Source organism: Klebsiella sp. Q2 (genome assembly GCF_009900705.1).
GTDB classification, from domain to species: domain Bacteria; phylum Pseudomonadota; class Gammaproteobacteria; order Enterobacterales; family Enterobacteriaceae; genus Klebsiella; species Klebsiella quasipneumoniae.
On the sequence record NZ_JAAABE010000010.1, the window covers coordinates 1 to 57,253 of the forward strand.

The following is a 57,253-nucleotide window of genomic DNA, read 5'->3' on the forward strand; positions in this document are numbered from 1 at the left end:
TTTCTCTGCGAGGTTCTCACCGGAACCCCGCTGACCCGGCGGCTTGCTTGCCGTTGTTCCGTGTCAGTGGAGGCGCATTATAGGGAGTAATTCCGAGGTGACAAGGGGAAATGCAAAAAAACTTTTCGTTCGCTCGCTTTTCCATCAAGACGCTGTTTAAACGCCCGGTTTGCTGATCATTTGCGCGATTTCTCGGGCAAATCGGGAGACCTGTTGCCAGTCGGTATAGACCACTTCTTTACGGGTATCCGTTTCGCCCCCGGTCATTTTCATAATCAGGCGGATCATAAACCGATCGTACCAGCGGTAACGCGGGTAACGTAGCGCCCCGGCAAACACCGCGCAGCTCTGCGGCTGCCAAGGCGAGTTGAGCAGAAACTTGCGCGTATAGCTATTGGTCTGCGGCGTGCGCTTCTCGGGTTTGCGCGCAACCAGGTTCACCGAAAAGAATGCCCCCGGCAGCGCCTGCAATGCTGCCAGGTGCTTTTTCACAAAGCGGTCCACCGCCGGATGAAAGTGTCCGTAGCGAATCGATGCGCCAATCACCACGCGATCATAATGATGCCATTCCACGTTATCGGTACGGTTCAGATTCAGGGTATCCGCATCGATACCCAGCTCTTTCAGCTCAGAGGCGAGAAACGAAGCGATTTCACGGGTCTGCCCGTCGCGGGTGGAAAAGAGAATTAAAGTTTTCACGAGCACTCCTGTTATTCGCGCCAGAAAGTGGGAGTAAAGAGCACCAGTAAGGTGAACACTTCCAGACGACCAAACAGCATATTAGCAATCAGGATCCATTTCGCGACCGGGTTCATGGTGGCAAAGTTGTCCGCGACGACGCCGAGCCCAGGCCCGAGGTTGTTCAATGTCGCCACCACGGAGGCGAAAGCAGAGAAGTCATCCACCCCGGTGGCGATAATAGCCAGCATACTAATGATAAAGACCAGCGCATAGGCGGAGAAGAATCCCCACACCGCTTCCAGAATACGTTCCGGCAGCGCGCGGTTACCTAATTTAATGCTATACACCGCATTCGGGTGAACCAGACGCTTAAGCTCACGGTTGCCCTGCTTGAACAGCAACAGGATACGGATCACCTTTAAGCCACCGCCCGTGGAGCCAGCGCAGCCGCCGATAAATGCGGAGCACAGCAGCAGCACCGGCAGGAACAGCGGCCAGCGCGCAATGCTATCGGTGGTGAATCCTGCGGTGGTCGCCATCGACACCACCTGGAAAAACGCCTGATTCAGCGTCGTCAGCACCGAGCCGTACACGTTATGAAGCCATAGCACCAGCGTACAGACGATGACCAGCGTCAACTGGACGCCAATGAACATTCGAAACTCAGGGTCGCGCCAGTACACCTTAAGGCTGCGTCCGCTCAACAACGAAAAATGCAGACCGTAGTTACAGCCGGAGATCAGCAGGAAGATGGCAATGATGGAGTTGATCATCGGGCTGTTGAAATAGCCGACGCTGGCATCGTGAGTCGAGAAACCGCCGATAGCGATGGTGGCGAAGCTGTGCCCTATCGCATCGAAGGCCGGCATACCGGCAAACCAGAGCGCCAATGCGCAGGCGACCGTTAGTAACACATAGATAAGCCACAATGTCTTTGCCGTCTCGGCGATGCGCGGGCGCATCTTGTTATCTTTCAGCGGGCCGGGCATTTCCGCGCGGTAGAGCTGCATTCCCCCGACGCCGAGGATAGGCAGAATGGCCACCGCCAGCACAATGATCCCCATGCCGCCGAACCACTGCAGCATCTGCCGGTAAAAAAGGATAGCGTGCGGAAGCGAGTCCAGCCCCACCAGGGTGGTCGCCCCGGTCGTCGTCAGGCCGGAAAATGATTCGAAGAAGGCATCCGTCACCGTCAGGTTCGGCTGTTCGGCGAATATAAAGGGCAAGGCCCCTACGCTACCCAGCACGGTCCAGAACAGCACCACGATCAGAAACCCTTCACGAGATTTCAGTTCGCCCTTTTGCTTACGGTTCGGCCACCACAGCATGGAGCCGATCGCCAGAGCGACAAAAAAAGTTTGAGTGAAGGCCCGTCCCGCGCCATCGCGATATATCAGGGCCACTAATCCCGGGACGATCATTGTCCCCGAGAATAAGATGACCAGCAGTCCAACGATTCGGGTTATGGCGCGAAAATGCATCTCTGGCGCTTCCTTTGATAGGCAAAAAAACAGAGGGGATTATTCGTTAATCTTCAGCAATTGCAATGAACCGCGACTAAAATCAGCCAGTTTTGCTGAAAAAGCCGCCACTTCGGCCTGGGGAAGCGCCACGCGCAGCCGAACCGACGCCAGATATTCGCTTTCAACGACATTCCCGGAAAATTGGGCGAGCAACGCTTCAACGCCGGCCAGTTGCCCATATTCACATTGCAAAGTATATGCCGTTAACGGCGTCTTGCGCAGCGTCGTCAACTGCGCCAGCGCCTGATGGACACCGCCGCCATAGGCTTTCACCAGGCCGCCGGTGCCCAGCAGGATACCACCGTAATAACGTACGACGACAGCGGTTATCTCACCGACGCCGCTACCCATCAGCTGCGCCAGCATCGGTTTACCCGCCGTTCCCGCCGGTTCGCCATCGTCTGAGAACCCAAGCTGTTGCGAATCATCAGGCGGTCCGGCGACCCACGCCACGCAGTGGTGGCGAGCATCGGGGTGATCCGCTCTGACCGACTCGACAAAGGCTTTCGCCGCCGCCACGCCGTCGGTATGCGCCAACAGCGTGATAAAACGGCTCTTTTTGATCTCCTCAACGACGGAAACTGGCGCCGCCGGGATTAACCAGCTCTCCATTAGGCCAGCTTCAGATCGCGCGTCATGTTTTCGATACTGTTTTCGTGAACCACCACGTTATCTTCGATACGGATCCCGCCGAATGGCTTCATGGCGTCAATTTTTTGCCAGTTGAAGTGCTTGCTGAACGGGCCTTCACGCCACGGCGCCAGTAACGACTCGATAAAGTAGATGCCGGGTTCAATGGTCAACACCATCCGCGGCTCGATAATACGGGTGCAGCGCAGATACGGGTATTTCGCTGGCGCCGCCAGATGCGTACCGGAGTCGTCTTGCATAAAGCCAGCAACATCATGCACCTGCAGACCCAGCGGATGACCAATCCCGTGCGGCATAAATGGCCCAGTCAGATCGTTCTCCACCATCGCCTCTTCGCTCATGTCAGTGACTAACTGGTGTTTACGCAGCAGCTTCGCAATACGCTGATGGAACTGGATATGGTAATCAACGTAGCGCGTCCCGGCTTTCATGGTGCTAATCAGCGCCAGCTGCTCGTCGTTAACGTCTTTAATCAGATGGGCGAAATCGTTATCGCCGTGTGCCGCCCAGGTCCGCGTCAGATCCGCGGCATAGCCGTTATATTCCGCGCCGGCGTCGAGCAGGAAGCTGCGCATCTCCGCCGGAGCGCGATGGTCCAGTTTGGTGTAGTGCAGGACGGAAGCATGCTCGTTCAGCGCCACGATGTTGCTGTAAGGCACATCGGTATCGCGGTGACCGGTGGCGGTAAGATAGGCCTGGTTGATATCGAATTCGCTCATCCCGGACTGAAAAGCCTCATAGGCCGCACGATGACCATTCACCGCCGACTTCTGCGCTTCACGCATACAGGCCAGCTCGTAATCGGTTTTGTAAGCCCGGTAGTAATGCAGATAATCGATAACCCCTTTCGGGTTGATCTTATCCGCGGCGATTCCCAGGCCCAGCGCGCGCTCCGGCACCGGCCCGATATAGCCAATATTACCGCGAGCGGCAGGCAGTTGGCTGCCGATGCCATCGGCCTTCGGCAGCGCGACCACATCGACCTCTTCGGTCCAGAACGAGGTCGGCAGCGGCTCAACGTTATGCCAGTAATCAACCGGCAGATAGAACCACAGCTTCGGTTTATTCACACCGTCCACCAGCAACCAGCAGTTAGGCACCTGAGTCACCGGCACCCAGGCTTTGAACTGCGGATTGACCTTGAACGGGTATGGATGGTCATCAAGGAAGACGTTAACCAGCTCGCCGGAGTGAATCAGCAGAGCATCCATCTGAAAACGGGCCAGGACGTCGCGGGTACGTTCTTGTAGGGTAACAATATGATTTTTATAGAGCGCGGCCAGGGATTCCATCTTTTGTCCTTTGCTTTTATGGGATCGTGATACTCCGCATCTTAGCACATCGACCTGCGTGCGGGTGATTTCCGCCGGATGTGATCCGACCAGCAATTATTTAAAGAGTAATTTGCAATTCTTTAACATAAATTCCACACTCCGTTTCATCTGGTATGACCAGATCATATTGCTGGATTCAGGAGACTGACATGCTCTACAAAGGCGACACCCTGTACCTCGACTGGCTGGAAGATGGCATCGCCGAACTGGTGTTCGATGCCCCAGGTTCGGTCAACAAGCTTGATACCGCAACCGTAGCCAGCCTCGGTCACGCGCTGGATGTACTGGAAAAACAAAACGATCTCAAAGGCCTGCTGCTGCGCTCTGAAAAAGCGGCGTTTATCGTCGGCGCGGATATCACTGAATTCCTCTCACTGTTCCTGGTCCCTGAGGAGCAGTTAAGCCAATGGCTGCATTTTGCTAACAGCGTCTTCAACCGTCTGGAAGATCTTCCCGTCCCCACTATCTCTGCCGTCAATGGTTACGCGCTGGGCGGCGGTTGTGAATGTGTCCTGGCGACCGATTACCGCCTGGCGACGCCGGATCTGCGCATTGGTCTGCCGGAAACCAAACTCGGCATTATGCCAGGCTTCGGCGGCTCAGTCCGTTTGCCGCGCCTGCTCGGCGCCGACAGCGCGCTGGAGATCATTGCTGCCGGGAAAGATGTCGGCGCCGAGCAAGCGCTGAAAATCGGCCTGGTGGATGGCGTGGTCGCCGCGGAAAAACTGCGCGACGGCGCGCTGGCGATCCTGCGCCAGGCGATTCAGGGCGACCTGGACTGGAAAGCGAAACGTCAACCGAAGCTGGAGCCGCTGAAACTCAGCAAAATTGAAGCGACGATGAGTTTCACCATCGCCAAAGGCATGGTCGCGCAAACCGCCGGGAAGCATTATCCGGCGCCGATCACCGCGGTGAAAACCATCGAAGCCGCTGCGCGTCTTGATCGTGAAGAAGCTCTGGTGCTGGAAAATAAAAGCTTTGTCCCGCTGGCTCATACCAACGAGGCCCGCGCACTGGTCGGTATCTTCCTGAACGACCAGTACGTCAAAGCGAAAGCGAAAAAACTGACCAAAGATGTCGAAACACCGAAGCATGCTGCCGTACTGGGCGCTGGCATTATGGGCGGCGGTATCGCATACCAGTCGGCCTGGAAGGGCGTGCCGGTGGTGATGAAAGACATTAGCGACAAATCGCTGACCCTTGGGATGACCGAAGCGGCGAAGCTGCTGAATAAACAGCTGGAACGCGGCAAAATTGACGGTCTGAAGCTGGCCGGAGTCATAAGCACCATTCAGCCGACGCTGGAGTATAGCGGTTTTGATCGCGTGGACGTGGTCGTTGAAGCGGTGGTGGAAAACCCGAAAGTGAAGAAAGCGGTGCTGGCGGAAACCGAAGAGAAAGTGCGCCCGGATACCGTACTGGCATCCAACACCTCAACGATCCCCATCAGCGAGCTGGCCAGCGTTCTGCAGCGCCCGGAGAACTTCTGCGGCATGCACTTCTTTAACCCGGTGCATCGCATGCCGCTGGTTGAAGTGATTCGCGGCGAAAAAACCTCGGATAAGACCATTGCCAAAGTGGTGGCCTGGGCCAGCAAAATGGGCAAGACGCCAATCGTGGTCAATGATTGTCCCGGTTTCTTCGTCAACCGCGTGCTGTTCCCCTACTTCGCCGGATTTAGCAAGCTGCTGCGCGACGGGGCGGATTTCCGCAAAGTCGACAAAGTGATGGAGAAACAGTTTGGCTGGCCGATGGGCCCAGCTTATCTGCTGGACGTGGTCGGCATCGATACCGCGCACCATGCTCAGGCGGTCATGGCGGCGGGCTTCCCGCAGCGGATGCAGAAAGATTATCGCGACGCTATCGACGCCCTGTTTGACGCCAACCGTTTCGGGCAGAAGAACGGCCTCGGCTTCTGGCGCTATAAAGAAGACAGCAAAGGTAAGCCGAAGAAAGAAGAAGATGCTGCCGTCGACAGCCTGCTGGCCGACGTCAGCCAGCCGAAGCGCGATTTCAGCGATGAAGAGATTATCGCCCGCATGATGATCCCGATGGTTAACGAAGTCGTCCGCTGCCTGGAAGAAGGCATTATCGCCAGCCCGGCGGAAGCGGATATGGCGCTGGTATACGGCCTCGGCTTCCCTCCGTTCCACGGCGGCGCCTTCCGCTGGCTGGATACCATCGGCAGCGCGAAGTATCTCGATATGGCGCAGCAGTACCAGCACCTTGGGCCGCTGTATGAAGTCCCTGCCGGTCTGCGAGACAAAGCGCGCCATAACGAAGCGTATTATCCCCAGGTAGAGCCAGCCCGTCCGGTTGGCGCTCTGAAAACGGCTTAAGGAGTCACAATGGAACAGGTTGTCATTGTCGATGCTATTCGCACCCCGATGGGCCGTTCAAAGGGCGGCGCATTTCGCCACGTGCGCGCGGAGGACCTCTCCGCGCACCTGATGCGCAGCCTGCTGTCGCGCAACCCGTCGCTTGAGGCAAGCGCGATAGACGATATCTACTGGGGCTGCGTACAGCAAACCCTCGAGCAGGGTTTTAACATCGCCCGTAACGCGGCGCTGCTGGCGGAGATCCCGCATTCGGTACCGGCAAACACGGTTAACCGTCTGTGCGGTTCTTCCATGCAGGCGCTGCACGATGCCGCACGCATGATCATGACCGGCGATGCCAGCGTCTGCCTGATTGGCGGCGTGGAGCACATGGGCCATGTGCCGATGAGCCACGGCGTCGATTTCCACCCGGGCCTGAGCCGTAACGTGGCAAAGGCGGCAGGGATGATGGGGCTGACCGCTGAAATGCTGGCGCGTCTGCACGGCATTAGCCGGGAAATGCAGGATCAGTTCGCCGCGCGCTCCCACGCCCGCGCCTGGGCTGCGACCCAGTCCGGCGCATTCAAAGCCGAGATTATCCCCACCGGCGGCCACGATGCCGATGGCGTACTGAAGTCCTTTAACTATGACGAAGTGATCCGCCCGGAAACCACCGTCGAGACGCTGTCTACCCTAAGGCCGGCGTTTGACCCGGTGACCGGTACGGTAACGGCGGGCACCTCTTCCGCCCTTTCCGATGGCGCGGCGGCGATGCTGCTGATGAGCGAAAGCCGCGCCCGCGAACTGGGTCTGAAGCCACGCGCCCGCGTCCGTTCGATGGCGGTGGTCGGCTGCGACCCGTCTATTATGGGCTATGGCCCGGTTCCCGCTTCGAAGCTGGCGCTGAAAAAAGCGGGCTTATCCACCAGCGATATCGACGTCTTTGAAATGAATGAGGCCTTTGCCGCGCAGATCCTGCCGTGCATTAAAGATCTGGGCCTGATGGAGCAGATCGATGAGAAGATCAACCTCAACGGCGGGGCGATCGCGCTCGGTCATCCGCTGGGTTGTTCCGGGGCGCGTATTAGCACCACGCTGATTAATCAGATGGAGCGTAAAGATGCCCAGTTCGGCCTCGCCACCATGTGCATCGGCCTGGGACAAGGGATCGCCACCGTGTTTGAGCGGGTGTAAATTTACAAAAGGATATCTCACAGCCAATGGCGTCAGAACAAGGCGGCAAGCGAGCGAATCCCGATGAGCTTACTGAAGTAAGTGATTCGGGTGAGCAAGCGCAGCCAACGCAGTGATGACGTCATTGGCGAAGAGAGACAGTTTAGTTGCCGTTCTTCCCGCCTGTCAGGGGCGGGTTTTTTATTTGCAGATATCAGATAAAGGCAAACGCGTCGCCAAACAGGCGATCTTCGCGCGCGCCGCGTTCGTTGCAGAACAGGTCGCGAGCAATCTTAGCCATCTCGAAACGCCCGGCAATATAGATATCGTGATCGGCCAGGGTACCGTAATCCTGCAGCACCGCGGTCAGCACGGTGCCGGAACGCCCACGCCAGCCCTCTTCCGGCTGCTCAACCACCGGCTCGATGCGCAGATTTGGATGCTTGACGCTCAAGGCTTCCAGCTCGGCCAGATCGTACAGATGTTTGGTCTCGCGACCGCCCCAGTAAATCGCGATATCGCGCTGAGGATTGCGTGACAGCGCGGTGAGCAGAATAGAACGCACATAAGAGAAGCCGGTACCGCCGGCAATCAAAATCAGCGGGCGGTCTTCATCTTCACGCAGCCAGGCTTCGCCATGCGGAATATCAACCTCAATTTCACGCTCTTTCAGGATGCGATCCATGACCGCCATCGCGTACAGATTGAGCTCCGAGGCGCCGATATGCAGTTCGATAAACTCCTGTTCCGCCGGCGTGGAGGCCATGGAGAATGGGCGTTTGTCGCGCTCATCCATTACCACCATCAGATACTGGCCAGCGCGGAAAGAGAATGCCGCTTCCGGTACTAATCGAACACGATACACGGTATCGGTAATCGCCTCCACCGAGGTCACTTTACAGCTTAAGGTTGTCATGCGTCCCCTCTGTCGGGTCTAAAGAGCAAAACAGCGGCGTTAGCCCCGCTTACTGTTGTTTAAAGATGGCCAGATCATCCCAGATGGCGTCAATGCGCGCCGTGACGGCAGGATCTTTTTTGATTGGGCGACCCCATTCACGCTGGGTTTCGCCAGGCCATTTATTGGTGGCATCCAGCCCCATTTTTGAACCCAGGCCGGAAACCGGCGAGGCAAAATCCAGATAATCAATTGGCGTATTCTCTACCAGTACCGTATCACGAGCCGGGTCCATACGGGTAGTGATCGCCCAAATCACATCGTTCCAGTCGCGGGCGTTAACATCGTCATCGCAGACAATCACGAATTTGGTGTACATAAACTGGCGCAGGAACGACCAGACGCCCATCATCACGCGCTTGGCATGGCCTGCGTACTGTTTTTTCATCGTCACCACCGCCAGGCGGTAGGAGCACCCTTCCGGCGGCAGATAGAAATCGACAATTTCCGGAAACTGTTTCTGCAGGATCGGGACGAAGACTTCATTCAGCGCCACGCCCAGCACCGCAGGCTCATCCGGCGGACGGCCGGTATAGGTCGAATGATAAATCGCGTCTTCACGCTGGGTAATATGGGTGACCGTAAACACCGGGAACTGGTCTACTTCATTGTAGTAGCCGGTATGGTCGCCATACGGACCTTCCGGCGCCATCTCCCCGGCCTCGATATAACCTTCCAGCACAATCTCTGCGCTGGCAGGCACTTCAAGATCGTTCGAGACGCATTTCACCACTTCGGTTTTGGTGCCGCGCAGCAGCCCGGCAAAGGCATATTCCGACAGCGTATCCGGCACCGGGGTCACTGCACCAAGAATGGTCGCCGGGTCGGCGCCGAGCGCCACAGAAACCGGGAAGCGTTCCCCCGGACGCGCCGCGCACCACTCCTGGAAATCCAGCGCGCCGCCGCGATGAGACAGCCAGCGCATAATCAGTTTGTTTTTGCCAATCAGCTGCTGGCGATAAATCCCCAGGTTTTGCCGCTCTTTGTGCGGCCCACGGGTCACCGTCAGCCCCCAGGTGATCAGCGGCGCGGCATCTTCCGGCCAGCAGGTCATAATCGGGATTTTCCTCAGGTCGACGTCATCGCCCTGGATGATTTTTTGCTGACAGGGGGCGCCGCGCAGACGTTTGGTGGGCATATTCAGCACTTGCTTAAACTGCGGCAGCTTATCAAACAGATCGCGGAAACCTTTGGGCGGCTCAGGCTCTTTCAGAAAGGCTAACAGCTTACCCACCTCGCGCAGCGAACTGACGTCCTCCTGACCCATCCCCAGCGCCACGCGCCGCGGCGTGCCGAACAGGTTGCACAGCACCGGCATGGTATAGCCTTTCGGATTCTCAAACAGCAGCGCAGGACCGCCAGCGCGCAGGGTGCGGTCGGCAATTTCGGTGATTTCCAGGTGAGGATCGACCGGCAGAGTGATACGTTTTAGTTCGCCCTGTTGTTCCAGGAGTGTCAGAAAGTCGCGAAGATCGTGATATTTCATGAAAGTGTTATTGACCTCTCTACAGGCGGCTAATTATACGGTGTTCAACGGCGAGATGCTGTAATTTTGTTAAATTAGCGTGAAAGAACGCTGAAATTTGGATTTCAATTATAATGGCTTTCGCGATTACACCAGCCATTTGTTATGCTTGCCGTTATTAGAAGTGGAATGAGTCATTATGCAAGCCTGGTACTTACTGTATTGCAAACGTGGGCAGCTACAACGAGCCCAGGAACATCTGGAACGTCAGTCAGTTAACTGCCTGATGCCGACGATTGCGCTGGAAAAAATCATTCGCGGTAAACGCACCATGGTCAGCGAACCGCTGTTCCCGAACTACCTGTTTATTGAGTTCGATCCAGAGGTGATTCATACCACCACCATCAGCGCCACCCGCGGGGTTAACAACTTCGTGCGCTTTGGCGCCCTACCCGCTATCGTCCCCTCGGCGGTCATCCACCAGCTCTCTATCTACAAACCGGAAGGCATTACCGACCCGGAAACGCCGCATGAGGGCGATAGCGTACTGATCACCGACGGCGCGTTCGAAGGCTTACAGGCTATCTTTACCGAGCCGGACGGTGAAGCACGCTCTATGTTGCTGTTAAACCTGCTGAATAAGCAAGTCCTGCAGAGCGTTAAAAACACCGATTTCCAGAAAATCTAAGCGCCGTTAACGTCGACGCCAAACAGCGCCCTGACGTTGGCGTCCGTTTGCGCCTCCAGCCACTGCGCTTCCTCGCCGCGCCAGGCCGCGACGCTGGCCAGGATATGCGGCAAATACGCGGGCTCGTTACGACGCGAGGCGGGTTTCGGCTTGAGGTCGCGCGGCAGCAGATAGGGCGCGTCAGTTTCCAGCAGCAGACGTTCCGCCGGGATCGCCGGCAATAGCGCTCGCAGCTCGAGCCCTCGCCGCTCATCGCATACCCAACCGGTAATACCGATAAACAGCCCCAGATCCAGACATTCCTGCACCTCGCTGCGGCTGCCGGTAAAGCAGTGCAGCACCGCGCCCGGGATCTTCCCGAGCCAGGGTTTAAGCAGCGCCAGAAACCGGTCGTGGGCGTCGCGGCAGTGTAAAAACACCGGCATCGACAGCTCGGCGGCCAGCGCCAGCTGGGCACTGAACGCCTCCTCCTGCTCCTGGGGCGTGGAGAAATTACGATTAAAATCCAGACCGCACTCCCCTATCGCCACCACCTGCGGCTCGCGGGCGAGGGCATAAATTGCCTCGGCGACCGCTGGCGTCCAGCTGCTGCCGTCATGGGGATGGATCCCCGCCGTGGACCAGCAGCCGGCGTAATGACTCGCCATTCTCTGCGCCTGCTGGCTCTCCAGTAAATTTGTGCCGGTCAGCAGCATGCCGTGAACCCCTGCCGCCCGGGCGCGCGCCACCACCTCATCATGGTCGCGGGCAAACTGTGAACTGGTCAGATTAACGCCGATATCAAACATGATCGCTCCATATGACAACCGCCCTGACGGGCGGTTGGCGGTATTACTCTTCTCTGTGCTCAGCGGCTTCAGCTTCGGCCGCGGCATCGTCATCACGCGTCAGGCGCTTCCCGGTGTAGAAGCGGGCGAAGAACACCCCGACTTCAAACAGGCAGTACATCGGAATAGCCAACAGCGTCTGCGAGAACACGTCCGGCGGCGTCAGCAGCATCCCCACCACGAAGGCGCCCACCAGCACATACGGCCGTTTTTTGCGCAGCTCTTCCGGCGTGGTGACGCCCATCCAGCAGAGCAGCACAATAGCGACCGGCACCTCAAAAGAGACCCCGAACGCCATAAACAGCGCCATCACGAAGTCGAGATAACTGCGGATATCGGTCGAGACCAGCACCCCCTCCGGGGCAGCATGGGTCAGGAAGCCGAACGCCAGCGGAAACACGACAAAATACGCGAAAGCCATGCCGATATAGAACAGCAGAGTGCTGGAGACCAGTAAGGGCACCACCAGCCGGCGCTCATGCTTATACAGCGCCGGCGCGACGAAGGCCCATACCTGATACAGAATAATCGGCACCGACAGGATCACCGACACCATGAAGGTCAGCTTTATCGGCGTAAAGAAAGGTGAAGCGACATCGGTGGCGATCATCGTCGCGCCTACCGGCATCTTGCTGATAAGCGGGGCCGAGACCAGCTGATAGATATCATTGGCGAAATAGACCAGCGCCAGGAAGATCACCAGGATAGCAATGATGCTGTTGAGCAGACGCTTGCGCAGCTCAATCAGATGCGAAATTAGCGGTTGTGTATCGTCTACGCCCATGTTTACGGTTTATCACTCGATGCGGGGGAAGAATGGGGGGCAGCCGCCGTAGCGGTTGTTTTCTCTGCCGGTGAAGCGGGTTGCTCGTCGGCCACGGGATCCGGCGCATGAACCGGAGCGCTGGCGTGATGTTCTGCCGTCGCCGGCGTGATGTCCTGCCGCTGCGCTTCGCTGCCTTTCACCACCGGATTATGGATGGTATTCGCTTCGTCACTGGCCTTTTCCGGGTCGTGGGCGCTATAGGAGCGCTTCATCGACTCCGCGGCCTCGCGCAGCTCATCCATGGAGGCTTTCAGCTCCGGCGTCAGGTTATTCAGGCTGGCCTTTTCCACCTTCTTGAGGCTCTCCTGGAACTCCTGCAGTTTTAGCTCCTGAGCCAGCTCATTCTGTACCGTGGTCGCCAGCGACCGTAGCGTACGGATCCAGCCAACCACCGTTTTAACCGCGACGGGAAGCCGCTGTGGCCCCAGAACGATGAGGCCAATCACAAACACCAGCAGTAGTTCACTAAAACCAATATCGAACACGAGTTACACCTGCTCTTTGTCGTGGCGTTTTGTCTCGTCTTTTTTTGCATCATCCTGTTTATCGGCGATAGTTTTCGCCGTGAAATCTGCGTCTGGCGCCGACTTTTCAGGTTTATCATCATCACTCATGGCTTTTTTAAAGCCTTTGATGGATGCCCCTAAGTCTGACCCCAGTGAGCTCAGCTTCTTCGTCCCGAAAAGCAGAACTACGATGACGACAACAATTAATAACTGCCAAATACTGATACCACCCATACACGTTCCCCTATGACAGATGATGAATTATGTGGACGCATTATACACGCCATCCTGCCAGCCGCCTCGCCGTCAGGCCACCGGCATGATTTTGCGCAAATAAGCCTGCGTCATGAAGAGGCGAACCGATCAGCGGGTTTTTCGCCAGCCAATCAGCCAGGTCACGATACCGCCGGCCATCAGCCAGCCGGGCATCATTCCCCACTCAGGGCGATGGATAAAAAGCAGCGTACCACTGAGCAATAAAACCGCGCCTATACCAAACAGATAACGGGATTGGCCCTGGCGCACATGACGCACATGCATATCCCGCACGATAGTATCGACGCTGGTCTGCAGCTGTTTGCTCTGCTGCAGGCTCTGATACACCAGCTCAGGTATTTCAGGCATTCTTTCGATCCAGAACGGCGCTTTGTCTTTAAACGCGCGCACCAGCGCCGGAATACCGACCTGATCTTTGATCCACGACTCAAGGAAAGGCTTCGCCGTTTTCCACAAGTCTAACTGAGGATAGAGCTGCCGGCCTACCCCTTCTACGTAAAGTAATGTCTTCTGTAGCAAAACAAGCTGCGGCTGGACTTCCATATTGAAGCGCCGCGCGGTGTTGAACAGATTTAGCAGCACGTGGCCGAAGGAGATCTCCGCCAGCGGCTTCTCAAAGATGGGCTCGCAGACCGTGCGTATCGCGAACTCAAACTCTTCAACATTGGTGTCCGGCGGAACCCAACCGGAGTCGACGTGCAGCTCGGCAACCTTACGATAATCACGGTTGAAAAAGGCGATAAAGTTTTCCGCCAGATAGCGCTTATCTTCTTTGTTCAGCGAGCCGACAATGCCGCAGTCGATGCCAATATACTGCGGATCTTCCGGGTGCTCGTAGCTGACGAAGATGTTGCCAGGGTGCATATCGGCATGGAAAAAGCTGTCGCGGAACACCTGGGTGAAGAAGACCTGCACACCCCGCTCCGCCAGCAGTTGCATATTGGTTCCCTGAGCCTCGAGCGCCTCCACGTCGGAAACCGGAATGCCGTAGATGCGCTCCATCACCATCATGCTTTCGCTGCAGTAATCGGGGTACACTTCCGGCACATACAGCATCGGGCTGTCTTCGAAATTACGCCGCAACTGAATGGCGTTGGCGGATTCCCGCAGCAGGTTCAGCTCGTCCAGCAGCGTTTTTTCATACTCACGAACCACCTCCTGCGGGCGCAGACGGCGGCCGTCAGGCAGCAGTCGCGGCACCCAGCGCGCCAGGCGGTAGATGAGCTTCATGTCCGCTTTAATGATCGGCAAGATATCCGGACGGATAACCTTGATCACCACCTCTTTGCCGTTCTCTTTCAGACGCGCGGTATGCACCTGGGCGATAGACGCCGAGGCTAACGGCTCAACGGAGAAATCATCAAACCAGGCCTCCACCGGCAGGCCACCCATCGCTTTTTCTATCTGCTGCTGCGCAAGCTTCCCTTCAAAGGGCGCCACGCGGTCCTGCAACAGCGCCAGCTGATCGGCAATATGCGGCGGAAAGAGATCCCGCCGCGTGGAAAGCATCTGGCCGAATTTAATCCACACCGGCCCCAGCTCCTGGAGCGCCAGCCGCAGACGGGCGCCAAGAGGTTGATCCTGATGGCGGTTTGGCATCCAGAAGAGCATCCGCCGCCAGATACGCAGCGGCAGCGTGATCCGCATTTTGGGGATAAGCTCATCGAGCCCGTAGCTCAAAAAGGTGTGGATGATGAAATACAGGCGCCGTAATTCTCCTGGCGTCATTTGCCCTCCAGCGTTTCCAGCCGTTTTTCCAGTGCGGCCAGCGCGCGTTCAATAGCCGTCGTCTCTTCAGCAAACCAGGCCAGCTCCAGCGGCCCCGGTGCCAGGCGCCACTCTTCAGTGATCGCTTCAGCGACATAACGCTGCTGGCGCTGCGCGCCCTTCAGTAAAAACTGAGCGCCGCCGCGGAGGACTTTACCGACGCCTTCGGCCACGATGTCACCGGTATATGGCGCCAGCAGCTCAGCGGGATCGAACTCTGCCAGATCGCACAGGGTGACCATGTTCTGCACCACCTGCAGATCGCCCTGCACTTCCAGCTCGCCGCTACGGATAAGCGCCGTCAGTTGTTGACGGTTGCGTAGTTTTGGCAGCACGCTGAGCCGGGTAATCACGGTGCAGTCAGCCTCTCCGTCCCAGGCGCTCAGAACATCAACCTGGCGTTCACTGAACACCAGCACCACGGGCGTAGCGAAATCCTGCAGCTGTACCCGCAATACCTTGCCCAGCAGGCGCTGGCGGGCGGGTTTTAGCGCTTTGTCGCGCCAGAGGAAAGTATTTAGCGCCGTTTCAATGCCAGCGGTCACCAGGGGTGTGAAAGGCATAGCGTCCCTCCTGTCAGAACTTGTAACCGCGATGCAAAGCAACGATACCCGCCGTCAGGTTGTAGTAGTCCACGCTTTCGAAGCCTGCATCCTGCATCATCCCTTTCAGGGTTTCCTGGTCCGGATGCATACGAATAGATTCCGCCAGGTAGCGATAGCTGTCGCCATCTTTTGCCACCAGCTCGCCCACTTTCGGCAGGATATGGAAGGAGTAAGCGTCGTAGGCTTTGCTCAGCGGTTCGATAATGGGTTTAGAAAACTCCAGCACCAGCAGACGTCCACCCGGCTTCAGCACGCGGTACATCGAGCGCAGCGCTTTCTCTTTGTCGGTCACGTTACGCAGACCGAAAGAGATGGTGATGCAGTCAAAGGTATTATCAGCAAACGGCAGGGCTTCCGCGTTGGCCTGAACATACTCAACGTTACCCACGATGCCGATATTGCGCAGCTTTTCGCGGCCCATTTTGAGCATTGAATCATTGATATCAGCAAGCATAACGCGGCCGGTTTCCCCTACCAGACGGGAAAACTTAGCCGTCAAATCACCGGTCCCCCCCGCCAGATCCAGCACGGTCTGCCCGCGACGTACGCCGCTGCAGTCGATGGTGAAACGCTTCCACAAACGATGGATACCAAACGACATCAAGTCATTCATCACATCATACTTTGCGGCGACAGAATGGAATACATGCGCCACCATGTCTGCTTTCTGCTCTTTAGCGACCGTCTGAAAGCCAAAGTGCGTCGTTTCTTGTGAATCCTCAACCATCTTTATGCCTGCTTGCTTTTCAAGAAAATGTTCACTGAGTGTATCAGACTCAGCGCATTTCCCATACGTTTCAGCGTGGCGGAGCCGCCTCCCGGCTACGCACCGGCTCGGCAGAGTCGGGTGAAAATGCCTCATTTTCCGGCAGGTTATCCTCCGCTTCGAGACGATATGGATCGTCCTGAGCAATGGCTTGTTCGACTAAATCAGGATTAATCCCGCGCTTGACCTCCACGCCCAACCCGCGAAAAGCCTCCGCCTGGGCCAGAAGATTACCGCGCCCGGAAGCGAGCTTTTTCATCGCCTGGCGATAGTTCTCTTGCGCTTTATCCAGACTCTGGCCGATAGCGGACATATCGTCCACAAACAGGCGCATTTTGTCGTAAAGGCGCCCCGCCCGCTCGGCGATCTTCTGCGCGTTGCGGCTTTGGTGCTCATAACGCCACAGATTGGCGATGGTGCGCAGGGCCACCAGCAGCGTCGTCGGGCTAACCAGCATAATATTATTTTGCAGCGCCTCGCTGATGAGCTCGGGCTGACGGTCGATGGCCAGCAGGAATGCCGGCTCGACGGGAATAAACATCAGCACATAGTCTAGGGAGCGCAGGCCTGGCAGTTGCTGATAATCCTTGCGCCCCAGCAGGCGAATATGATTTCGCACCGAAGCAAGGTGCTCCTGCAGCGCGACTTCGCGGGTGTAGTCGTCCTCGGCGTTGAAATAACGCTCATAGGCGACAAGGGTCATTTTGGCGTCGATAACCACGTCTTTACCCTGCGGCAGGCGCACGATGACGTCCGGCTGCATCCGCGAGCGGTTGTCGGTCTCGATGCTGACCTGGGTTTGGTACTCATAGCCTTCCCGCAGGCCGGAGGCCTCCAGCACGCGGGTGAGAACCACTTCCCCCCAATTGCCCTGGGTTTTGTTATCGCCCTTCAGCGCTTTGGTCAGGTTCAGCGCCTCCTGCGCCATCTGCGCGTTCAGCTGCTGCAGGTTACGGATCTCATGCGCCAGGGTGTGCCTTTCTCGCGCCTCCTGACCGAAGCTCTCCTGCACCTGCCGGCGGAACCCGTCCAGTTGTTCGCGCAGCGGTGTCAGCAGGCCATGCAGGCTCTGGCGATTTTGCTCATCGACGCGTCGGTTGCTGTGTTCGAAAATGCGGTTGGCGAGGTTTTCAAACTGCTCGCTCAGGCGCTGCTCGCTGTTCACCATCTGGCGGATCTTATCTTCCGCATGCAGCTGGGTGGATTCGAGCCGGGTGGTAACCTCACGCAGATCGGCCTCCAGCGAGGTATTGATATCCCGCAGGCTGCGCAGCTCGTTGTTCAGCAGCTCGCACTCTTCACGCCAGTGGGCTTCCTGGACCAGTTGCTGACGGGCAGCGCTCAGCTCAATATCCAGCTCTCGCCGCTCCTCGATAAGATCGGCCCGAATTTGATCGGCGCGCGCTTTGGTCGCCAGCCAGCCGACGATTAACCCGGCAGCCAGTGCGATAACCGCGCTGATAATAATGGAGAGATCCACGACGCCCCCTGCGATAACCTGATGACACAAAATAGAATTGTGCTGTACAAACGTCCAGTTTAAAAGGAATTTCCTGCGAGAGGCGACGCAAAAAAAAGGCCGGAGGATCCGGCCTGAAGGGAAAGCGGTTTAATTACAGCAGACGGCGCGCCGCTTCGACGACGATTTTCACCGCGTGGCTTTCGGTTTGCTTCATGGTTTCGGCGTTAGGGATCTCTTGCTGGGTACGGTTAACGATAACCCCAGCCACCATCCCGGCGCGCAGGCCCTGGCTGGCGCACATGGTCAGCAGCGTAGCGGATTCCATTTCATAGTTCATCACGCCCATCGCCTGCCACTCTTCCATAGAGCCTTTGAAGCGGCTCACCACGCGACCGGAGAAGGTGTCGTAACGCTCCTGGCCCGGGTAGAAGGTATCCGAAGAGGCGGTCACGCCGATATGGGTGGTGGCGCCAATGGATTTCGCCGCTTCCACCAGCGCGGTGGTGCAGGCGAAATCTGCGACGGCCGGGAATTCCATCGGCGCGAAGTGCAGGCTGGCGCCGTCCAGGCGAACGGAAGCGGTAGTCACCAGCACATCGCCAACGTTGATGTGCGGCTGAATGGCGCCGGTGGTGCCAATGCGCAGGAAGGTACGTACGCCAAGCTGCGCCAGCTCTTCCACAGCGATAGACGTAGACGGGCCGCCGATGCCAGTGGAGCAGACGATCACCGGTTTGCCGTCCAGCTCCGCGCGCCAGGAGGTAAATTCGCGGTGGGATGCCAGCTTAACCGGCTTATCCATCAGCGCGGCGATCTTTTCCACACGCTCCGGATCGCCAGGGACGATAGCCAGCGTAGCCCCTTGTAAATCGTTCTTGGTGAGGCCGAGATGAAAAACATCAGACTTGGACATAAAAAACTCCTCTGTGGGTCGAATTATCAGCAGAAGCAAAACGGTACTGTACAGAAGCCCCAGGCAACATTTTGTGATGATAGTCACTAAGAACAATAATGATTGCAGTTGTTTTTCAGTAAATAGTGATACACATCACATTAACAAGTTATATTCATCGTCACAGAACAAAAGATAGCCGCTTTCAGGCACTGTGCTTTATTACCGCCCGAACTAAAGGTAAAGGGTCTATAGTTACTGATGCGCTAATAAATAAGGGTACGGAGAATACCATGACCACCACCAAGCAACCTGGATTCGCACCTGCAGCCTCGCCGCACGCCGCAACCGCCGTTCATACGCCGGAAGAGCATATTGTCGCCGGAGAGACCTCTATTCCCTCTCAGGGGGAAAACATGCCGGCTTACCATGCCCGTCCGAAAAACGTCGATGGCCCATTGCCGATCGTCATCGTGGTACAGGAAATTTTCGGCGTGCATGAGCATATTCGCGATCTTTGTCGCCGCCTGGCGCAGGAGGGCTATCTGGCTATCGCGCCTGAGTTGTACTTCCGTCAGGGCGATCCGAATGAGTATCACGATATCCCAACCCTGTTTAAAGAGCTGGTTACCAAGGTGCCGGACGCGCAGGTGTTGGCGGATCTCGACCACGTCGCCAGCTGGGCGGCGCGTCATGGCGGCGATGCCCATCGTCTGCTGATCACCGGCTTCTGCTGGGGCGGACGCATCACCTGGCTGTATGCCGCACATAACCCGCAGCTTAAAGCGGCAGTGGCCTGGTACGGCAAGCTGGTGGGAGAAAAATCGCTGAATTCGCCAAAACATCCGGTGGATATCGCCGTCGATCTCAACGCCCCGGTGCTCGGCCTGTACGGTGCGAAAGACGCCAGCATTCCGCAGGACACCGTCGAGACGATGCGTCAGGCGCTGCGGGCGGCTAACGCCACAGCGGAAATCGTGGTCTATCCCGAAGCCGATCACGCCTTTAACGCCGACTATCGCGCCAGCTATCACCAAGAGTCAGCCAAAGACGGCTGGCAGCGAATGCTGGCCTGGTTTGCGCAGTATGGCGGAAAAAAAGGGTAATCGCCCAAAGCATGAAAAAAGGAGGCAAATGCCTCCTTTTTGATTTTTCCGGTGACGATCAAGCGGACTGGCGCAGATTCCGCGCCGCTTGCACCATATTCGCCAGCGCGGCGCGCGTCTCCGGCCAGCCGCGGGTTTTCAGGCCGCAGTCCGGGTTGACCCACAGCCGCTCCGCCGGGATACGCTGCGCGGCTTTTTCCAGCAGCGCTTCGATCCACTCCACGCTCGGTACGTTTGGCGAGTGAATATCATATACTCCCGGCCCGATCTCATTGGGATACTCGAACACTTCGAACGACTCCAGCAGTTCCATGTCGGAACGCGAGGTTTCAATGGTGATCACGTCAGCATCCAGCGCGGCGATGGAGTCCATGATGTCGTTGAACTCGCAATAGCACATGTGGGTATGGATCTGAGTATCGTCTTTGGCCACCGCAGCGTTAAGACGGAAGGCTTCCACACCCCACTGCAGATAGGCATCCCAGTCGCTGCGCTTCAGCGGTAAACCTTCGCGCAAGGCCGGCTCATCAATCTGGATGATGCCGATACCGGCCGCCTCCAGATCCGCCACTTCATCACGCAGGGCCAGCGCAATCTGTTTCGCGATGGTTTCACGGCTGACGTCTTCCCGCGGGAAGGACCAGCACAGAATCGTCACCGGTCCAGTGAGCATCCCTTTCACCGGCTTGTCGGTCAGCGACTGCGCGTACTTCGCCCATTCAACGGTGATCGCCTGCGGACGGCTAACGTCGCCGATCACCACCGGCGGCTTCACGCAGCGGGAGCCATAGCTCTGCACCCAGCCGTTTTGCGTGAAGATGAAACCGTCCAGATGTTCACCGAAGTATTCCACCATATCGTTCCGCTCGGCTTCCCCGTGCACCAGTACGTCTAATCCTAACCGCTCCTGCTCGACGATCGCCTGCTTAATATGTTCCGCAATGCCGGTACGATAATGACTGGCGTCAAGATTTCCCTTTTTGAAGTCCAGGCGCAGGCCGCGGATCTCGGTCGTCTGCGGGAATGACCCGATGGTGGTGGTCGGCCAGGCCGGCAGGTTAAAGCGTTGACGCTGTGCCTGAGCGCGAACCTCATAGGGGCTGGCTCGCTGGCTGTCCTGAGGAGTGATCGCCGCCAGCCGTTTTTCCACCGCCGGGTTGTGTACGCGAGACGAATGGCGACGAGCATGGACTGGCGCGCTCCACTCGGTAATCGCCGCCGTATCGCCGCTGTTCAGCGCATCGCGCAGCAGCGCCAGCTCACCGCATTTTTGCAGAGCGAAGGCAAACCAGCTCTTCACTTCCGCATCAAGGCGCGTCTCCACGCTCAGGTCGATCGGGCTGTGCAGCAGAGAGCAGGATGAAGCGACCCACAGCTCGCGCTTACCGACGAGGTCTTTAATTTGCGCATACTTTTCGGCGAGATCGGCGCGCCAGACGTTACGCCCGTTGATCAGGCCGGCGGACAGCAGCCAGTCGGCCGGCAGACGTTTATGCAGTTCGGCGACATCATCTTTACCGTGGACCAGATCGACGTGCAGCCCCTGGACCGGTAGCGCAGCAATGGTCTCGAGATTGTCGCTAACGCCTTCAAAATAGGTGGTCAGCAGCAGTTTGACCTGGCCCTGCAGGGCGTCATAAGCCGGTTTAAAGGCCTCCAGCCACGCTGGCGGCAGCTCCAGCACCAGCGCCGGTTCATCAATCTGCACCCACGCAATGCCGCGCTTCGCCAGTTCGGCCAGCACCTGCTGATAAACCGGCAGGATGGCATTCAGCAGGCTCAGACGGTCAAACGGTTCGCCTTTCACTTTGCCCAGCCACAGATAAGTCACCGGCCCCAGCAGCACGGGCTTGATCTTGTGGCCTAGCGCCAGCGCTTCGTCCACTTCATCCAGCAGTTGGGTCCAGGTCAGTTTGAACTGCTGGCCCTGCACGAACTCCGGCACCATGTAGTGATAGTTGGTGTTGAACCACTTGGTCATTTCCGCGGCGGCCGCTGGCTCGCCGGTGGGCGCGCGGCCGCGGCCAATGCGGAACAGGGTATCGATATCGACAGAGCCGTCTTTGTTCTGATGACGAGCCGGCACGTTGCCAAGCAGCAGGCTGGTGGTCAGAACATGGTCGTACCAGGCGAAATCGCCCACCGGCAGCAGGTCAATACCGGCCTGCTTCTGCTGCTCCCAGTGACGGGCGCGCAGTTCCCGGCCTACCGCCAGCAGCTCCTCGCGAGTGACATTGCCCGCCCAATAGCTCTCTTGCGCTTTTTTCAGCTCGCGACGCAGGCCAACGCGAGGAAAACCGAGGGTGTGGTTAATAATTGTCATTTTTGTTCCTCTCTTATTTCATTGAATCTGAAGAAAAACTCTAAATAGTTCGGCTTGCAGGAAGGCGGCAACGATGCGCATCCCCAGGAGCTTACTGAAGTAAGTGACTGGGGTAAGCGAGGCAGCCAACGCATCTGCAAGTCGAAATATGACGAGTTTTAGACGTCCAGATGTTTACACATCCATAATTGGCAGTTACTGTATATTCCTCAAGCGCAAATTGCTCATGGCGAAGTGAAGGACTTTCATGATCGAAATTAAACATCTGAAAACGCTGCAAGCGTTGCGGAACAGCGGTTCACTGGCGGGCGCAGCGGCTGCCCTGCACCAGACCCAGTCCGCCTTGTCTCACCAGTTCAGCGATCTGGAACAGCGTCTTGGCTTTCGTCTCTTTGTGCGTAAGAGCCAGCCGCTGCGTTTTACCCCTCAGGGGGAGATCCTCTTACAGCTGGCCAACCAGGTGCTGCCGCAGATCGCCCGCGCCCTGCAGGACTGTAACGAACCGCAGCAGACCCGGCTGCGGCTGGCTATCGAATGCCACAGCTGTATTCAGTGGCTGACGCCGGCGCTGGAGAATTTCCGCGCCCGCTGGCCACACGTGGAAGTCGACTTCCATTCCGGCGTCACCTTCGACCCGCAGCCTGCGCTGCAGCAGGGCGAACTGGATCTGGTGATGACCTCCGATATCCTGCCGCGCAGCGGTCTGCATTACTCGCCAATGTTTGATTATGAGGTGCGCCTGGTGCTGGCGCCTGAGCACCCGTTAGCCATGAAGACGCTGATTACGCCGGAGGATCTGGCCGCGGAAACGCTGCTGATTTATCCCGTTCAGCGCGGACGCCTCGACATCTGGCGCCATTTCCTGCAGCCGGCCGGTATCAGCCCCCAGCTAAAAAGCGTCGATAACACGCTGTTGCTGATCCAGATGGTGGCAGCCCGGATGGGCATCGCCGCGCTGCCGCACTGGGTGGTGGAAAGTTTTGAACGCCAGGGTCTGGTGGTGACCAAAACCCTGGGAGAGGGATTATGGAGCCGGCTGTACGCGGCCGTTCGCGATGGCGAGCAGCGTCAACCGGTCACCGAAGCGTTTATTCGCTCTGCGCGGAACCACGCCTGCGATCATCTGCCGTTTGTCCGGAGTGCGGAGCGACCCAGCGTCGATGGACCCACAGCGAGGCCAGGATCACCAACGCTCCGCTAATAAAGCTCGGCCAGTGCGGCTGCTCCTGCCAGATGGCAAGGTTAACCAGCAGCCCGGCGGGGACATGGACGTTATTCATGATCCCCAGCGTGCCGGCATCCACCTGGGTGGCGCCATAGTTCCACATAAAGTAGCCCAGCCCGGAAGCCACCACGCCGAGCCACACCAGCACGCTCCACTGCAGCGTGGTGGTCGGCAGCTTCTGGGCGTTGCCGAGCATAAACCACGCCGCCACCGCCACGATAAAGGCCCCGACATAGAACCAGGCAAAGGCATTGTGCTGCGGCATCGGACGCACCTCCATCAGGCGCTTGTAACCCACCATCCCGATGGCGAAGCAGAGGTTTGACAACTGCACCAGTAACAGCCCGGTCCAGAAATGATCGCTGACTTTGTCGTAACGGATAATCGCCGCCCCCAGCACCGCCAGCGCGGCGCTCAGCAGATAGCCCCAGCGCAGTTTCCGTCCGCTGAGCAGATCGTAGATCAGCGTGATATACAACGGGGTAAACACGGTAAACAGCAGGAATTCCGAGACCGTCAGATAGAGATAAGCGCGGAAGGCCAGCAGGTACATGATGCCAAGCTGCATCGCGCCCACCAGCATATAGAGCACGATCGTGCGCGGAGACTGGCCTCGCGTGCGCAGGAAAGGCAGGAACACCAGCGCCGCCAGGCCCACGCGCATCAGTACCGAAAAATAGCTGTCGACGCTACCGGCCAGGTACTCGCCAATCAGGCTAAAAGAAAAGGCCCACAGGATAGTGGTGATAATTAACAGCGCCACAATGGTCGTCTCGTTGGATAAAGAACAGGCATTGTAGCGAAGAGTCAGGTTGACGACTGGGTAATTATTCGCCAGTCGTCAATCTTTGTCAGTCGAGGTATAGCTTACGCAGGTAGTGCGGGACCGCATCGTCGGCGTTGCTACCGATCACTTCCAGTTCCGGATGCAGATCCTTCAGCCGCTGGTGGGCGTTGGCCATAATGCAGCCTTTGCCGGCCATCGACAGCATCTCGGCGTCGTTCATGCCGTCGCCGAAAGCGATGCAATCTGACAGACTGTAGCCGAGCATTTTCGCCACTGCCTCCAGCGCATGCCCCTTCGATACCCCGCCCGCCATCACCTCCAGACAGGTTAAGGTGGAGAAGCTGACGTTCACGCGATCGCCCCAGCGGGCGTTCATCGCCTGCTCAAGCGGCAGCAAATGTTCGTGATCCTCACAGGTAAAGAACACCTTGCTGATCCCCTGCGGATCCAGTTCGCCCGGCTCATACAGCTTATAGTTAAACACCGCCTCTTTGAAAAAGCGCATCTCTTCCGGGCGATGGCGGTTCATATACCACTCATCTTCCCGATAGACGTTAGTGACGATTTTCGGGTCGTTACGCACGATCTCAAACAGGTCGGCGGCAATATCACGGTCAAGGTTATGGGCGAAGATTTGCTGACCATCGCTATCGTGAACGCGGGCGCCGTTAGAGGTGATCATGTACGACCGGATGCCGAGATTATCGCGGATCTGCCCGACGTCGATGTAGTGTCGGCCGGTGGCGAAGACGAAATTGATCCCACGGGCGGTAAGCAGCTTCAGCGTCTCTTTGGCATAGGGGGTCAGGAAATGATCGGGGGAAAGCAGCGTGCCGTCTAAATCAGACGCAACAACCTGGTACATAAAAAAGTTAACCTCTAAGCAGGGCGACGAGCGTTATCGTCGGATTAAGTATGTCGATTGAAAAACTCGACGATGGCATTGAGCGCGACTGAGCGCATAGCGTCCTTTTCAAAAAGGATCTCATGGTATGCCCCTTCAATGACGAGCGGCTTTCCGCCCTCACAGGGATGGCCGGCGGCGGCCCGTAATTCACAATAGCGGTCGTGCATCAGATTATCGACCACCCGCTCCTCCTCCGCCTGCAGCAGCAGCGTCGGGGCGGTATCTTTATCCACATTCGCCAGCACTTCGTCACCGGCCAGCATGCCTTCGCGCACCCAGTGCCAGGTCGGGCCGCCGACCTGCAGTCGCGGCTCGTCGGCATAGAAGCGCAGGTTACGACGATAGCGTTGTCGACTGTGCGTCAGCACGTTAACGGCAAAAGGCAGCGCCCGCCAGCGTCCGGTGCCGATGGCATACTCTTCGCGAATGCGCTGATGGCCCTCAGCCCAGTCGAGAATATGGCGCACCATCCAGTCCGGCAGCCGAATGATAATCCCGAACATCGGCGCGCAGAGCGCAATCGCATCGCAATGCGCCTGGTAGCGTTGCAGAAAGAGCGTGGCAATCGCCCCGCCCATAGAGTGAGCGAGGATAAACCGTTTTCGCCAGTGGCCGGGGACCACCTGCTGCTGCCAGAGCGCAGCCAGGTCATCAACATAATCGCTGAAGTTCACCACGTGCCCGCGGTGAGTATCAGAGAGCAGACGACCCGAGCGACCCTGACCGCGATGGTCGATGATCATCACGTCAAAGCCGCTGTGAAAGAGATCGTAGGCCACTTCAGCATACTTCACGTAGCTTTCAATGCGCCCAGGGCAAATCAGCACCAGTCGATCGTGATTTTGCGCGCAAAAGCGAACAAAGCGTACCGGTACGTCATCGACGCCTTTAAATTCAGCCTCTTCGCGCTGTCGCCAGAAATCCGTCAGCGGCCCCATGCTAAAGGCCGCAAACGCGTTTTCTCGTGTTTCCCAGTCCTTTTTCTGCCCAAACATCGGGTTTACACCCCTGTTAACCGCTGAAAATCGTTTTTTTGCCGTGCATCACACAATGCTGACACAATAGCGTATTGTGGCATAAAAACAGACAATCAGGGAGTTTCTCATGACCATTGAGTGGTGGTTCGCCTACCTGCTGACATCAATCATTCTCAGCCTGTCCCCGGGTTCCGGAGCGATTAATACCATGACCACCTCCATTAACCACGGTTACCGCGGCGCGGCGGCGTCAATTGCCGGTTTGCAGACCGGGCTGGCCATTCATATCGTGCTGGTCGGCGTCGGTCTCGGCACCCTGTTCTCCCGCTCGGTGCTGGCCTTTGAGGTGCTGAAATGGGCCGGCGCAGCCTATCTTATCTGGCTGGGTATCCAGCAATGGCGCGCGGCAGGGGCCATCGACCTGAATACGCTGGCGAAGGCGCAGACGCGCGGCAAACTGTTCCAGCGTGCGGTGTTCGTGAATCTCACCAATCCCAAAAGCATTGTTTTTCTGGCCGCCCTGTTTCCGCAGTTTATCCTGCCCCACCAGCCCCAGGTGATGCAGTATCTCGTTCTGGGCGTCACCACCATCGTCGTCGATATCATTGTGATGATTGGCTATGCGACCCTGGCGCAGCGCATTTCAGCCTGGATTAAAGGGCCAAAGCAGATGAAGGCGCTGAATAAAGTCTTTGGTTCACTGTTTATGCTGGTTGGGGCGCTCCTCGCCTCCGCCCGTCACGCCTGAATGATGAAATCTCGCTCGCAAAGAGAGGTTCGCCTGGCGGGCGAAGCAATCTCTCTGCGCGAGCCGGCGCGCAAAGCGGGAAATTAATTTTTTTGCCCGCTGTCGACGCTGAGCCCACCGTGCCAGGATGCCGCCAGATAGGTGATTCACGGATGAACGGCGATGGCAGAAACGGCGACCCCTCATGATGCGGTATTTAAAACTTTTCTCTCACGGATAGAGACGGCGCGCGATTTCATCGAGATCCACCTGCCTCCGGCGTTAACAGCGATCTGCAAACTGGATACCCTACGTCTGGAATCCGGCAGCTTTCTTGAAGACGACCTCAGGCCCTACTACAGCGATATTCTCTATTCGCTGGAAACCACCCGCGGTAAGGGGTATGTCCATGTTCTGATCGAGCACCAGAGCGCACCCGATAAACTGATGGCCTTTCGCTTAATGCGCTATGCCGTCGCCGCCATGCAGCGCCATCTGGAGAACGGCCATAAAACGCTGCCTCTGGTTATCCCGGTCCTCTTCTATCAGGGACGACGCAGCCCCTATCCCTGGTCTATGAGCTGGCTGGATAATTTCGCCGATCCCGAGACCGCCCGCCAGCTCTATAGCGGAGCGTTTCCGCTGGTCGATATCACGGTGATCCCCGACGACGACATTATGCAGCACCGCAGCATGGCGGCCCTGACGCTGGTGCAAAAACACATCCGTCAGCGCGATATGGCGCAATTGCTGGATAAGTTGACCCAACTCTTAATGCTGGAGCAGATGAGCGGACAACAAATCACCGTATTGGTAAACTATATGGCTCAGGCAGGGGATGCCGAGGATACTCGGACACTCTTATACGGGCTGGCACAGCGCGTGCCGCAGCATGGAGGATTACTGATGACGCTGGCGGAAACATGGCTCGCAGAAGGTATGGAAAAAGGCATCAGGAAAGGCGTACAGCAAGGTATAAAGGAAGGTATAAAGGAAGGCAAACATCAGGCCCTGCTGCAGGTTGCCGAAGCGATGCGCAAACGCGGTATTGATGACGAAGCGATTATGGAAATGACCGGTCTGTCTGAAGACGAGCTGCAGCGGCTTCGCCACTGACACTTTCTCCACCCGGATATAGCCGGGTGGAGCATCACGCCAGGTTAACGCGAGATAATCAGGTGGATGCCGAAGCCCGCAAACAGCGTGCCGGCGATACCGTCGATCCACTTCGCCATCCGCTGATAGCCGCGGCGCATCCCCGGCAGGGCGAACAGGCTGGCAACCACCATAAACCAGGCCAGCGTCTCCATGATAATCAGCAGAAAAATACCCCAGCGCGCGCCGGCGCCAACGCTGTCACCGACGAACAGCGAGAACACCGAGCCGAAATAGATAATCGCTTTCGGGTTCGCCAGATTGGTCAGCAATCCCTTCAAGAAGCTGCGTCCGCTGCGAGCCAGCTCAACCTGCGGCTCTGGCGGGGATACCGCCTCTTTTTTCAACGCGCCGCGCAGCATCTGGTAGCCCATCCAGCACAGGTACAAGCCCCCGCCGACCATAATGATGTTGTGCAGCCACGCCATTCTGGCGAGGATCAGGTTCAGGCCGAGCAGCGCTACCCCCGCCCAGATCATTACGCCGCAGGTGATCCCCAGCACTCCCATCATCGCCTCTCTGCGCGAGCGGCTGATGGCCGTTTGTGAGACAAAGAAAAAATCCGGCCCCGGACTCATCAGCGCAATGATATGCACCAGCGCCACGGTAAGGAAAAGCATCAGCATAGTTAACTCGCAGGAAAATAATGAAGAGGATAACTATTCTGGCACTTTTATAGCCAGCTGACTACTCGTCGTCGCCATCGACATGCGACCGGATCAGCGCCATAAACGGCTTGCCGAAACGCTCGAGTTTACGTGTCCCCACGCCGTTGACGCTGAGCATTTCGCCGGCGGTTAGCGGCGACTGCTCCGCCATCTCAATAAGCGTCGCGTCGTTGAAGACCACGTACGGGGGAATGTTTTCTTCATCGGCAATCGCTTTACGTAATTTGCGCAGCTTGGCAAACAGCTTACGATCGTAATTACCGCCGAAGGATTTCTGCATCGCCTTCGGCTTCAGCGCCACGATACGCGGTACGGCAAGCTGCAGCGGGACGTCGCCGCGCAGCACCGGGCGTGCGGCTTCGGTCAGCTGCAGCGCGGAGTGCTGGGCGATATTCTGCGTCACCAGCCCAAGGTGAATCAGTTGGCGGATCACGCTCACCCAGTGCTCGTGACTCTGTTCCCGGCCGATGCCGTATACCGGGAGCTTATCGTGGCCCATCTCACGGATGCGCTGATTGTTAGCGCCACGCAGGACTTCCACCACGTAACCCATCCCGAAGCGCTGGTTGACCCGATAAATAGTGGAGAGCGCCTTACGGGCGTCCATTAAGCCATCGTACTGCTTCGGCGGATCAAGACAGATATCGCAGTTGCCGCACGGCTCCTGGCGTCCTTCGCCAAAGTAGTTCAGCAGCACCAGACGACGACAGGTCTGGGCTTCAGCAAACGCCCCCATCGCGTTCAGCTTATGCCGTTCGATATCCTGCAGCGGCCCGGCGGGCTTCTCTTCCAGACAGCGGCGCAGCCACGCCATGTCCGCCGGATCGTAAAACAGCATCGCTTCCGCCGGCAGGCCATCACGCCCGGCGCGGCCGGTCTCCTGATAGTAGGATTCAATATTGCGCGGGATATCAAAATGCACCACAAAGCGGACGTTCGGCTTGTTGATGCCCATCCCAAAGGCCACTGTCGCCACCACAATCTGCAGATCGTCGCGCTGGAATTTCTCCTGCACGTCGGCGCGCACGTCGTTTTCCAGGCCGGCATGGTAAGCCGCCGCGCTGATGCCGCGGCTCTGCAGACGCGCGGCGGTATCTTCCACTTTCGAACGGCTGTTGCAGTAGATAATGCCCGATTTGCCGCGCTGATCCTGGACGTAGCGCATCAGCTGGTCGAGCGGCTTGAATTTCTCCATCAGCATATAGCGGATGTTCGGCCGGTCGAAGCTGCTGACCTGTATGAGCGGATCGTTAAGTCCCAGCAGACGGACGATATCGCGGCGGGTGGTGTCATCGGCGGTGGCGGTCAACGCCATAAACGGGATCTGCGGCATCCGCTGACGAAGCTGGCCCAGCGCGGCATATTCCGGGCGGAAGTCATGGCCCCACTGGGAGATGCAGTGCGCTTCGTCCACCGCCAGCATCGCCAGATTCCAGTTCGCCAGATGCTCAAGGAAGTTGTCGAGCATCAACCGTTCCGGAGCGATATACAGCAGACGAACCTGCCCGCTGCGGCAGCCGGCCATCACGTCCTGCTGCTGTTCGCGGCTCTGGGTCGAGTTCAGACAGGCCGCCGCCACGCCGTTGGCCAGCAGCTGATCGACCTGATCTTTCATCAGCGAGATCAGCGGCGAGACCACTACCGTCAGGCCGCCCATGACCAGCGCCGGTACCTGATAACACAGTGACTTGCCGCCACCGGTCGGCATGACCACCAGGCAGTCACGGCCCTCGAGCACCGTCTCGATAATCGTCTCCTGGCCAGGGCGGAACTGCTGGTAGCCGAAGGTCTCTTGTAAAACCTGCTTAGCCAGCGATTCCTGATTTAATACTTCCGCCTGTGCCACGTTGACCCCATTTGCCTGAAAAGAAAACAGGCGCTATTTTCAGCGCCTGCGAGCCAGAGTGCAACGATTAAAACAGATCGTTGAGCATTAGCCCGACGCCGACGCGCGTTTGATTAAAGTTGTAGTCGATAAGCGATTCGCCGTAGCCGCTGTAGATCTGGGTGTAAGCGCGAACATGTTTGGTGATGGGATAGCTCACCCCCAACTCCGCCCCGCCGTAGCCAGTGTTCCAGTTATATTGCCCCTGCGCGCTGAGGATCGCCTCGCCCAGCTGGTAACCCACCTTCAGGCGGTAATAGCCCATATATTTGGTGATGTCCGGGTTATCATCGGTGCTGCCCACCACATACCAGGGTTTCACTTCCACCAGCCAGTTGCCATTTTGCGCCATCAGGCGGGCATAGAGCCGGTTCCAGCTGCGCGAGGTGGGATCGGAGCGGCCATTCGAGTCGTGGTTATATCCCATTTCGATATCGCGCAACGTCCAGCCGGCAAACTGATAGTCGGTGGCAAAGCCAAGAAACAGCTGGGGTTCGTAGTTGGTTTCGCGAAACGGCGCCGACTCTTTGCTGTTGGAGAGCTGCCACCAGGACTTCTGGGTATAGGACGCGCCGAGCAGCGAATTATCCCCCAGGATGCCGCGCCACAGCGGGAAGGCGAGGCTCAGTTGAAACTTCACTTCATCTTTACGGGCATTTTCGGCCCAGTCATAGCTACGAATCGCCTCTTTATTGAGATCGCTGGTCCACGTGTAGAGCAGATAGTTGCTTTCATAAGGGTAGAGCAGAAAAGGATTATCATGATCCTGTAGCAGGTTGGCGATAATACTGCCGCGCACTGCTGGTTTGTCGTGTACCGACGCATCCTGCGCCATAACACCAGCCGGTAGCGCGCACAGCGCCGCCAGGCAGGCCAAAGAGATACGCATGCTGGTCTCCTGATAAATAGTTTTTATTTTTGTTTCACCTGAAGACATTCTACCTGTTTATTAATCCCCTGCCCCCTAATCCACTCCGAAAGTGGAAATCAATATTTTAGAAGCATAAAATCAACATTTTATTAACGAATGGAACCGGTGTTATGTCTGAACTTACTGCCGAAGCAGCTCTGAAACTGGTGGGGGAGATTTTCGTCTATCACATGCCGTTTAACCGCGCCCTCGGCCTCGAACTGGAGCGCTATGAAAAAGCGTTTGCCCAGCTCAGCTTTAATAATCAGCCGATGATGGTCGGCAACTGGGCGCAAAGCATTCTGCATGGCGGTGTAATCGCCTCCGCGCTGGACGTCGCCGCAGGTCTGGTCTGCGTTGGCAGCACCCTTACCCGCCATGACACCATCAATGAAGAAGAGCTGCGCCAGCGGCTTTCCCGCATGGGAACCATCGACCTGCGCGTGGACTACCTGCGTCCGGGTCGCGGCGAACGTTTTACCGCGACCAGCACCCTGCTGCGCGCCGGCAATAAAGTGGCGGTAGCCCGTGTGGAACTGCATAACGAAGCTCAGGTATATATTGCCAGCGCAACAGCGACCTATATGGTGGGTTGATTGCCCAAAATCGAGTAACATCACTCTCTTTGGCAATGGATTTTACCGATGGATGCGAAACAGACGCGGTTGGGGATTATTCTGGCCCTCGCCGCCTACTTTATCTGGGGTATCGCGCCGGCGTACTTCAAACTTATCTACTATGTTCCCGCCGATGAAATTCTGACCCATCGCGTGATCTGGTCTTTCTTCTTCATGGTGGCGCTCATCAGCGTTAGCCGTCAGTGGCCGCAGGTGAAAAAGCTGCTGAAGACGCCGCGCAAGATCTTCCTGCTGGCGCTCTCTGCGGTGCTGGTCGGCGGCAACTGGCTGCTGTTCATCTGGGCGGTGAATAACCACCATATGCTGGAAGCCAGCCTCGGCTACTTTATCAACCCGCTGGTGAATATTCTGTTAGGGATGATTTTCCTTGGCGAACGTTTCCGTCGCCTGCAGTGGCTGGCGATGATCCTCGCCTTTTGCGGCGTGCTGGTGCAGCTCTGGACCTTTGGTTCGCTACCGATAATCGGCCTTGGTTTGGCCTTCAGCTTTGCCTTTTATGGTCTGGTGCGGAAGAAAATCGCTGTCGATGCGCAGACCGGCATGCTGGTGGAAACGCTGTGGCTGTTGCCGGTGGCGGCGATTTGGCTGTTCGGCATCACCGACAGCCCCACCAGCCATATGGGGCAGAACCCCTGGTCGCTCAATCTGCTGCTGATGGCGGCGGGCGTGGTGACCACCATCCCTCTGCTGTGCTTCACCGGGGCGGCAACGCGTCTGCGGCTCTCCACGCTGGGCTTTTTCCAGTACATCGGCCCGACGCTGATGTTCCTGCTGGCGGTGACGTTCTACGGCGAAGTGCCGGGCAAGGATAAAATGGTCACCTTTGGCTTTATCTGGGTGGCGCTGGCGATATTCGTGATGGATGCGGTGTATACGCAAAGGCGGGGGCATCGGAGCTAGGACATTGCCGGATGGCGGCTCCGCCCTATCCGGCTTACAAAAGTACAGCACTCAGGCCGGATAGGCGCAGCGCATCCGGCACAACAACTACAGCCAGTTTTTACGCTTGAAGTAGAGATACGGCGCCAGGCCAGCCAGCATCATAAAGACGATCGCCCCCGGGTAGCCGAAGCTCCAGTGCAGCTCAGGCATAAATTCAAAGTTCATCCCGTAGCTGGAGGCCACCAGAGTTGGCGGCAGGAACACCACCGACACCACCGAGAAGATCTTGATGATGCGGTTCTGCTCGATGTTGATAAAGCCCATCGCCGCCTGCATCAGGAAGTTCACCTTCTGGAACAGCGATTCGTTGTGCGGCAGCAGGGATTCGATATCGCGCAGGATCTCCCGCGCCTGCTCCAGCTGGCCCGCCGGCAGGCGCGCTTTGCGCACGAGAAAGTTCAGTGCGCGCTGGGTATCCATCAAACACAGGCGGACCTTCCAGCCGATATCTTCCAGCTCCGCCAACGTCGACAGCGCTTCGTCGTACTCATCGCCCTGGTGGCCTTCCATAATCACGCGGCTCAGCTTTTCCAGGTCGCTGTAGATGTTTTCTATCTCATCCGCCAGCTGTTCGATTTTGGTCTCGAACAGATCTAACAGCAGCTCGTAGGCGTTGCCGTCCACCAAGGTCTGGTTACGCACGCGCATGCGGTAGAGGCGAAAAGCGGGCAGTTCACGCTCACGCAGCGTAAACAGGCGCCCTTCGCGGATGGTAAACGCCACGGTAGAGTTACCCGCGTGATCGTCGGCATCTTCGAAAAAGAAGAAGGAGTGGATATGTAACCCGTCTTCATCTTCAAAGAAACGCGCGGAGGCTTCGATATCTTCCAGCTCCGGGCGCGTCGCCAGGTTCTGACCCAGTTCCGTCTGCACGCGGCTTCGCTCATCGTCGTCAGGCTCGACCAGATCGACCCACACCGAGCTGGCGAGGTGCTTGATCTCATCGGCTTCCAGGCGCGTTAAACGATTGTTTTCCAGTTGAAATGCGCTCAGCATGACCGGGACTCCCAATGCAAAAAAATTATCGGACAGTTCGGTGGGCACACAGAAACAAATTGGGTTTCAGACCATTAAGCCTGACTCAGCGCGACGGGAATGGGGCAGGTCGCTGACAACCGCTAAGGCTATCAGCATAAGAGGATAGCCTTAGGAGTTGTTCCTGAATGACAGGAAGTTGAGCCAGCATCTACTGGGTGTGTCCAAGGCGAATGTCCTCTTAGCGTAATCGTGCGCGCATGTTACGCCAGCGCAAAATCGGCGTCAACACGCAACGGAACGCGAAAGCGCAAATCAGGCGCCTTAACGTATAAAGGTAGCAGAATATTACAAAATAATGATATTTTTCTTAAAGTTACACTTCCTCGAGCCGGGCGTAAGCCGCGACCAGCCATTTGATCCCCTGACCCTGAAAAGCCACCTGCAGCCGGCTGTGCTCGCCGCTGCCTTCGAGGTTGACGATGGTGCCTTCGCCAAACTTCGGATGCCGTACGCGCTGGCCTAATTTGTAGCCGGTATCGCTCTCGGCAATCGGCGCGCCCAGTCGCTGATGGTTTACCGGGCGGCTCACCGTAGCCCGCAGACGCACTTCTTCTACGCACTCCTGCGGCAGTTCTCCAATAAAGCGCGACGGCCGATGGTAAACCTCTTTGCCGTACAGACGGCGGGTTTCCGCGTAGGTCAGCGTCAGCTTCTGCATGGCGCGGGTCACGCCGACGTAGGCCAGACGACGCTCTTCTTCCAGGCGGCCGCCTTCATCAAGGGCCATCTGGCTCGGGAACATCCCCTCCTCGACGCCGACGATGAACACCTGCGGGAACTCCAGCCCTTTCGCCGAGTGCAGGGTCATTAGCTGAACCGCGTCCTGCCAGGTATCCGCCTGTCCCTCGCCCGCTTCCAGCGCGGCGTGGGAGAGGAACGCCTGCAGCGGCATCAGATCTTCATCTTCTTCGTTGTAGCTAAACTGGCGCGTCGCCGTCACCAGCTCCTCTAAGTTTTCAATACGGGTCTGACCCTTCTCGCCTTTCTCCTGCTCGTACATCGCGCGCAGCCCGGAGTCTTTAATCACCCGATCGGTCTGGACGTGCAGCGGCATATCGGTGGTCTCCTGCGCCAGCGCGTCAATCAGCTCCATAAAGCGCTGCAGGGCGCTGGCGGCGCGACCGGCCAGCGCTTTATCTTTCAGCAGCTCACGGCTGGCCTGCCACAGCGTCAGCTGACGATCGCGCGACGTCTGACGCACCACGTCCAGCGTGCGGTCGCCGATGCCGCGAGTCGGCGTATTGACTACACGCTCAAACGCCGCATCGTCGTTACGGTTGGCGATCAGACGCAGGTACGAGAGCGCGTCTTTGATTTCCTGGCGTTCGAAGAAGCGCATGCCGCCATAGATGCGGTACGGCATACTGGCCTGCAGAAGCGCCTCTTCCAGCACGCGCGACTGGGCGTTGCTGCGATAGAGGATGGCGCACTGCTCCAGCGCCCCGCCGTTCTCCTGCCAGGTTTTTATCCGGTTCACTACGAAGCGTGCTTCGTCGAGATCGTTGAAAGCGCAGTACAGCGAGATCGGCTCGCCGTCGGCGCCGTCGGTCCATAGCTTCTTGCCCAGGCGACCGTTGTTGTTTTCAATCAGGGCGTTGGCGGCGCTGAGGATGTTGCTCGTCGAGCGATAGTTCTGCTCAAGGCGGATGGTTTCCGCACCGGGAAAATCGTTAAGGAAGCGCTGAATGTTCTCGACCTGCGCGCCGCGCCAGCCGTAAATCGACTGATCGTCATCGCCGACGATCATCACCTTGCCGGTATCGCCCGCCAACAGGCGGATCCACGCGTACTGAATGTTGTTGGTATCCTGGAATTCGTCGACGAGGATATTGGTGAACCGCTCGCGGTAGTGCTGGAGGATATGCGGCTTATTCAGCCACAGCTCGTGGGCGCGCAGCAGCAGTTCGGCGAAGTCCACCAGCCCGGCACGATCGCAGGCTTCCTGATAGGCCTGATAGACCTTCTGCCAGGTCTGCTCGACCGGGTTGCCGTAGCTCTGAATATGATGCGGGCGCAGCCCTTCATCTTTCTGGCTGTTGATGTACCACATCGCCTGACGCGGCGGCCACTGCTTCTCATCGAGGTTCATCGCCTTAATCAGACGCTTCAGCAGGCGCAGCTGGTCTTCGCTATCGAGGATTTGGAAATCCTGCGGCAGGTTGGCGTCCAGATGGTGCGCGCGCAGCAGGCGGTGGGCCAGGCCGTGGAAGGTGCCCACCCACATGCCGCCCTGGGTGGTGCCCATCAGCTGGCCGATACGGTGGCGCATCTCTGCCGCCGCTTTGTTGGTAAAGGTCACCGCCATAATAGAATACGGCGAGCAGTTCTCCACGCTCAGCAGCCAGGCGATACGGTGCACCAGAACGCGCGTCTTACCACTGCCCGCCCCTGCCAGAACCAGCATGTTGGTGCGCGAGGCCGCTACGGCTTCACGCTGTTTGTCATTAAGGCTGTCGAGCAGGTAAGAAACGTCCATTGGCACCGCCGGAAGAGAAGGGGTTCCACGAACCCCTGTTAATATATACAGAGTAACTGGTGATTATATCAGCGAGGTCAGAGATGCCAACTGTGAAATTTCAATATGCGGCAACAGGCGGCTGTCCGCGGTGTGCATCAGGTCCGCGCCTTGCGGTTTGATCCAGCAGGCCTGCATGCCACAGCGCAGCGATCCGGCGACGTCAGTGGTCAGGTCATCGCCGACGTGCAGAATATGCCCGCGCGGTAAGTTCAGGCGCTCCGCCGCCAGATGGTACATGTCGGCAAACGGCTTGGAGCGGCCATCCGGCCCGGCGCGCAGCACAAAGCGGAAATAGTCGCTCAGGCCGAACAACTCTGGTCGGGCGTTGCCGTTGGTAATCGCCACCAGCGGCCACTTCTCCGCCAGCTTCGCCAGCGTATCGTGGGTCTCCTGCGGGACATCGACGCGGCTGCGCCACTGGGCGAAGTGTTCCATCGCCGCATCGGCCCCCGCTTTCGCCGCGTCGGCGGAGAGTCCGGCGTTACGCATGCCTAACTCCAGCGCACGGTGGCGCCAGACGGTCACGTCGTGATAGATCTCAGGCTCGGATGCCAACAGCGTCTGGCGCAGCTGATTAAGCTCATGGGCGTCGAACTGGCTGAGCGACGGATGGTAGCTGCGTACAAAGGCCAGCGACTCGTGCATCGTCCGGTCAATGACCGGGCGGTTATCATAAAGGGTATCGTCCAGGTCAAACGTCAGCGCGGAAATCTGGCCCAGAGGTCGGTAAAAACGCATTATTTCCCCCGTTTTGCGCGCGGATGCGCGGCATCGTACACCGAGGCAAGGTGTTGAAAGTCGAGATGGGTATAGATTTGGGTGGTGGAGAGGTTAGCATGACCCAACAGCTCCTGCACACCGCGCAGATCGCCGCTGGACTCCAGCATATGGGTGGCAAAGGAGTGGCGAAGCTTGTGCGGATGCACATGGCTGTTCAGCCCCTGCTTAATGCCCCACTCGGCGAACCGCTTCTGTACGTTGCGCGCCGAAATGCGCTTGCCCAGTTTCGACAAAAACAGCGCGTCGTCGTCAGTACCGAACAGGCCGCGTAAATCCAGCCAGTGCTCAATCCACATCACGGCGTTGCGACCGATCGGCAAGCGGCGCTCTTTGCTACCTTTGCCCATCACCCAGACCTCGCCGCTTTCGAGATCGAGATGTTTGATATCAAGGTTGACCAGCTCGGACAAACGCAGCCCCGCGCCGTACATCACCTCCAGCATCGCCCGGTCGCGCACCGCCAGCGGATCGTTGAGATCAATATCCAGCAGCCGATTGACGTCATCGACATCGATATTTTTTGGCAGGTGACGGGGAATTTTCGGCGCGGCAATCCCTTTCGCCGGATTGGCGCTGAGCTCGCCCTGGCCGACCAGCCAGTCAAAGAAACTGCGCAGCGCCGACAGGCGAAGCGCCAGGCTTGCCGGGCCTAATCCCGCGCGGCGACTGCGCACCGCAAAACTTCGCACCTGAGCGGCATCGCACTGCGACCAGCTTTTCAGACCCGCCTCATCCGCCAGGGCAATCAGCGCGTCCAGCTGTCGCTGGTAATTCAGTAACGTGATCGGGCTGAGCTGGCGTTCAACGCCAAGGTGGCGCAGAAAGCGGGCGACGGCGGAGAAGAGAGGAGAATCGGTCATGCGCGTTCAATCCAGCGCTCCAGCAGGCCGGGCAGCATCTGGGCGATCTCCTGCAGCAGTTGCGTCCCCTGTCCTGGCTGATAATGCTGCGCATCGCGGCTGCTAAAGAGCATCACGCCAGGGGCATTATCGCCGCCCAGCAGCGACATCGCCACTGACCCAATAGCTTTCGCCTCCGGCAATACCACCAGCAGCTCCGGACCGTTCAGCGGCCCAAGGTAGTGGCGCGCCTGGCCCAGACGCTGAATACGGATCGGCTCAAACGCCTGCCGGCTTAACGCCAGGTGGGTAAACTTCGAAGGCGCGCCCAGGCGCCAGCTGTCAGGGAACAGGCGCACCGTGGCGCCCGCCAGCCCCAGCTCGCGCGCCCAGCGGTGAAGGCGGTTAAGCATATCGTCGAGGCTCTCCGCCGCCGCCAGCCGCGTTTGCAGCTGCAGCAGGCGCTGGAACAGGCTTTCATTGGCTACCGCCTGCTCCATCAGCAGCGACATATTCTCTTCCAGCACATGGATATGGTTACGCGCCCGCATCATGTGCCACTCCACCAGCGAAATCGTACCGCGCACCGGATGCGGGACGCGGAGATGTTCGACCTGGGCGGCATTACGAATAAAAAATTCAGGATTTTGCAACAGATAGTCCACCACTGCACGATCGTTCAATGCGCTGGCGACCTCCTGCTGTTCTTCCCCGATTGGTTTCATAAATGAATAAATCCATCATAGACATGGGCCGCCGGGCCGGTCATAAACAGCGGCTGGCCCGGGCCTTTCCAGGCGATATCAAGACGACCGCCGGGTAATTCCACACGTACCGTTTCAGCGAGCAACCCCTGCTGGATCCCCACCGCCACCGCGGCGCAAGCGCCGCTGCCACAGGCCTGGGTTTCCCCCGCGCCGCGTTCGTAGACGCGCAGACGAATATGGGACCGGCCGACCACCTGCATAAAACCGATATTCGCGCGCTCCGGAAAACGCTCATGGCTTTCCATCACCGGGCCGAGGGTTTCCACCGCCGCCGTATCCACATCATCCACCTGGATAACGCAGTGCGGGTTCCCCATGGACACCACGCCGCACAATACTGTCTGCTCGGCGGCACGCATGATATAGGTCTTTTCCGCTTTGTTGGCGCGGAACGGCACCTGGAAGGGCTCGAAGTTGGGCTCGCCCATATTCACCCGCACCAGATCGTCTTCCGTTACGCTTAATACCATACGGCCGTTGGCCGTACTCACGCGGATATCACGTTTATTGGTCAGGCCTTTCAGCCGGACGAAACGCGCGAAACAGCGCGCGCCGTTGCCGCACTGCGACACTTCGCTACCGTCGGCATTAAAGATCCGGTAATGGAAATCCAGATCCGGATCGTAGGGCGGCTCCACCACCAACAGCTGATCGAACCCGACGCCAAGGTGGCGATCCGCCAGGCGGCGAATCAGCTCCGGCGAGAAAAAAACATTCTGCGTTACCGCGTCAACGACCATAAAATCGTTGCCAAGGCCATGCATTTTAGAGAACTGCATCATCTACTCCAGTTGCGCGGAACAGAACGTTATCGTTAGTAATTGACCTGGCTCGGACCACCAGTATCGCCACGATCGTTACGATCCGGCGTTGAGCTCTGAATGCCCGGGTTAACCGGTTTGGTCGGCGGCGGCGCAGTTTTATCAGCCGGCGGGAAATAGAGAGGCCCTTTCAGACCGCAGCCGGTCAGGCTGAAGATCGCAAACAAAACGGCAAGCGTAGGAAAAACGTTTTTCATTGATAGTTGCCCGTGATTCATTCTTTCTGCTTTCTATCATCGCAGGAGAAGACGTAAAAGCAAGCCTTTAGCATCCGACTGCGCGCGCTTTTGTTTCGCGCTATACTGCGACCCATCTTCAAAAATCAAAAAAGCAGAATAAAATTATGAACGACAGTGAATTCCATCGCCTGGCCGATAGCCTGTGGATGACCATCGAAGAACGCCTGGATGACTGGGACGGCGATAGCGACATCGACTGCGAAATCAACGGCGGCGTGCTGACCATTAGCTTTGAAAACGGCAGCAAAATCATTATTAACCGTCAGGAGCCGCTGCACCAGGTGTGGCTGGCCACCAAACAGGGCGGCTACCATTTCGATCTCAAAGGCGACGAGTGGATCTGCGATCGCAGCGGTGAAACCTTCTGGGATCTGCTGGAGCAGGCGGCGAGCCAGCAGGCCGGTGAGACGGTGAGATTCCGTTAATGACATGTTTCCCGGATGACGGCGCATTGCGCCTTTTCCGGGCCAAATCTACGAGTAGCGCTGCTGCAGCACCGGCGAGGCGGTAACGTCCTGGCTGGTGGGGATCGCGGCGGCAATCGCCTGGGTGCGGAAAGGGATCACCTGGGTGCGCCCGTCCACCTCGACAATCTGATAGAACTGCGGCAGGTTGAAGTTGATAAAACTGGAGCCGTAGGTAAAACGATCGTGCGATGACGAATAGAAGCGGCTGACGTCGCGCACCAGCTCCTCTTTGCTGCCCTCGCAGTGGTGATAGACCTCAGCGCGGTTGCTCTCATCGAGAATATAGATGTTAAAGCCGCTGTCGTTGTTATCCGCGTCTTCAAAGAAGAACTGGATAATCCCTTCGCTGGCGAATCCGTCCACTACCGCCGGCAGCTTAACGTGATTGGTTTCCACCTGCACCGACAGGCCATGGAGCTTGTTGTGCGAGATAGCGCCGTAGAACTCAATGGCGTTTTCCAGCTTCTGCACCGAAACATTGAGACGCTCGAAGAACAGTCCCCAGGTCTGGCCGGAGACGCGCAGCGCTTTAAAGCGCCCGGTATCCTGACGGGTACTGGAGAGACGCAGTTCGATGCACTCGGAGATCATCTGCTGTACGCGGGTGCGGATCAGGCCGCGCAGATGCTGGCTATAGCAGAAGACCTCCACGCTGTCCGGCGGCGCGGCATCCTGATGCATTTTACCAAGGATCGTTTTCAGCGCTTCAATCATCGCCTGCTCGCCGTTGAAATGCAGCGTACGCACTTCATTCCACGAGTTGCGATACAGCAGGTCGACGCTGCCGATCAGACATTTTTGCTCTTCGCCGAAGCTGAAGACATCGAGCTTACGGAAATCGAAGTGCACCACCTGATTGCGGAAGGCCGCCGTCGGGTCATATTCGAGGTTGACGATAATCGCCAGGTGGCGAATTTCGCACGGGCTGTATAGCGCTTTTGGCGTGGGCGCCGGCAGGCGCAGCGGGAAGTGGTGAGACACATCGGCCACCATCTCCTGCAGCTTCGCCAGATCGACGATGCCGTTGCCCTTAATAAACAGGCGGGTGCGTGAGGTCAGCAGGCCGTTAAACCAGGCCCAGGCCACCAGCTTATTAAGATAACGGTTATATTCCAGCGGCTGATGGCTGATGATCGATTCCATATCCGGCGCGCGGTTATACAGATACCAACCGGTACGGTTGGCGCGACCCGGCGGCACGTGAATAAAGGTCAGATTCGGTTCCGACAGATCCGGCGAAATTTGCGGGTTCACCAGCGTCACTTTGCCCGGCAGCGCTTCAAAGGCCGCATACAGCTTACGCGTCAGCACGCCGATATCCTGCGGACTGGCGGAGACGCTGAGGTTATTGCGCCGTGCGAAACGGATCAGATTACGATAGCTCTGCATCATCGCATCGAGCAGTTCGTTGTGCGCCTTGCGCACTTCATCAATTTTCCAGTTCGCCCGGTTGTCGAGCATCATCAGACGCTTTTCATCCCAGCCCCACGCGTTGACCAGCTGGCTGACGACTTCGCGACGCCAGCCGACGCAGGCGCGCTCGCGGCTGAGTTTTTCGCACACTTTCAGGTAGAAGCAGCGGCGCACCAGGTCGAGACGAGTTTCATCGTCAATGGCCTGGAGGTAGGTGGTCACGCGCTCCAGCATCATGCAGTAGGGGTCGAGTCCGAAGGAGACGATCTCGCCGTCGTGCAGGCGCTGTTTGATATCTTTCGCCAGCAGGCGGTTGTTGGGGTATTCCCAGGAGTAGGCTTCCAGCAGCAGCGTTTTCAGCACCGCTTTATAGGGCGAGTCGATACTCTTATACAGCTGCCACAGGCTGGCGCCGAAGTACTCTTCCGCCGACAGTGAACTAAGGCCGCCGAGATCGAGCCACTCGTTTGGCGTCAGCACGCCCTGGGCATACAGCCCCATGACGTAATCGTCGTAATGCTCTTCTTCATCGCACGGCACCATATTCCACAGAATACGCTTGCCGGCGAGACGCACCGCGGTGCGGTAGAACTCATCGAGCAGTAAAATATGCTGGGTCGAACCGCAGTCTTCGCCGCCGAGGCTGCCGCTTTCGTTATGGCGGAAGCGGTTTTCGTCGATCAGGAAGAAGCTGACTTCCACGCCGAGCGAGGCCGCCCAGCTCTCAAGCAGGCTGCATTTTCGCTGCAGCAGCTGGCGCTCTTCGCTATCCAGCCAGGCCTGGTGACATACCCAGATATCAAGATCGGAAGAACAGCTCTGGCCGACGGAGGAGGTACTGCCCATCGAGTAGACGCCGGTGATCGGCAGCTCGCCTTTTGGCGGCTCCTGGGTCTGCATGCCGCGATGCAGTTCCAGTTCTTCAAGATAGTGGCGTTGGGTTTCATCAGGCGTGTAGAGGCAAATGCCACGGGGAACGTTACCGTCAAGGTAACCCGGCATCAGCGGGTGATGATAATGTAATAACGTTGGCAGAAGACTGTAAACCTGCTGGAAAGCGGGTCCCATGGCAGCAAGCGCGCGATCCACGCGCAATTGGTTGATGGCATCCAGTCTCTGTTTCAGTGTCTCAATATAGAGGTACAAGACATATCGCCTGATGTTCAAAAACCCGAGGTACAATAGTACGGAGGATTTCAGTATTTCAACAAAAACCGTCACCATTCGTCGTCGGTGTGGTTGTGATGAGCAGCGGACGGACAAATGGTTTAAAACGTGATCAATTTAACACCTTGCTCATTGACCGTAAAGAAAGATGCGCTACATACAAGTGTAGCACCGTTTATTACCTGTAAATTCCTCACTACGCCTCCGGCAACCGCCACGCGCATGAAAGGTTAAAAAAGAGTGGGCCGGAGCTATCTCCCACATAAACCGTGAAAACTAACATCCGTAAGACAACAATGTTAGGATGGTTAGTGGTCGACAATGACGGTAACAAGCATGTTAGACAAAGTTTTGAAAATTGCCACACGGCAAAGCCCGCTTGCGCTATGGCAGGCGCAATATGTTAAAGCGCGCCTCGAACACGCGCATCCCGGACTGAAGGTCGAGCTGGTGCCGATGGTCACTCGCGGGGATGTCATCCTTGATACTCCGCTGGCAAAGGTGGGTGGCAAGGGCTTATTTGTGAAAGAGTTAGAGCTTGCCATGCTCGAAGGGCGCGCCGATATCGCCGTTCATTCGATGAAAGATGTGCCGGTGGAATTCCCGGAGGGTCTGGGGCTGGTGACTATCTGCGAGCGCGACGATCCGCGCGACGCGTTTGTCTCCAATCACTATGCCTCGATTGATGAACTCCCGGCCGGCAGCGTCGTTGGCACATCAAGTTTACGCCGTCAGTGCCAGCTGGCCGCCACTCGTCCGGACCTGGTGATCCGCTCTCTGCGCGGTAACGTCGGTACCCGGCTGAGTAAGCTGGATAACGGCGAGTATGACGCCATCATCCTCGCCGCCGCCGGCCTGAAGCGCCTGCAGCTTGAGGCGAGAATTCGCCAGCCGCTGTCGCCGGAGCAATCCCTGCCGGCGGTCGGCCAGGGTGCGGTCGGCATCGAATGCCGTCTCGACGATGCATGGACCCAGGGGCTGCTAGCGCCTCTCAACCATACGGAAACGGCAGTGCGCGTGCGCGCCGAGCGGGCGATGAACACTCGTCTCGAAGGCGGCTGCCAGGTGCCGATTGGCAGCTATGCGGAACTCGTCAACGGCGAACTGTGGCTGCGGGCGCTGGTTGGCGCCCCGGATGGTTCGCAGATGGTACGCGGCGAACGGCGCGGGCCAGCAGAGCAGGCCGAAGCGCTCGGCATCTCGCTGGCGGAAGAGCTCCTGGATAACGGCGCGCGCGACATTCTCGCGGCAGTTTATGATGGAGAAGCCCCACGATGAGCATCCTGGTCACTCGTCCATTACCGCAAGGAGAAGCGCTGGTCAGCCGTCTGCGGGCCATGGGACGCGTGGCCTGGGGCTTTCCGCTGATAGAATTTACGCCTGGCCGGGAGCTTCCCGCGCTGGGCGACGCGCTTGCCCGCCTCGGGCCTGACGATCTGCTGTTTGCGCTGTCCCAGCATGCGGTGGAGTTCGCCCATGCCCGCCTGCAGCAACAGGGGCTGCCCTGGCCCACTTCCCCACGCTATTTTGCCATTGGCCGCACGACGGCGCTGGCCCTGCATACGGTCAGCGGGCAGCATATCCATTACCCGTTAGATCGGGAAATTAGCGAAGTCTTGCTACAATTACCTGAATTACAAAACATTGCCGGGAAAAATGCGCTGATCTTACGCGGCAATGGCGGGCGGGAACTCTTAGGCGCGACGCTGACCGAGCGCGGCGCCAGGGTCACATTTTGTGAATGTTATCAACGTAGTGCAAAGCATTACGATGGCGCAGAAGAAGCGATGCGCTGGCAATCTCGCGGGGTCACCACGCTGGTGGTCACCAGCGGCGAGATGCTGCAGCAGCTATGGTCGTTAATACCGCAATGGTATCGCGAACGGTGGCTCCTGCACTGCCGCGTTGTCGTTGTCAGCGAACGTCTGGCCCTTCAGGCCCGGGAGCTGGGCTGGCAGGAGATTCAGGTTGCCGATAGCGCCGACAACGATGCGCTGCTACGCGCATTACAATAACTCTCAACATTGGAAGCCATAATGACGGAACAACAAAATCAATCCGCCGTGGTTGAAGAGACCAGGGAGGCCGTGGAGACCACACCACAGCCAGAGAACACTGATAAGAAGAAGGCTGGCAACAAAACCAGCCTGGCGCTCAGCGCGATCGCTATCGCCATTGCGATAGCCGCCGGTATCGGTCTGTATGGCCTGAACAAACAGCAGGCCTCGCGTCAAAACGAAACCACCTCTGAATTATCAAGCCAGGTCGCGGCGCTGCAAAAAGCGCAGGAGAGCCAAAAAAGCGAACTGGAAGGCATTATCAAACAGCAGGCCGACCAGCTAAACGAAGCCAAACACCAGCAGGAGACGCTGGCCAAACAGCTGGACGAAGTCCAGCAAAAAGTGGCAGTCATTTCCGGTAGCGACGCCAAAACCTGGCTGCTGGCCCAGGCCGACTTCCTCGTCAAGCTGGCGGGACGTAAGCTGTGGAGCGATCAGGATGTCACTACCGCCGCTGCGCTGCTGAAAAGCGCCGACGCCAGTCTCGCCGACATGAATGACCCGAGCCTGATCGGCGCCCGCCGGGCGATTACCGACGACATCGCCACTCTCTCCGCGGTGAACCAGGTGGACTACGACGGCATGATCCTCAAGGTTAATCAGCTGGCGAACCAAATCGATAACCTGCGGCTGGCGGATAATAACGATGACGATTCGCCGATGGATTCTGATAGCGATGAGCTCTCCAGCTCCATCAGCGAATGGCGCATCAATCTGCAGAAAAGCTGGCAGAATTTTATGGACAGCTTTATCACCGTGCGCCGCCGCGATGAAACGGCGGTCCCGCTGCTGGCGCCGAATCAGGATATCTATCTGCGGGAAAATATTCGCTCTCGCCTGCTGGTCGCCGCGCAGGCGGTGCCGCGTCATCAGGAAGAGACCTGGAAACAGTCGCTGGATAACGTCTCGACCTGGGTACGCGCCTATTACGATACCGATGACGCCACCACTAAAGCCTTCCTTGAAGAGGTGGATAAACTCAGTCAGCAAAGCATTACCATGACGGTGCCGGAGACGCTGCAGAGCCAGGCGTTGCTGGAAAAACTGATGCAGACCCGGGTGCGTAATCTGATGGCGCAGCCTGCCGTTTCCGCGGGCGGCGCGCCCGCACCTGCACCGTCTGCACCTGCTGCACCGGCCGCCCCCGCTGCGCCGCAAGGAGAGTAACGCATGCTGAAAATTCTTTTACTCTTCGCACTGTTGATCGCCGGGATCGTGCTTGGCCCGATGATCGCCGGCCATCAGGGCTACGTCCTGATCCAGACTGATAACTACAATATCGAGACCAGCGTGACCGGGCTGGTGATTATCCTGATCCTCGCCATGGTGGTGCTGTTCGCCATTGAATGGCTGCTGCGCCGCATTTTCCGCACCGGGGCGCATACGCGCGGCTGGTTTGTCGGCCGTAAACGCCGTCGCGCGCGTAAGCAAACCGAGCAGGCGCTGCTTAAGCTGGCGGAAGGTGATTACCAGCAGGTTGAGAAGCTGATGGCGAAAAACGCCGATCACGCCGAACAGCCGGTGGTGAACTATCTGCTGGCGGCGGAAGCGGCCCAGCAGCGCGGCGATGAAGCGCGGGCTAACCAGCATCTGGAGCGCGCCACAGAACTGGCGGGCGATGATCTGATCCCGGTGGAAATCACCCGCGTTCGCCTGCAGCTGGCGCGCAATGAAAATCACGCCGCGCGCCATGGCATCGATAAGCTGCTGGAGATCACCCCGCGTCATCCGGAAGTGCTACGCCTCGCCGAACAGGCTTATACCCGCACCGGCGCCTGGCAGTCGCTGCTGGATATCATTCCGTCGATGGCGAAAGCTAACGTCGGCGATGAAGAGCACCGCGCCGCGCTGGAACAGCTGGCGTGGGTTGGCCTGATGGACAAAGCGCTGGCCGATGGCGGCAGCGAGGGGCTGCGTGAATGGTGGCGCAACCAGAGCCGTAAAACGCGGGCGCTGGTGCCGCTGCAGGTGGCGATGGCCGAGCGCCTCATCGAGAGCGACGATCACGATACCGCGCAGCAAATTATCATTGATGGTCTGAAGAAACAGTATGACGACCGTCTGGTGATGCCGATCCCGCGCCTGAAGACCAATAACCCGGAACAGCTGGAGAAAGTACTGCGCCAACAGATCAAAGCCGTTGGCGACCGTCCGCTGCTGTGGAGCACCCTGGGCCAGTCGCTGATGCGGCACGGTGAATGGCAGGAGGCCAGCATCGCCTTCCGCGCCGCGCTTAAGCAGCGTCCGGATGCCTTTGATTACGCCTGGCTGGCCGATGCCCTGGATCGCCTGCATCAGCCGGAGGAAGCGGCCACCATGCGCCGCGATGGCCTGCTGCTGACGCTGCAGAATAACCCTCAGCAATAACCTGGTCTGGCTATCGCCTCCTGCGGGGCGATAGCGCTTCTCCCCCGCCTTCGCGTTGACGATCCCCTGAAAGAAAAAAACGCCTGCGCTGAAATCAGGGCAGGCGTTAAAACAGGTCTGTTTGACAACAAATTGGGTGCTTCACTCAACGTAATGTCCATGGTGTTTGATGAGGCATAAATGCGACATCTGTCAGTGGACGATAAGCACCGTAAGAACGGCTCTGCATCATTCCGGAGTTTATGAGGCACGAAGGCGAACATAAGAGATGGAATGAGCATCTACCCGGTTATTATCGCACAGGATCCGGGGAAATTGCATCTACCACAGTGATGAATTGAGAGTTTTCCTGACGCGTATTCTTAAGCAAAGAGAAGATTTTTTATCAGCAAGATCAGGGGAATAAGTCATGGCAGGAAGTAACAGAAAACAAAAAACCCCGCCGAAGCGGGGTTCAAAATTGGTCGGCGAGAGAGGATTCGAACCTCCGACCCACTGGTCCCAAACCAGTTGCGCTACCAAGCTGCGCTACTCGCCGAAATACTGCTTTTTGAATTTTTAGTTCAATTCGTTAAAGTCGTGGTGCGAGGGGGGGGACTTGAACCCCCACGTCCGTAAGAACACTAACACCTGAAGCTAGCGCGTCTACCAATTCCGCCACCTTCGCAAATTCACAACTCTATCAAATAATGGGGTGGCTAATGGGATTCGAACCCACGACAACTGGAATCACAATCCAGGGCTCTACCAACTGAGCTATAGCCACCACTGCAAACCTTTTACGCGGTATTAAAACCACCGCAGCTCCAGCACCGGGTTAATGGTGCGCCCGACAGGATTCGAACCTGAGACCTCTGCCTCCGGAGGGCAGCGCTCTATCCAGCTGAGCTACGGGCGCTTAGCGCCGTTGCGGGGTCGGATAATACGGACTTCCTCCCCCGCTGTCTAGTGCCTTTTTAAAGAAAATTATCGTTTGCTCATGCTTTGTTCGTTTTGACGCTTATTCAGCCGGATTATTGATTTGTCCCTGTCTTCCGAGGCCAAACACCTTATAAATCAGGGTAACGGCAGCAAGGAAAATAATACCGACAAAGAGCGACATCCGGGTTTCATCATTCAGCCCCATCCCGACCAGCACGCAGATCAGGAAAGCCATGGTGAAATAGTTGGCCCACGGAAACAGCAGCGAACGGAACGGATGGCTGGCTATCGCTGCCTGATGTACGCGACGGAAACGCAGCTGGCTAATCAGGATCACAAACCACGGCACCATCCCCGGCAGGACGCTGGCGCTATAGACATAGACAAATACCCGCTGGGGATTAGGAATGATGTAATTCAGGCAGGAGCCTACCAGCAGGATCAGAATCGACAGCGCCACGCCGACGGCAGGAACGCCGTTGCGCGATACCTTACCGATCGCCGCCGGCAGCTGACGGTTCTTCGCCAGGGCGTACAGCATACGTCCGCAGCTGTACATCCCGCTGTTGCAGCCGGAAAGCGCCGCCGTCAGCACCACGAAGTTGATAATCCCCGCCGCAGCGGTAATACCGATTTTGGCAAACGTCAGTACGAACGGGCTGCCGTTGGAGCCGATTTGATCCCATGGGAAGATGGTGACGATAACGAAAATCGCGCCGACGTAGAAAATCAGGATCCGCCACAGCACTTTGCCCACCGCGCTGCGTAACGTGACCTGCGGATTTTTCGCTTCACCTGCGGTAATGCCGATGAGCTCCACGCCCTGATATGACGCAACCACGATACACAGCGCCGTCAGGAAGCCCTTCCAGCCGCCGGCAAAGAAACCGCCATGTTCGGTCAGGTTGCCAAAACCGATGGAGTGGCCGCCGTTGCCAAAGCCGAAGAAAATGACGCCCAGGCCCACGACGATCATCACAATAATGGTGGTCACTTTAATCATGGCGAACCAGAACTCGATTTCACCGTACAGCCGGACCGCCGCGAGGTTTGCCAGCGCCACCAGCCCCACGGCAATTAATGCCGGTATCCACTGCGCCATCTCCGGGAACCAGAACTGCACATAGACGCCGATGGCGGTAATCTCCGAGATGCCCACCGCCATCCACATAAACCAGTACGACCACGCGGTCAGGTAGCCGAAGAAGGGGCTCATATAGCGATGCGCATACACCGCGAAAGAGCCGGTGACGGGCTCAAGGAACAGCATTTCGCCCATTGAGCGCATAATGAAAAAGACGAACAGGCCAGCGATAATGTACGCCAGCAGCACGGAAGGTCCAGCCCACTTCAGCGTACTGGCCGCCCCCATAAACAACCCCACGCCAATCGTCCCACCAAGGGCGATCAGTTCAATATGCCGGGCCTCCAGTCCACGCTGGAGCTCCGCTTTTTTCTCAGTCATATATCCTCTTGTGTTTGCCGTATTCCGGGTACTCCCGGTTATTGTTATTAACTGAACTCATAGCCTTGCCGACGCGCAGGTCTCCCCCGCGCGTATAAAGCCTGCGAATGGTTAATTAATTTTGCGGAAATGGCAAATAAAGTATCAGGCGAGTGAAGAGATTACACAGAATATGTATGCAAACTCGCCTGGTTGCAGTGGAATATCAGAGCTTACCGGAATAATGCCAACGTAAATAGCGCAGTAGGCGGAACTGTCTCTTGATGCGGCTCGGCTGTAAAAGCAGACGATAGAACCATTCCAGCCCCAGATCCTGCCAGAACTTCGGCGCCCGATGCACGTGCCCGGTGAAAACATCGTAAGTGCCGCCGACGCCCATATACAGCGCGTGCGGGTACAGACGCCGACAGTCGCGCATAAAGATCTCCTGACGCGGGGACCCCATGGCGACGGTGACGATTTTCGCCCCGCTGTCGCGAATGCGTTCGAATAATGCCTGGCGCTGTTCAGGAGCAAAATAGCCGTCCTGGGTGCCGACGATATTCACCTGCCAGCGCTGGCGCAGGCTGGACGCCGTCTGCGCCAGGACTTCAGGTTTACCGCCGACCAAAAACACCGGTGTGCCTTCAGCGCCGGCGCGATGCATTAACGCTTCCCAGAGATCGGCCCCTGCCACGCGGGACACCTGGGCTTGCGGATATTTTTTACGCAGCGAACGCACCACGCTGATGCCATCCGCATATTTAAACTCCGCCGCCTCAATCAGCGCCCGCACCTCCGGGTTATCCTCTACGGCCAGCATTTTCTCGGCATTAATCGCCACCAGCGTCCCCTCGCGGAGAACGCCGTCGGCATACAAATAATCCAGAGCGTGCTGCATATCGCGCCAGCCTATGAGCTGCAGCCCTCTTAACAGGTACAACGGCGCGGAAATGGTCCCAGTCATGTCCATCCTTCTCAGACTTGCGGTTGCGAAAGCGGTTTTACGCGCTTATGAATCAGTCCCACGCTATCCAGGAACCAGTACAGCAGTTTCGCCGCCAGCAAGCAGATACCAAAGATCACGAGGAAAAACACCACGCGGGAGCCGAACGAATCCAGGCCCTCGCGCGCCAGCACTATCATGTTGAAGATAGCGCCGAAACAGAAACTGTGCAGGATAGCCGCTTTATAGCGATTGCTCTCCCGGTTGCCCAGCTCATACAGCCAGTCGAACCATTTAATAATCAACCCGACCGCCACGGCGCCCAGCGGCACAAACCAGACGCCGCCCATCACCACCAGCGAGCCAATCAGCGTCGGCGAAATCGCCAGCCCCGAATGGTTGTTTAATACTTCCCAGGTAAAGTAGTTGGCGGTATTGAGCACCATCGTCGGGCGACCGTGCCACATCCAGCTGGGGATAAAGACGTAGAAATCGCGGATCATCGGCGCCAGACCCTGAAAATCGATCTTGTCGTAGTTTTGCAGCAGCAGCGCCAGGTTCTCCCACGGCGAGAAGGTATCGCGTGTGAGATAGAGGAAGGTATAAAACGCTTCGTCGCCGCTGACGTTCATCCCGTAGCGTTTCAGCGCCAGCCAGAACATGCCGACGATGCCCAGCACGCCCGCCGCCGCCAGCATCCACAGGCTGATCCAACCGCGAATAATGCCGATAAACAGGAAGATGGCGAAGGCGATGATGATATTGGCGCGCGTCCCGCCGACGATAGCGTAGGTCAGCAAACCAAAGGCCACCGTGCTGACGAGGAAGAAGATCCACGCCTTATAATCCTGGCGCAGGAAATAGACCACCAGCATCGCCGGAATAAAGAAGTAGAAGAAGCGCTTCAACGCCACGCCGGAGACTTCAGCAGAGAAAATCTGGCTGTAGGAGTTGAGCTTAAACAGCAGGAAACCGTTGTGGGCGAAGAAGATGCCAACGCACAGCAGCGCCAGCCCCATCAAAATGCCCCACGCCAGATGGGTTTCTACCCGGTTCATGGTGAACAGCGGCCGACGCGCAACCTCACGCGATGCCGGACGCAGCCGCGTTTTATAGGTCACGTAGTAAATCGCGTAGAAGCACACCGCGATCAGCAGCGTCTGCAGCAAAATCTCCGGCGGCGCCACGCTGACGTCAAAGCGGAACACCAGAATACTGGTCAGCGGGAAACCGAAGAAGAAAGTCAGCAGAAACAGCAACGAGAAAAAGACGTTGAAGTTGAAGCGTACCCGGCGGAACTCAAACCAGGTGGCGGTAGCGATAAACAGCGTCGACAGCAGCCAGACTACCAGCAGCCCGCTAAATTGCATTAACGTCATGCCAGCCCCTCCGCCGCTAACCGTAGCGCCCGCTGCCAGCCCGTCAGATAGTTCGGCCGGAAGAAAGCGATACCCGACTTATCCACGCTCGCCAGTTGGCGCTGCGCTTCGCGCACCACGCTGACGTCCAGCGCATCGCTGGTGAACAGCACCGGCACATGCTGCTCGGTCATATCCTGCCAGAACGGGTTTTCGCGGTTGAGCACGCAGGGAATGCCCGCCTGAATCAGCAGGCACAGGGTGCCGATCCCCTGCTGACGCGCGAACAGGAAATAGCCCAGATCGCAGCGGCGCAGCAGCGCCAGATAATCATGAAACTCCAGTTTCTCGCTGAGGATCTGCAGATGCTCACCGCTAAACAGCGCCGCCCCCGCCTCACGAACCTCATTGATATAGGCCTCGTTATTCGCCGGATAGCCCATCGGCACGATGACGTTTACCGTATCGCCAAACTGCTGATGAATAGCCTTCATCGCGGCAATATGTTCATTGCTGCGATCCCCGGAGTTACCCACCAGAATGGTCAGCGTGTCGCCGCGCGGCGCGTTTTCGGCCAGGGTATTCAGCGCCGGATCCATTCGGGTCGGGAAATAGAGCAGTTCGCCCGGGACGCGCGGATGACGGTTTGCGAACCAGCTCAGATCGCCGCGGGTGGCGAAAACGCGCCCTACCCGCCCCTGCGCCAGGCGGCGCAGCGGATAGAACAGACGGAACTTCAGGCTGGTGGCGTTTTCGTACAGATCCGCCCCCCAGATATGCCAGTTAAACTGCGACGGGCGGATACCACCGCCCAACAGCGCCAGCCACAGGCCGGTATTGAACTGGCCGTGGAAGAAAAAGCGCTGCTGGCGGTTGGCTTTGGCTTGCGCAATCACCGCCTGCGCCAGCGACTTCTTCCCCGGATAACAGGTGATGTCCAGCGCCGGATACCCATCACGCACGCTGGCCTCATCACCGACGATCATAAATCTCCTGGCCTGCGGATCGGCGGCCAGTTCGTCGTTAAAGAACCGCAGTACGGTCTGGTTATGATGCGGGATATCTGATCCCAGTACATGTATCAGTGCTGTCATGCCCGTTTACGCCAGAGTAAAAACACGCCACTACAAAGGGCGAAATAAACAATATAAGTGGCCATATACGCCTGCGCCGCGCCAACCGCGCCGTGCGCCGGTATAAGCCAGTGTGAGAATGCGGTCAGCAGTGTGAACTGACTGATTTCCGTCAGAATATAAAAACGCAGCGACGCTTTGGCGATCACCAGATAGCCATAGACGTAGGCGCCTACTTTTAAAACGTCGCCCACCAGCTGCCAGGCGAACAGGTCACGCATCGCGGTAAAGCGATCGGAAAACAGCAGCCAGATGGCAAAATCGCGCAGCAGCCAGACCGTCAGGCTCGCCGCCGCCACTGCCGGCAGGACGAATTTCAGCGACTTGACTATCTCGCGGGTGATATCCGTTTTGGCGCTCAGCCGCGACAGCGTCGGCAGGAGATAGACGCTGAACGAGGCGGTAATAAACTGCAGATAGGCATCAGAGATGCTGCTCACCCCCTGCCAGATACCCACCGCCTCCCAGCCATAATGCGCCGCCAGCAGATTACGCATCATCACATAAGCCACCGGCAGGGTCACTGAGGTTATCAGCGCCATCAGGGTAAATTTCGATAGCTGTCCCGCCAGACCGTTATCCCAGCGCGGACGCAAGGCGCTCAGCGGGATATTACCCCGCCGCCAGAGCATAATACCCGCCGGAACCACCACCAGCGCCGGAACTAACGCCAGCCCCAGCAGCGCGCCCTGATAGCCTCCCAACACGTAGCAAGCATAGTAAGCCGCCACGCCGATCAGGCTCCCGGCAATCAGCGAGAAGGCGTTACCCGCCGCATCGCGAAAGCCTTTCATCAGCGCCAGCAGGAAGTTTGCCCAGGCGATCCCCATCTGTACCAGCGCCACCAGCCGTACCAGATTCTGATAATGAGTATGGCCGAACAACCCCTGGCTTATCGGCGCCGCGGCCAGTAAAAACACCAGCGCCAGCAGTGTGGAAAAGCCAAGCACCATCGCCGACGAGGTGCCCACCACCTGCTTCAGGCGCGGGGGATCGTCGTGATGCTGCGCCACCAGCTTCGTGACGCCATTAAATATCCCGGCCCCGGCCAGCACGCCGAGCACGGTGACCAGTTGCCGGAAGTTACCGGCCTGGCCAACGCCCGCGGGCCCAAACGAGACGGCCAGCAGCTTGACGACCAACAGCCCGGCGCCGATTTTGACCAGCGTCGATGCCGCCGTCCACAATGAAGCTTTTGCTAACGACATATCAGGAGAAGTAGCTCAGCAGCGAGTTAATCACCGTCCGCTGGTTCACCACAGACAGATTGTAAAACAGCGGCAGGCGTACCAGGCGCTCGCTCTCCTGGGTGGTATAGCGGTCTTCACCGTGGAATTCGCCGAAGTGTTCGCCTGCCGGACAGCTGTGCAGAGGAATGTAATGGAATACCGCGAGGATCTCCGCCTCTTTCAGCCAGGCGATCAACCTGCTGCGATCCTCGATATCGCGCAGCTTAATGTAGAACATGTGCGCGTTTTGCCCGCAGTCGGCCGGGATCGTCGGCAGTTCGATACGTCCCGCGCGTGCCAGCGGCAGCAGGGCGTCATAGTAGTTCTGCCACAGCGCCAGGCGCTGTTGGTTGATGCGCTCCGCCGCTTCCAGCTGCGCCCACAGGTAGGCGGCCTGCAGGTCGGACATCAGATAGCTGGAGCCAATGTCCCGCCAGGTATATTTATCCACCAGGCCACGAAAGAACTGGCTGCGGTTGGTGCCTTTTTCGCGAATGATCTCCGCGCGCTCCACCAGCGTGCGATCGTTGATGAGCGTCGCCCCGCCCTCACCGCCAGCGGTATAGTTTTTGGTTTCATGGAAGCTGAAGCAGCCGATATGGCCGATGGTGCCCAGCGCACGCCCCTTGTAGGTGGACATCACCCCCTGCGCGGCATCTTCCACCACGAACAGGTTGTACTTGTCGGCGATGGCCATGATGATATCCATCTCGCAAGCTACGCCGGCGTAATGCACCGGGACGATCGCCCGGGTTTTATCGGTGATAGCGGCTTCGATTAACGTTTCATCGATATTCATCGTATCGCGACGGATATCGACGAAGACGATTTTCGCCCCGCGCAGCACAAAAGCATTGGCGGTGGAGACAAAGGTATAGCTGGGCATAATCACTTCGTCGCCCGGCTGGATATCCAGCAGCAGCGCGGCCATCTCCAGCGAAGCCGTGCAGGAAGGGGTTAGCAGGGCTTTTGCCGTGCCAAAACGCTGCTCCATCCACTGCTGACAGCGGCGCGTAAAGCCGCCGTCGCCGCACAGCTTGCCGCTGTTCATCGCAGACTGCATGTAATCAAGCTCGGTTCCAACCACCGGTGGCGCGTTAAATGGGATCATGAGGTCACCTGTATAGCCAGTAGGCGGTGCTTTCCACATTAGCACCGCTGAGAATATAACGTTTAAGCGCGGCGGTGTTGCCCATCTGGGTCGCCACCCGCAGTGTAGAAAGTCCGCGCGAAGCGGCCCAGTACCGCGCCGCCTGCATCAGCTGCGCCCCGGCGCCGCGTCCGGCCAGCAGGCCGATACGCGCCTCGGTGGCATTGAGCTGGCGCAGGGAGACAAAGGCGCGAATATCGCCCTCAGGATGGCGGTAAATCAGGCACTGATGATCGAAGGTGCCGCGCACCGCATTTTCAATCCACTGGGCATAGAAGCGGCCGCTGGCATCGGCAGCGTACCAGGGCGCACGAAAGCGGCTCAGGGCAAAGGCCTGCGCCGCCAGCTCGCGCAGTGGCGCAATATCCGCCTCCACGGCGACGTCGGCGCCCGCATCCGCAGGGTTGCCCACCGGTAGCGCCAGATCGACCTCGCCTTCCACCAGCTGAAAACCCAGCTGCTGCAGCGCGTCGAGCCGGACGGTGTCGCTGGCGGCTACCTTCGCCTGCACCCGCGACCACCCCGCCAGCGCCTCAGGCGTCAGCAGCGGTGCACGCTCGTCAAAGTGAACGACGGCGCTGTTAACGGCAAAGAAGCGGTTCTCCCACTCCAGGGGATCAATACTGGCGCGGACGGGCACGGAGCAGATCCAGCAGATATTGGCCGTAGCCGGTTTTTTCCAGCCGCTTCGCCGCGCGTTTGACGCCGTCGTCGTCCAGCCAGCCGTTGCGCCAGCCGATCTCTTCCAGACAGGCGATTTTAAAGCCCTGACGCTTCTCGACGGTCTGCACAAACATGCTGGCCTCGATCAAGCTATCGTGGGTGCCGGTATCCAGCCACGCAAAGCCGCGTCCAAGCAGTTCGACGGTTAATGCGCCATCTTCAAGGTACATCTGGTTGATGGAGGTGATTTCCAGTTCGCCGCGCTCGGATGGCTTGACCCGTTTGGCGTACTCCGCCACCTTGCCATCGTAGAAATAGAGACCGGTGACCGCCCAGTTCGACTTCGGCTGCTTCGGCTTCTCTTCCAGCGACAGCGCGCGGAAGTTGTCATCAAACTCCACCACGCCAAAGCGTTCAGGATCCATCACCTGATAGCCAAAAATCGTCGCCCCTTCCGTGCGGGCAGCCACGTTGCGCAGCTTGGGGCTGAAGCTCTGGCCGAAGAAGATGTTGTCGCCTAACACCAGGCACGCCGGTTCACCGTTAAGAAAGGCTTCGCCGATGATAAACGCCTGGGCTAAACCATCCGGCGACGGCTGTACGGCATAGTGCAGCGCAATGCCAAACTCTGAACCATCGCCGAGCAGGCGCTGGAAATCGCGCAGATCGTCCGGCGTGGTGATGATCAGGATCTCACGGATCCCGGCCAGCATTAATACCGACAGCGGGTAGTAGATCATCGGCTTATCGTAGATCGGCAACAGCTGCTTCGACACGCCGCGGGTGATAGGATGCAGTCGCGTTCCGGACCCCCCCGCCAGAATAATACCTTTCATCATTCCCCCCAGAGATGATTAGCCTTGCAGCCCAAGACGCTCGCCCTGATAGCTACCGTCCTGAACCTGGCGCCACCATGTCTCGTTCGCCAGATACCACGCCACGGTCTTACGCATGCCGGAAGTGAAGGT

Annotated in this window: 54 protein-coding genes and 4 tRNA genes (1 of these 58 cut by a window edge); 14 read left to right on the plus strand and 44 right to left on the minus strand. The window is 57.8% G+C overall.

From position 1 onward, the window contains the following. Positions 1-156 precede the first annotated feature (156 nt). Genes hemG through pepQ form a run of 4 tightly spaced genes read right to left on the minus strand, consistent with a single transcriptional unit; the run spans position 157 to position 4,147 of the window. Positions 157-699 carry a menaquinone-dependent protoporphyrinogen IX dehydrogenase gene (gene hemG / locus GT756_RS24700; protein WP_004886722.1) on the minus strand — a complete coding sequence of 181 codons (543 nt, stop codon included), beginning with the start codon at positions 697-699 and terminating at the stop codon, positions 157-159. A gap of 11 nt (positions 700-710) precedes the next feature. After that, positions 711-2,162: a Trk system potassium transporter TrkH gene (gene trkH / locus GT756_RS24705; protein ID WP_004886724.1), complete on the minus strand. Its 1,452-nt coding sequence runs from the start codon at positions 2,160-2,162 to the stop codon at positions 711-713. Between the two features lie 39 nt (positions 2,163-2,201). Next, entirely contained in the window at positions 2,202-2,816 is a 615-nt protein-coding gene (locus GT756_RS24710) for an IMPACT family protein (protein ID WP_004886726.1), read from the minus strand. Beyond that, complete coding sequence (gene pepQ, locus GT756_RS24715; protein ID WP_004886728.1) at positions 2,816-4,147, minus strand: Xaa-Pro dipeptidase; 1,332 nt, start codon at positions 4,145-4,147, stop codon at positions 2,816-2,818. The genes GT756_RS24710 and pepQ overlap by 1 nt, the downstream gene beginning before the upstream one ends. Before the next feature lie 191 nt (positions 4,148-4,338). Here pepQ and fadB point away from each other — a divergent pair, with 191 nt between their 5' ends. Together fadB and fadA are read left to right on the plus strand one after the other, a co-directional pair. Beyond that, positions 4,339-6,528 carry a fatty acid oxidation complex subunit alpha FadB gene (gene fadB / locus GT756_RS24720; RefSeq protein ID WP_064190083.1) on the plus strand — a complete coding sequence of 730 codons (2,190 nt, stop codon included), beginning with the start codon at positions 4,339-4,341 and terminating at the stop codon, positions 6,526-6,528. A gap of 9 nt (positions 6,529-6,537) precedes the next feature. Then, a complete protein-coding gene (gene fadA / locus GT756_RS24725) occupies positions 6,538-7,701 on the plus strand; it encodes an acetyl-CoA C-acyltransferase FadA (RefSeq protein ID WP_004886733.1) in 1,164 nt (387 codons plus the stop codon). A 193-nt stretch (positions 7,702-7,894) separates the two neighbouring features. Here fadA and fre read toward each other — a convergent pair whose 3' ends face one another. Both fre and ubiD read right to left on the minus strand, forming a co-directional pair. After that, complete coding sequence (gene fre, locus GT756_RS24730; RefSeq protein WP_004886735.1) at positions 7,895-8,596, minus strand: NAD(P)H-flavin reductase; 702 nt, start codon at positions 8,594-8,596, stop codon at positions 7,895-7,897. A 49-nt stretch (positions 8,597-8,645) separates the two neighbouring features. Beyond that, entirely contained in the window at positions 8,646-10,121 is a 1,476-nt protein-coding gene (ubiD, locus tag GT756_RS24735) for a 4-hydroxy-3-polyprenylbenzoate decarboxylase (protein WP_004886738.1), read from the minus strand. A 178-nt stretch (positions 10,122-10,299) separates the two neighbouring features. Between ubiD and rfaH the strand changes: the two genes are divergently transcribed. Continuing rightward, positions 10,300-10,788, plus strand: a complete 489-nt coding sequence (rfaH, locus tag GT756_RS24740) for a transcription/translation regulatory transformer protein RfaH (protein WP_004886742.1) — start codon at positions 10,300-10,302, stop codon at positions 10,786-10,788. Here rfaH and tatD read toward each other — a convergent pair. From tatD to udp, 9 genes are all read right to left on the minus strand, one after another. Continuing rightward, positions 10,785-11,576, minus strand: coding sequence for a 3'-5' ssDNA/RNA exonuclease TatD (gene tatD / locus GT756_RS24745; RefSeq protein WP_160125115.1), 792 nt, complete (start codon positions 11,574-11,576; stop codon positions 10,785-10,787). The genes rfaH and tatD overlap by 4 nt on opposite strands. Positions 11,577-11,619: 43 nt before the next feature. Next, the gene (tatC, locus tag GT756_RS24750) at positions 11,620-12,399 is read right to left on the minus strand and encodes a Sec-independent protein translocase subunit TatC (RefSeq protein ID WP_004886745.1); all 780 of its coding nucleotides are present in this window, start codon (positions 12,397-12,399) and stop codon (positions 11,620-11,622) included. Positions 12,400-12,401: 2 nt separating this feature from the next. Beyond that, positions 12,402-12,926 carry a Sec-independent protein translocase protein TatB gene (gene tatB, locus GT756_RS24755; protein WP_017899386.1) on the minus strand — a complete coding sequence of 175 codons (525 nt, stop codon included), beginning with the start codon at positions 12,924-12,926 and terminating at the stop codon, positions 12,402-12,404. Positions 12,927-12,929: 3 nt separating this feature from the next. After that, positions 12,930-13,181 (minus strand): Sec-independent protein translocase subunit TatA, encoded by a 252-nt coding sequence (tatA, locus tag GT756_RS24760; protein WP_002883425.1) that lies wholly within the window; start codon positions 13,179-13,181, stop codon positions 12,930-12,932. Positions 13,182-13,310: 129 nt separating this feature from the next. Further along, positions 13,311-14,951, minus strand: a complete 1,641-nt coding sequence (gene ubiB, locus GT756_RS24765; RefSeq protein WP_004886748.1) for a ubiquinone biosynthesis regulatory protein kinase UbiB — start codon at positions 14,949-14,951, stop codon at positions 13,311-13,313. Further along, complete coding sequence (locus GT756_RS24770) at positions 14,948-15,553, minus strand: SCP2 domain-containing protein (RefSeq protein ID WP_004886750.1); 606 nt, start codon at positions 15,551-15,553, stop codon at positions 14,948-14,950. Before GT756_RS24770 ends, ubiB begins: the two co-directional genes overlap by 4 nt. A gap of 13 nt (positions 15,554-15,566) precedes the next feature. Further along, positions 15,567-16,322, minus strand: a complete 756-nt coding sequence (gene ubiE, locus GT756_RS24775; protein WP_004886751.1) for a bifunctional demethylmenaquinone methyltransferase/2-methoxy-6-polyprenyl-1,4-benzoquinol methylase UbiE — start codon at positions 16,320-16,322, stop codon at positions 15,567-15,569. Between the two features lie 70 nt (positions 16,323-16,392). Next, on the minus strand, positions 16,393-17,841 hold the full coding sequence (gene rmuC, locus GT756_RS24780; RefSeq protein ID WP_017899388.1) for a DNA recombination protein RmuC: 1,449 nt from the start codon (positions 17,839-17,841) through the stop codon (positions 16,393-16,395). A 133-nt stretch (positions 17,842-17,974) separates the two neighbouring features. Further along, the gene (gene udp / locus GT756_RS24785; RefSeq protein WP_002883419.1) at positions 17,975-18,736 is read right to left on the minus strand and encodes a uridine phosphorylase; all 762 of its coding nucleotides are present in this window, start codon (positions 18,734-18,736) and stop codon (positions 17,975-17,977) included. Between the two features lie 272 nt (positions 18,737-19,008). Here udp and GT756_RS24790 point away from each other — a divergent pair, with 272 nt between their 5' ends. After that, positions 19,009-19,821, plus strand: coding sequence for a dienelactone hydrolase family protein (locus GT756_RS24790; protein ID WP_109938689.1), 813 nt, complete (start codon positions 19,009-19,011; stop codon positions 19,819-19,821). 58 nt (positions 19,822-19,879) lie between these two features. Here the strand turns inward: GT756_RS24790 and metE are convergent, their stop codons facing one another. Further along, entirely contained in the window at positions 19,880-22,144 is a 2,265-nt protein-coding gene (gene metE, locus GT756_RS24795) for a 5-methyltetrahydropteroyltriglutamate--homocysteine S-methyltransferase (RefSeq protein ID WP_017899389.1), read from the minus strand. Positions 22,145-22,391: 247 nt separating this feature from the next. Here metE and metR point away from each other — a divergent pair, with 247 nt between their 5' ends. Beyond that, on the plus strand, positions 22,392-23,345 hold the full coding sequence (gene metR / locus GT756_RS24800) for an HTH-type transcriptional regulator MetR (protein WP_017899391.1): 954 nt from the start codon (positions 22,392-22,394) through the stop codon (positions 23,343-23,345). Here metR and GT756_RS24805 read toward each other — a convergent pair. From GT756_RS24805 to pldB, 3 genes are all read right to left on the minus strand, one after another. Further along, positions 23,233-24,132, minus strand: a complete 900-nt coding sequence (locus tag GT756_RS24805) for a carboxylate/amino acid/amine transporter (protein WP_002883414.1) — start codon at positions 24,130-24,132, stop codon at positions 23,233-23,235. The genes metR and GT756_RS24805 overlap by 113 nt on opposite strands. An 88-nt stretch (positions 24,133-24,220) precedes the next feature. Further along, positions 24,221-25,021: a sugar/pyridoxal phosphate phosphatase YigL gene (gene yigL, locus GT756_RS24810; protein WP_017899394.1), complete on the minus strand. Its 801-nt coding sequence runs from the start codon at positions 25,019-25,021 to the stop codon at positions 24,221-24,223. Between the two features lie 44 nt (positions 25,022-25,065). Then, positions 25,066-26,058, minus strand: a complete 993-nt coding sequence (gene pldB, locus GT756_RS24815) for a lysophospholipase L2 (RefSeq protein WP_043521013.1) — start codon at positions 26,056-26,058, stop codon at positions 25,066-25,068. Between the two features lie 109 nt (positions 26,059-26,167). On the opposite strand from pldB, the gene rhtB reads away from it, so the two are divergent. Then, positions 26,168-26,788, plus strand: coding sequence for a homoserine/homoserine lactone efflux protein (rhtB, locus tag GT756_RS24820; RefSeq protein WP_002883411.1), 621 nt, complete (start codon positions 26,168-26,170; stop codon positions 26,786-26,788). Positions 26,789-26,950: 162 nt separating this feature from the next. Then, positions 26,951-27,883, plus strand: a complete 933-nt coding sequence (locus tag GT756_RS24825; protein WP_004886770.1) for an Rpn family recombination-promoting nuclease/putative transposase — start codon at positions 26,951-26,953, stop codon at positions 27,881-27,883. 44 nt (positions 27,884-27,927) lie between these two features. Here the strand turns inward: GT756_RS24825 and rhtC are convergent, their stop codons facing one another. The 3 genes from rhtC to pldA form a co-directional block, all read right to left on the minus strand. Continuing rightward, positions 27,928-28,548: a threonine export protein RhtC gene (rhtC, locus tag GT756_RS24830; RefSeq protein WP_004886772.1), complete on the minus strand. Its 621-nt coding sequence runs from the start codon at positions 28,546-28,548 to the stop codon at positions 27,928-27,930. A gap of 61 nt (positions 28,549-28,609) precedes the next feature. Further along, entirely contained in the window at positions 28,610-30,436 is a 1,827-nt protein-coding gene (recQ, locus tag GT756_RS24835) for an ATP-dependent DNA helicase RecQ (RefSeq protein WP_004886773.1), read from the minus strand. Positions 30,437-30,503: 67 nt separating this feature from the next. Beyond that, positions 30,504-31,364 (minus strand): phospholipase A, encoded by an 861-nt coding sequence (pldA, locus tag GT756_RS24840; protein WP_004886777.1) that lies wholly within the window; start codon positions 31,362-31,364, stop codon positions 30,504-30,506. A 152-nt stretch (positions 31,365-31,516) separates the two neighbouring features. Here pldA and yigI point away from each other — a divergent pair, with 152 nt between their 5' ends. Both yigI and rarD read left to right on the plus strand, forming a co-directional pair. Beyond that, positions 31,517-31,981, plus strand: a complete 465-nt coding sequence (gene yigI, locus GT756_RS24845; protein WP_002883404.1) for an acyl-CoA thioesterase YigI — start codon at positions 31,517-31,519, stop codon at positions 31,979-31,981. Between the two features lie 48 nt (positions 31,982-32,029). Beyond that, a complete protein-coding gene (gene rarD, locus GT756_RS24850; RefSeq protein WP_160125116.1) occupies positions 32,030-32,923 on the plus strand; it encodes an EamA family transporter RarD in 894 nt (297 codons plus the stop codon). A gap of 87 nt (positions 32,924-33,010) precedes the next feature. Here the strand turns inward: rarD and corA are convergent, their stop codons facing one another. From corA to GT756_RS24885, 8 genes are all read right to left on the minus strand, one after another. Further along, positions 33,011-33,961, minus strand: coding sequence for a magnesium/cobalt transporter CorA (gene corA / locus GT756_RS24855; protein ID WP_002883400.1), 951 nt, complete (start codon positions 33,959-33,961; stop codon positions 33,011-33,013). A 150-nt stretch (positions 33,962-34,111) separates the two neighbouring features. Beyond that, complete coding sequence (gene ysgD, locus GT756_RS26410) at positions 34,112-34,168, minus strand: YsgD/CorL family protein (protein ID WP_349815745.1); 57 nt, start codon at positions 34,166-34,168, stop codon at positions 34,112-34,114. Between the two features lie 148 nt (positions 34,169-34,316). Then, complete coding sequence (gene uvrD / locus GT756_RS24860) at positions 34,317-36,479, minus strand: DNA helicase II (protein ID WP_004886784.1); 2,163 nt, start codon at positions 36,477-36,479, stop codon at positions 34,317-34,319. Positions 36,480-36,542: 63 nt separating this feature from the next. Then, positions 36,543-37,259, minus strand: coding sequence for a 5-amino-6-(5-phospho-D-ribitylamino)uracil phosphatase YigB (gene yigB, locus GT756_RS24865; protein WP_062913790.1), 717 nt, complete (start codon positions 37,257-37,259; stop codon positions 36,543-36,545). Beyond that, complete coding sequence (gene xerC, locus GT756_RS24870; RefSeq protein ID WP_004886788.1) at positions 37,259-38,161, minus strand: tyrosine recombinase XerC; 903 nt, start codon at positions 38,159-38,161, stop codon at positions 37,259-37,261. Before xerC ends, yigB begins: the two co-directional genes overlap by 1 nt. Beyond that, a complete protein-coding gene (locus GT756_RS24875) occupies positions 38,158-38,865 on the minus strand; it encodes a DUF484 domain-containing protein (RefSeq protein ID WP_004886790.1) in 708 nt (235 codons plus the stop codon). Before GT756_RS24875 ends, xerC begins: the two co-directional genes overlap by 4 nt. After that, a complete protein-coding gene (gene dapF, locus GT756_RS24880; protein ID WP_160125118.1) occupies positions 38,862-39,686 on the minus strand; it encodes a diaminopimelate epimerase in 825 nt (274 codons plus the stop codon). The genes GT756_RS24875 and dapF overlap by 4 nt, the downstream gene beginning before the upstream one ends. 35 nt (positions 39,687-39,721) lie before the next feature. Continuing rightward, complete coding sequence (locus tag GT756_RS24885; protein WP_004886794.1) at positions 39,722-39,925, minus strand: lipoprotein; 204 nt, start codon at positions 39,923-39,925, stop codon at positions 39,722-39,724. Positions 39,926-40,071: 146 nt separating this feature from the next. Here GT756_RS24885 and cyaY point away from each other — a divergent pair, with 146 nt between their 5' ends. After that, positions 40,072-40,392, plus strand: a complete 321-nt coding sequence (cyaY, locus tag GT756_RS24890; RefSeq protein WP_004886799.1) for an iron donor protein CyaY — start codon at positions 40,072-40,074, stop codon at positions 40,390-40,392. A gap of 48 nt (positions 40,393-40,440) precedes the next feature. Here the strand turns inward: cyaY and cyaA are convergent, their stop codons facing one another. Further along, positions 40,441-42,993, minus strand: coding sequence for a class I adenylate cyclase (cyaA, locus tag GT756_RS24895; protein ID WP_025999157.1), 2,553 nt, complete (start codon positions 42,991-42,993; stop codon positions 40,441-40,443). A 357-nt stretch (positions 42,994-43,350) separates the two neighbouring features. Here cyaA and hemC point away from each other — a divergent pair, with 357 nt between their 5' ends. From hemC to hemY, 4 genes are read left to right on the plus strand one after another with little or no spacing between them, the layout of a single operon-like run. Next, positions 43,351-44,292 carry a hydroxymethylbilane synthase gene (gene hemC / locus GT756_RS24900; RefSeq protein WP_004886804.1) on the plus strand — a complete coding sequence of 314 codons (942 nt, stop codon included), beginning with the start codon at positions 43,351-43,353 and terminating at the stop codon, positions 44,290-44,292. Next, a complete protein-coding gene (hemD, locus tag GT756_RS24905; RefSeq protein ID WP_017899402.1) occupies positions 44,289-45,029 on the plus strand; it encodes a uroporphyrinogen-III synthase in 741 nt (246 codons plus the stop codon). The genes hemC and hemD overlap by 4 nt, the downstream gene beginning before the upstream one ends. A gap of 21 nt (positions 45,030-45,050) precedes the next feature. Further along, on the plus strand, positions 45,051-46,241 hold the full coding sequence (gene hemX / locus GT756_RS24910; RefSeq protein ID WP_048293969.1) for a uroporphyrinogen-III C-methyltransferase: 1,191 nt from the start codon (positions 45,051-45,053) through the stop codon (positions 46,239-46,241). 3 nt (positions 46,242-46,244) lie between these two features. After that, on the plus strand, positions 46,245-47,441 hold the full coding sequence (gene hemY, locus GT756_RS24915) for a protoheme IX biogenesis protein HemY (RefSeq protein ID WP_004886811.1): 1,197 nt from the start codon (positions 46,245-46,247) through the stop codon (positions 47,439-47,441). 461 nt (positions 47,442-47,902) lie between these two features. Here hemY and GT756_RS24920 read toward each other — a convergent pair. From GT756_RS24920 to rffG, 13 genes are all read right to left on the minus strand, one after another. After that, positions 47,903-47,979, minus strand: a tRNA-Pro gene (locus tag GT756_RS24920). Between the two features lie 42 nt (positions 47,980-48,021). Next, positions 48,022-48,108: transfer RNA gene (locus GT756_RS24925), tRNA-Leu, on the minus strand. A gap of 23 nt (positions 48,109-48,131) precedes the next feature. Then, positions 48,132-48,207, minus strand: a tRNA-His gene (locus GT756_RS24930). Positions 48,208-48,262: 55 nt separating this feature from the next. Then, positions 48,263-48,339 (minus strand) — tRNA-Arg (locus GT756_RS24935). A gap of 102 nt (positions 48,340-48,441) precedes the next feature. After that, complete coding sequence (locus tag GT756_RS24940) at positions 48,442-49,827, minus strand: amino acid permease (RefSeq protein WP_004886813.1); 1,386 nt, start codon at positions 49,825-49,827, stop codon at positions 48,442-48,444. Positions 49,828-50,032: 205 nt separating this feature from the next. Next, positions 50,033-50,773 carry a lipopolysaccharide N-acetylmannosaminouronosyltransferase gene (gene wecG, locus GT756_RS24945; protein WP_160125117.1) on the minus strand — a complete coding sequence of 247 codons (741 nt, stop codon included), beginning with the start codon at positions 50,771-50,773 and terminating at the stop codon, positions 50,033-50,035. 11 nt (positions 50,774-50,784) lie between these two features. After that, positions 50,785-52,131, minus strand: a complete 1,347-nt coding sequence (gene wzyE, locus GT756_RS24950; RefSeq protein ID WP_017899404.1) for an ECA oligosaccharide polymerase — start codon at positions 52,129-52,131, stop codon at positions 50,785-50,787. Then, entirely contained in the window at positions 52,128-53,204 is a 1,077-nt protein-coding gene (locus GT756_RS24955; RefSeq protein WP_043521017.1) for a TDP-N-acetylfucosamine:lipid II N-acetylfucosaminyltransferase, read from the minus strand. The genes wzyE and GT756_RS24955 overlap by 4 nt, the downstream gene beginning before the upstream one ends. Beyond that, on the minus strand, positions 53,201-54,451 hold the full coding sequence (gene wzxE, locus GT756_RS24960) for a lipid III flippase WzxE (RefSeq protein WP_004886828.1): 1,251 nt from the start codon (positions 54,449-54,451) through the stop codon (positions 53,201-53,203). The genes GT756_RS24955 and wzxE overlap by 4 nt, the downstream gene beginning before the upstream one ends. 1 nt (position 54,452) lies before the next feature. Next, positions 54,453-55,583 (minus strand): dTDP-4-amino-4,6-dideoxygalactose transaminase, encoded by a 1,131-nt coding sequence (gene rffA / locus GT756_RS24965; RefSeq protein ID WP_004886831.1) that lies wholly within the window; start codon positions 55,581-55,583, stop codon positions 54,453-54,455. Between the two features lie 4 nt (positions 55,584-55,587). After that, the gene (gene rffC / locus GT756_RS24970; RefSeq protein ID WP_004886833.1) at positions 55,588-56,262 is read right to left on the minus strand and encodes a dTDP-4-amino-4,6-dideoxy-D-galactose acyltransferase; all 675 of its coding nucleotides are present in this window, start codon (positions 56,260-56,262) and stop codon (positions 55,588-55,590) included. Then, complete coding sequence (gene rfbA / locus GT756_RS24975; protein WP_065878519.1) at positions 56,240-57,121, minus strand: glucose-1-phosphate thymidylyltransferase RfbA; 882 nt, start codon at positions 57,119-57,121, stop codon at positions 56,240-56,242. Before rfbA ends, rffC begins: the two co-directional genes overlap by 23 nt. An 18-nt stretch (positions 57,122-57,139) precedes the next feature. Further along, positions 57,140-57,253 carry the 3' portion of a dTDP-glucose 4,6-dehydratase gene (gene rffG / locus GT756_RS24980; RefSeq protein WP_023319442.1) on the minus strand. The gene runs 954 nt beyond the window's last position, so 114 of the gene's 1,068 nt are visible here — the last part of the coding sequence; its start codon lies beyond the right edge, outside the window; the stop codon is at positions 57,140-57,142.

Excerpts from the sequence above, each read along its gene's own strand:
- trkH (WP_004886724.1), bottom strand. The coding sequence starts at position 2,162 with ATGCATTTTCGCGCCATAACCCGAATCGTTGGACTGCTGGTCATCTTA.
- GT756_RS24710 (WP_004886726.1), bottom strand. The coding sequence starts at position 2,816 with ATGGAGAGCTGGTTAATCCCGGCGGCGCCAGTTTCCGTCGTTGAGGAG.
- pepQ (WP_004886728.1), bottom strand. The coding sequence starts at position 4,147 with ATGGAATCCCTGGCCGCGCTCTATAAAAATCATATTGTTACCCTACAA.
- fadB (WP_064190083.1), top strand. The coding sequence starts at position 4,339 with ATGCTCTACAAAGGCGACACCCTGTACCTCGACTGGCTGGAAGATGGC.
- fadA (WP_004886733.1), top strand. The coding sequence starts at position 6,538 with ATGGAACAGGTTGTCATTGTCGATGCTATTCGCACCCCGATGGGCCGT.
- fre (WP_004886735.1), bottom strand. The coding sequence starts at position 8,596 with ATGACAACCTTAAGCTGTAAAGTGACCTCGGTGGAGGCGATTACCGAT.
- ubiD (WP_004886738.1), bottom strand. The coding sequence starts at position 10,121 with ATGAAATATCACGATCTTCGCGACTTTCTGACACTCCTGGAACAACAG.
- rfaH (WP_004886742.1), top strand. The coding sequence starts at position 10,300 with ATGCAAGCCTGGTACTTACTGTATTGCAAACGTGGGCAGCTACAACGA.
- tatD (WP_160125115.1), bottom strand. The coding sequence starts at position 11,576 with ATGTTTGATATCGGCGTTAATCTGACCAGTTCACAGTTTGCCCGCGAC.
- tatC (WP_004886745.1), bottom strand. The coding sequence starts at position 12,399 with ATGGGCGTAGACGATACACAACCGCTAATTTCGCATCTGATTGAGCTG.
- tatA (WP_002883425.1), bottom strand. The coding sequence starts at position 13,181 with ATGGGTGGTATCAGTATTTGGCAGTTATTAATTGTTGTCGTCATCGTA.
- ubiB (WP_004886748.1), bottom strand. The coding sequence starts at position 14,951 with ATGACGCCAGGAGAATTACGGCGCCTGTATTTCATCATCCACACCTTT.
- GT756_RS24770 (WP_004886750.1), bottom strand. The coding sequence starts at position 15,553 with ATGCCTTTCACACCCCTGGTGACCGCTGGCATTGAAACGGCGCTAAAT.
- ubiE (WP_004886751.1), bottom strand. The coding sequence starts at position 16,322 with ATGGTTGAGGATTCACAAGAAACGACGCACTTTGGCTTTCAGACGGTC.
- udp (WP_002883419.1), bottom strand. The coding sequence starts at position 18,736 with ATGTCCAAGTCTGATGTTTTTCATCTCGGCCTCACCAAGAACGATTTA.
- GT756_RS24790 (WP_109938689.1), top strand. The coding sequence starts at position 19,009 with ATGACCACCACCAAGCAACCTGGATTCGCACCTGCAGCCTCGCCGCAC.
- metE (WP_017899389.1), bottom strand. The coding sequence starts at position 22,144 with ATGACAATTATTAACCACACCCTCGGTTTTCCTCGCGTTGGCCTGCGT.
- metR (WP_017899391.1), top strand. The coding sequence starts at position 22,392 with ATGATCGAAATTAAACATCTGAAAACGCTGCAAGCGTTGCGGAACAGC.
- yigL (WP_017899394.1), bottom strand. The coding sequence starts at position 25,021 with ATGTACCAGGTTGTTGCGTCTGATTTAGACGGCACGCTGCTTTCCCCC.
- pldB (WP_043521013.1), bottom strand. The coding sequence starts at position 26,058 with ATGTTTGGGCAGAAAAAGGACTGGGAAACACGAGAAAACGCGTTTGCG.
- rhtB (WP_002883411.1), top strand. The coding sequence starts at position 26,168 with ATGACCATTGAGTGGTGGTTCGCCTACCTGCTGACATCAATCATTCTC.
- GT756_RS24825 (WP_004886770.1), top strand. The coding sequence starts at position 26,951 with ATGGCAGAAACGGCGACCCCTCATGATGCGGTATTTAAAACTTTTCTC.
- rhtC (WP_004886772.1), bottom strand. The coding sequence starts at position 28,548 with ATGCTGATGCTTTTCCTTACCGTGGCGCTGGTGCATATCATTGCGCTG.
- pldA (WP_004886777.1), bottom strand. The coding sequence starts at position 31,364 with ATGCGTATCTCTTTGGCCTGCCTGGCGGCGCTGTGCGCGCTACCGGCT.
- yigI (WP_002883404.1), top strand. The coding sequence starts at position 31,517 with ATGTCTGAACTTACTGCCGAAGCAGCTCTGAAACTGGTGGGGGAGATT.
- rarD (WP_160125116.1), top strand. The coding sequence starts at position 32,030 with ATGGATGCGAAACAGACGCGGTTGGGGATTATTCTGGCCCTCGCCGCC.
- corA (WP_002883400.1), bottom strand. The coding sequence starts at position 33,961 with ATGCTGAGCGCATTTCAACTGGAAAACAATCGTTTAACGCGCCTGGAA.
- uvrD (WP_004886784.1), bottom strand. The coding sequence starts at position 36,479 with ATGGACGTTTCTTACCTGCTCGACAGCCTTAATGACAAACAGCGTGAA.
- yigB (WP_062913790.1), bottom strand. The coding sequence starts at position 37,259 with ATGCGTTTTTACCGACCTCTGGGCCAGATTTCCGCGCTGACGTTTGAC.
- xerC (WP_004886788.1), bottom strand. The coding sequence starts at position 38,161 with ATGACCGATTCTCCTCTCTTCTCCGCCGTCGCCCGCTTTCTGCGCCAC.
- GT756_RS24875 (WP_004886790.1), bottom strand. The coding sequence starts at position 38,865 with ATGAAACCAATCGGGGAAGAACAGCAGGAGGTCGCCAGCGCATTGAAC.
- dapF (WP_160125118.1), bottom strand. The coding sequence starts at position 39,686 with ATGCAGTTCTCTAAAATGCATGGCCTTGGCAACGATTTTATGGTCGTT.
- GT756_RS24885 (WP_004886794.1), bottom strand. The coding sequence starts at position 39,925 with ATGAAAAACGTTTTTCCTACGCTTGCCGTTTTGTTTGCGATCTTCAGC.
- cyaY (WP_004886799.1), top strand. The coding sequence starts at position 40,072 with ATGAACGACAGTGAATTCCATCGCCTGGCCGATAGCCTGTGGATGACC.
- hemC (WP_004886804.1), top strand. The coding sequence starts at position 43,351 with ATGTTAGACAAAGTTTTGAAAATTGCCACACGGCAAAGCCCGCTTGCG.
- hemD (WP_017899402.1), top strand. The coding sequence starts at position 44,289 with ATGAGCATCCTGGTCACTCGTCCATTACCGCAAGGAGAAGCGCTGGTC.
- hemX (WP_048293969.1), top strand. The coding sequence starts at position 45,051 with ATGACGGAACAACAAAATCAATCCGCCGTGGTTGAAGAGACCAGGGAG.
- hemY (WP_004886811.1), top strand. The coding sequence starts at position 46,245 with ATGCTGAAAATTCTTTTACTCTTCGCACTGTTGATCGCCGGGATCGTG.
- GT756_RS24940 (WP_004886813.1), bottom strand. The coding sequence starts at position 49,827 with ATGACTGAGAAAAAAGCGGAGCTCCAGCGTGGACTGGAGGCCCGGCAT.
- wecG (WP_160125117.1), bottom strand. The coding sequence starts at position 50,773 with ATGACTGGGACCATTTCCGCGCCGTTGTACCTGTTAAGAGGGCTGCAG.
- wzyE (WP_017899404.1), bottom strand. The coding sequence starts at position 52,131 with ATGACGTTAATGCAATTTAGCGGGCTGCTGGTAGTCTGGCTGCTGTCG.
- GT756_RS24955 (WP_043521017.1), bottom strand. The coding sequence starts at position 53,204 with ATGACAGCACTGATACATGTACTGGGATCAGATATCCCGCATCATAAC.
- wzxE (WP_004886828.1), bottom strand. The coding sequence starts at position 54,451 with ATGTCGTTAGCAAAAGCTTCATTGTGGACGGCGGCATCGACGCTGGTC.
- rffA (WP_004886831.1), bottom strand. The coding sequence starts at position 55,583 with ATGATCCCATTTAACGCGCCACCGGTGGTTGGAACCGAGCTTGATTAC.
- rfbA (WP_065878519.1), bottom strand. The coding sequence starts at position 57,121 with ATGAAAGGTATTATTCTGGCGGGGGGGTCCGGAACGCGACTGCATCCT.